This is a genomic window from Azospirillum terrae (assembly GCF_053470425.1).
This window is the reverse complement of the sequence record NZ_JBPXMR010000007.1, coordinates 1-53,107: the sequence shown is the minus strand read 5'-3', so window position 1 is coordinate 53,107 and position 53,107 is coordinate 1. Positions and strand designations below refer to the sequence as shown.

Annotated in this window: 62 protein-coding genes (1 of these 62 cut by a window edge); 23 read left to right on the top strand and 39 right to left on the bottom strand. The window is 67.4% G+C overall.

The window, feature by feature from the left end; all coding sequences use genetic code 11:
* Positions 1-382, top strand: partial view of an endonuclease III domain-containing protein gene (locus ACSVDD_RS18890; protein ID WP_448190935.1) — the 3' portion only. It extends 335 nt beyond the left edge of the window; 382 of the gene's 717 nt are visible here — the last part of the coding sequence; the start codon falls outside the window, past its left edge; the stop codon is at positions 380-382.
* A 131-nt stretch (positions 383-513) separates the two neighbouring features.
* On the opposite strand, the gene ACSVDD_RS18885 is transcribed toward ACSVDD_RS18890, so the two are convergent.
* Genes ACSVDD_RS18885 through mltA form a run of 3 tightly spaced genes read right to left on the bottom strand, consistent with a single transcriptional unit; the run spans position 514 to position 2,969 of the window.
* Positions 514-1,272 carry a polysaccharide deacetylase family protein gene (locus tag ACSVDD_RS18885; protein WP_448190934.1) on the bottom strand — a complete coding sequence of 253 codons (759 nt, stop codon included), beginning with the start codon at positions 1,270-1,272 and terminating at the stop codon, positions 514-516.
* Positions 1,269-1,784, bottom strand: a complete 516-nt coding sequence (locus tag ACSVDD_RS18880) for a GNAT family N-acetyltransferase (RefSeq protein ID WP_448190933.1) — start codon at positions 1,782-1,784, stop codon at positions 1,269-1,271. The genes ACSVDD_RS18885 and ACSVDD_RS18880 overlap by 4 nt, the downstream gene beginning before the upstream one ends.
* Positions 1,785-1,790: 6 nt before the next feature.
* Entirely contained in the window at positions 1,791-2,969 is a 1,179-nt protein-coding gene (mltA, locus tag ACSVDD_RS18875; RefSeq protein WP_448190932.1) for a murein transglycosylase A, read from the bottom strand.
* A 347-nt stretch (positions 2,970-3,316) separates the two neighbouring features.
* Between mltA and ACSVDD_RS18870 the strand changes: the two genes are divergently transcribed.
* The 5 genes from ACSVDD_RS18870 to ACSVDD_RS18850 all read left to right on the top strand — a co-directional run bounded on the left by ACSVDD_RS18870 (position 3,317) and on the right by ACSVDD_RS18850 (position 9,063).
* Positions 3,317-4,672 carry an RsmB/NOP family class I SAM-dependent RNA methyltransferase gene (locus tag ACSVDD_RS18870; RefSeq protein WP_448190931.1) on the top strand — a complete coding sequence of 452 codons (1,356 nt, stop codon included), beginning with the start codon at positions 3,317-3,319 and terminating at the stop codon, positions 4,670-4,672.
* 110 nt (positions 4,673-4,782) lie between these two features.
* Complete coding sequence (locus ACSVDD_RS18865; RefSeq protein WP_448190930.1) at positions 4,783-5,277, top strand: cupin domain-containing protein; 495 nt, start codon at positions 4,783-4,785, stop codon at positions 5,275-5,277.
* A 69-nt stretch (positions 5,278-5,346) separates the two neighbouring features.
* Positions 5,347-5,886: a GNAT family N-acetyltransferase gene (locus ACSVDD_RS18860; protein ID WP_448190929.1), complete on the top strand. Its 540-nt coding sequence runs from the start codon at positions 5,347-5,349 to the stop codon at positions 5,884-5,886.
* 75 nt (positions 5,887-5,961) lie between these two features.
* Complete coding sequence (guaA, locus tag ACSVDD_RS18855) at positions 5,962-7,512, top strand: glutamine-hydrolyzing GMP synthase (protein WP_448190928.1); 1,551 nt, start codon at positions 5,962-5,964, stop codon at positions 7,510-7,512.
* Positions 7,513-7,806: 294 nt separating this feature from the next.
* Entirely contained in the window at positions 7,807-9,063 is a 1,257-nt protein-coding gene (locus ACSVDD_RS18850; protein ID WP_448190927.1) for a tyrosine-type recombinase/integrase, read from the top strand.
* Here ACSVDD_RS18850 and ACSVDD_RS18845 read toward each other — a convergent pair.
* Positions 9,047-9,313, bottom strand: a complete 267-nt coding sequence (locus ACSVDD_RS18845; protein ID WP_448190926.1) for a helix-turn-helix transcriptional regulator — start codon at positions 9,311-9,313, stop codon at positions 9,047-9,049. The genes ACSVDD_RS18850 and ACSVDD_RS18845 overlap by 17 nt on opposite strands.
* A 900-nt stretch (positions 9,314-10,213) precedes the next feature.
* Positions 10,214-14,896 carry a chemotaxis protein CheB gene (locus ACSVDD_RS18840; RefSeq protein ID WP_448190925.1) on the bottom strand — a complete coding sequence of 1,561 codons (4,683 nt, stop codon included), beginning with the start codon at positions 14,894-14,896 and terminating at the stop codon, positions 10,214-10,216.
* 760 nt (positions 14,897-15,656) lie between these two features.
* Between ACSVDD_RS18840 and ACSVDD_RS18835 the strand changes: the two genes are divergently transcribed.
* The 5 genes from ACSVDD_RS18835 to ACSVDD_RS18815 all read left to right on the top strand — a co-directional run bounded on the left by ACSVDD_RS18835 (position 15,657) and on the right by ACSVDD_RS18815 (position 17,402).
* Complete coding sequence (locus ACSVDD_RS18835) at positions 15,657-15,887, top strand: hypothetical protein (protein WP_448190924.1); 231 nt, start codon at positions 15,657-15,659, stop codon at positions 15,885-15,887.
* A 26-nt stretch (positions 15,888-15,913) separates the two neighbouring features.
* A complete protein-coding gene (locus ACSVDD_RS18830; protein ID WP_448190923.1) occupies positions 15,914-16,249 on the top strand; it encodes a hypothetical protein in 336 nt (111 codons plus the stop codon).
* A 266-nt stretch (positions 16,250-16,515) separates the two neighbouring features.
* On the top strand, positions 16,516-16,755 hold the full coding sequence (locus ACSVDD_RS18825) for a hypothetical protein (RefSeq protein WP_448190922.1): 240 nt from the start codon (positions 16,516-16,518) through the stop codon (positions 16,753-16,755).
* A 2-nt stretch (positions 16,756-16,757) separates the two neighbouring features.
* Entirely contained in the window at positions 16,758-17,105 is a 348-nt protein-coding gene (locus ACSVDD_RS18820) for a hypothetical protein (protein WP_448190921.1), read from the top strand.
* A gap of 66 nt (positions 17,106-17,171) precedes the next feature.
* Complete coding sequence (locus ACSVDD_RS18815) at positions 17,172-17,402, top strand: hypothetical protein (protein WP_448190920.1); 231 nt, start codon at positions 17,172-17,174, stop codon at positions 17,400-17,402.
* Positions 17,403-17,443: 41 nt separating this feature from the next.
* Here the strand turns inward: ACSVDD_RS18815 and ACSVDD_RS18810 are convergent, their stop codons facing one another.
* The 4 genes from ACSVDD_RS18810 to ACSVDD_RS18795 form a co-directional block, all read right to left on the bottom strand.
* Positions 17,444-17,704 (bottom strand): anti-sigma factor family protein, encoded by a 261-nt coding sequence (locus ACSVDD_RS18810; protein WP_448190919.1) that lies wholly within the window; start codon positions 17,702-17,704, stop codon positions 17,444-17,446.
* Positions 17,701-18,192, bottom strand: a complete 492-nt coding sequence (locus tag ACSVDD_RS18805) for a sigma factor-like helix-turn-helix DNA-binding protein (RefSeq protein ID WP_448190918.1) — start codon at positions 18,190-18,192, stop codon at positions 17,701-17,703. Before ACSVDD_RS18805 ends, ACSVDD_RS18810 begins: the two co-directional genes overlap by 4 nt.
* A 274-nt stretch (positions 18,193-18,466) precedes the next feature.
* Positions 18,467-18,709 carry a hypothetical protein gene (locus tag ACSVDD_RS18800; protein ID WP_448190917.1) on the bottom strand — a complete coding sequence of 81 codons (243 nt, stop codon included), beginning with the start codon at positions 18,707-18,709 and terminating at the stop codon, positions 18,467-18,469.
* A 17-nt stretch (positions 18,710-18,726) separates the two neighbouring features.
* Positions 18,727-18,870, bottom strand: coding sequence for a hypothetical protein (locus ACSVDD_RS18795; protein WP_448190916.1), 144 nt, complete (start codon positions 18,868-18,870; stop codon positions 18,727-18,729).
* A gap of 556 nt (positions 18,871-19,426) precedes the next feature.
* Between ACSVDD_RS18795 and ACSVDD_RS18790 the strand changes: the two genes are divergently transcribed.
* Positions 19,427-19,846 carry a ribbon-helix-helix domain-containing protein gene (locus ACSVDD_RS18790; protein ID WP_448190915.1) on the top strand — a complete coding sequence of 140 codons (420 nt, stop codon included), beginning with the start codon at positions 19,427-19,429 and terminating at the stop codon, positions 19,844-19,846.
* A gap of 85 nt (positions 19,847-19,931) precedes the next feature.
* Positions 19,932-21,155, top strand: a complete 1,224-nt coding sequence (locus tag ACSVDD_RS18785) for an extracellular catalytic domain type 1 short-chain-length polyhydroxyalkanoate depolymerase (protein WP_448190914.1) — start codon at positions 19,932-19,934, stop codon at positions 21,153-21,155.
* A 15-nt stretch (positions 21,156-21,170) separates the two neighbouring features.
* Here the strand turns inward: ACSVDD_RS18785 and ACSVDD_RS18780 are convergent, their stop codons facing one another.
* The 3 genes from ACSVDD_RS18780 to ACSVDD_RS18770 all read right to left on the bottom strand — a co-directional run bounded on the left by ACSVDD_RS18780 (position 21,171) and on the right by ACSVDD_RS18770 (position 23,669).
* On the bottom strand, positions 21,171-23,039 hold the full coding sequence (locus tag ACSVDD_RS18780; RefSeq protein ID WP_448190913.1) for an AI-2E family transporter: 1,869 nt from the start codon (positions 23,037-23,039) through the stop codon (positions 21,171-21,173).
* 15 nt (positions 23,040-23,054) lie between these two features.
* Positions 23,055-23,267, bottom strand: coding sequence for a hypothetical protein (locus ACSVDD_RS18775; protein ID WP_448190912.1), 213 nt, complete (start codon positions 23,265-23,267; stop codon positions 23,055-23,057).
* A 123-nt stretch (positions 23,268-23,390) separates the two neighbouring features.
* Entirely contained in the window at positions 23,391-23,669 is a 279-nt protein-coding gene (locus ACSVDD_RS18770) for a hypothetical protein (RefSeq protein WP_448190911.1), read from the bottom strand.
* A gap of 411 nt (positions 23,670-24,080) precedes the next feature.
* On the opposite strand from ACSVDD_RS18770, the gene ACSVDD_RS18765 reads away from it, so the two are divergent.
* The 5 genes from ACSVDD_RS18765 to infC all read left to right on the top strand — a co-directional run bounded on the left by ACSVDD_RS18765 (position 24,081) and on the right by infC (position 27,361).
* Positions 24,081-25,142, top strand: coding sequence for a zinc-binding metallopeptidase family protein (locus ACSVDD_RS18765; protein ID WP_448190910.1), 1,062 nt, complete (start codon positions 24,081-24,083; stop codon positions 25,140-25,142).
* 146 nt (positions 25,143-25,288) lie between these two features.
* A complete protein-coding gene (locus ACSVDD_RS18760) occupies positions 25,289-25,960 on the top strand; it encodes a LuxR C-terminal-related transcriptional regulator (protein WP_448190909.1) in 672 nt (223 codons plus the stop codon).
* Positions 25,961-26,241: 281 nt separating this feature from the next.
* A complete protein-coding gene (locus ACSVDD_RS18755; RefSeq protein ID WP_109122963.1) occupies positions 26,242-26,451 on the top strand; it encodes a cold-shock protein in 210 nt (69 codons plus the stop codon).
* Between the two features lie 145 nt (positions 26,452-26,596).
* Positions 26,597-26,749: a hypothetical protein gene (locus ACSVDD_RS18750; protein WP_448190908.1), complete on the top strand. Its 153-nt coding sequence runs from the start codon at positions 26,597-26,599 to the stop codon at positions 26,747-26,749.
* A gap of 78 nt (positions 26,750-26,827) precedes the next feature.
* Entirely contained in the window at positions 26,828-27,361 is a 534-nt protein-coding gene (infC, locus tag ACSVDD_RS18745) for a translation initiation factor IF-3 (RefSeq protein WP_109122962.1), read from the top strand.
* 294 nt (positions 27,362-27,655) lie between these two features.
* Here the strand turns inward: infC and ACSVDD_RS18740 are convergent, their stop codons facing one another.
* The 19 genes from ACSVDD_RS18740 to ACSVDD_RS18650 form a co-directional block, all read right to left on the bottom strand.
* On the bottom strand, positions 27,656-28,654 hold the full coding sequence (locus tag ACSVDD_RS18740) for a TrbI/VirB10 family protein (protein ID WP_448190907.1): 999 nt from the start codon (positions 28,652-28,654) through the stop codon (positions 27,656-27,658).
* Complete coding sequence (locus ACSVDD_RS18735) at positions 28,651-29,604, bottom strand: TrbG/VirB9 family P-type conjugative transfer protein (protein ID WP_448190906.1); 954 nt, start codon at positions 29,602-29,604, stop codon at positions 28,651-28,653. Before ACSVDD_RS18735 ends, ACSVDD_RS18740 begins: the two co-directional genes overlap by 4 nt.
* Positions 29,601-30,371 (bottom strand): hypothetical protein, encoded by a 771-nt coding sequence (locus ACSVDD_RS18730; RefSeq protein WP_448190905.1) that lies wholly within the window; start codon positions 30,369-30,371, stop codon positions 29,601-29,603. Before ACSVDD_RS18730 ends, ACSVDD_RS18735 begins: the two co-directional genes overlap by 4 nt.
* On the bottom strand, positions 30,368-31,693 hold the full coding sequence (locus ACSVDD_RS18725; protein ID WP_448190904.1) for a type IV secretion system protein: 1,326 nt from the start codon (positions 31,691-31,693) through the stop codon (positions 30,368-30,370). The genes ACSVDD_RS18730 and ACSVDD_RS18725 overlap by 4 nt, the downstream gene beginning before the upstream one ends.
* Before the next feature lie 5 nt (positions 31,694-31,698).
* Positions 31,699-31,875, bottom strand: coding sequence for a hypothetical protein (locus ACSVDD_RS18720; protein ID WP_448190903.1), 177 nt, complete (start codon positions 31,873-31,875; stop codon positions 31,699-31,701).
* Positions 31,876-31,878: 3 nt separating this feature from the next.
* Positions 31,879-32,784, bottom strand: coding sequence for a hypothetical protein (locus ACSVDD_RS18715; RefSeq protein WP_448190902.1), 906 nt, complete (start codon positions 32,782-32,784; stop codon positions 31,879-31,881).
* Entirely contained in the window at positions 32,781-35,252 is a 2,472-nt protein-coding gene (locus tag ACSVDD_RS18710; protein ID WP_448190901.1) for a conjugal transfer protein TrbE, read from the bottom strand. The genes ACSVDD_RS18715 and ACSVDD_RS18710 overlap by 4 nt, the downstream gene beginning before the upstream one ends.
* A 3-nt stretch (positions 35,253-35,255) precedes the next feature.
* Positions 35,256-35,576, bottom strand: coding sequence for a hypothetical protein (locus tag ACSVDD_RS18705; RefSeq protein ID WP_448190900.1), 321 nt, complete (start codon positions 35,574-35,576; stop codon positions 35,256-35,258).
* A gap of 2 nt (positions 35,577-35,578) precedes the next feature.
* Positions 35,579-35,869: a hypothetical protein gene (locus tag ACSVDD_RS18700; protein ID WP_448190899.1), complete on the bottom strand. Its 291-nt coding sequence runs from the start codon at positions 35,867-35,869 to the stop codon at positions 35,579-35,581.
* The gene (locus ACSVDD_RS18695) at positions 35,853-36,890 is read right to left on the bottom strand and encodes an ATPase, T2SS/T4P/T4SS family (protein ID WP_448190898.1); all 1,038 of its coding nucleotides are present in this window, start codon (positions 36,888-36,890) and stop codon (positions 35,853-35,855) included. The genes ACSVDD_RS18700 and ACSVDD_RS18695 overlap by 17 nt, the downstream gene beginning before the upstream one ends.
* A complete protein-coding gene (locus tag ACSVDD_RS18690; protein WP_448190897.1) occupies positions 36,887-37,258 on the bottom strand; it encodes a hypothetical protein in 372 nt (123 codons plus the stop codon). The genes ACSVDD_RS18695 and ACSVDD_RS18690 overlap by 4 nt, the downstream gene beginning before the upstream one ends.
* Positions 37,255-38,721 carry a type IV secretory system conjugative DNA transfer family protein gene (locus ACSVDD_RS18685; protein ID WP_448190896.1) on the bottom strand — a complete coding sequence of 489 codons (1,467 nt, stop codon included), beginning with the start codon at positions 38,719-38,721 and terminating at the stop codon, positions 37,255-37,257. Before ACSVDD_RS18685 ends, ACSVDD_RS18690 begins: the two co-directional genes overlap by 4 nt.
* Positions 38,718-39,077, bottom strand: coding sequence for a hypothetical protein (locus tag ACSVDD_RS18680; RefSeq protein WP_448190895.1), 360 nt, complete (start codon positions 39,075-39,077; stop codon positions 38,718-38,720). Before ACSVDD_RS18680 ends, ACSVDD_RS18685 begins: the two co-directional genes overlap by 4 nt.
* Positions 39,074-39,817: a hypothetical protein gene (locus tag ACSVDD_RS18675; protein WP_448190894.1), complete on the bottom strand. Its 744-nt coding sequence runs from the start codon at positions 39,815-39,817 to the stop codon at positions 39,074-39,076. The genes ACSVDD_RS18680 and ACSVDD_RS18675 overlap by 4 nt, the downstream gene beginning before the upstream one ends.
* Positions 39,818-40,136: 319 nt before the next feature.
* Positions 40,137-40,790 (bottom strand): division plane positioning ATPase MipZ, encoded by a 654-nt coding sequence (locus ACSVDD_RS18670; RefSeq protein ID WP_448190893.1) that lies wholly within the window; start codon positions 40,788-40,790, stop codon positions 40,137-40,139.
* Positions 40,787-41,023 (bottom strand): chromosome partitioning protein ParB, encoded by a 237-nt coding sequence (locus tag ACSVDD_RS18665; protein WP_448190892.1) that lies wholly within the window; start codon positions 41,021-41,023, stop codon positions 40,787-40,789. The genes ACSVDD_RS18670 and ACSVDD_RS18665 overlap by 4 nt, the downstream gene beginning before the upstream one ends.
* Positions 41,020-41,658, bottom strand: coding sequence for a ParA family partition ATPase (gene parA / locus ACSVDD_RS18660; protein WP_448190891.1), 639 nt, complete (start codon positions 41,656-41,658; stop codon positions 41,020-41,022). Before parA ends, ACSVDD_RS18665 begins: the two co-directional genes overlap by 4 nt.
* Positions 41,659-41,877: 219 nt before the next feature.
* Positions 41,878-42,753, bottom strand: coding sequence for a replication initiator protein A (locus ACSVDD_RS18655; RefSeq protein WP_448190890.1), 876 nt, complete (start codon positions 42,751-42,753; stop codon positions 41,878-41,880).
* An 8-nt stretch (positions 42,754-42,761) separates the two neighbouring features.
* Positions 42,762-43,013: a helix-turn-helix transcriptional regulator gene (locus ACSVDD_RS18650; RefSeq protein WP_448190889.1), complete on the bottom strand. Its 252-nt coding sequence runs from the start codon at positions 43,011-43,013 to the stop codon at positions 42,762-42,764.
* Positions 43,014-43,382: 369 nt separating this feature from the next.
* Between ACSVDD_RS18650 and ACSVDD_RS18645 the strand changes: the two genes are divergently transcribed.
* The gene (locus ACSVDD_RS18645) at positions 43,383-44,693 is read left to right on the top strand and encodes a hypothetical protein (protein ID WP_448190888.1); all 1,311 of its coding nucleotides are present in this window, start codon (positions 43,383-43,385) and stop codon (positions 44,691-44,693) included.
* 109 nt (positions 44,694-44,802) lie between these two features.
* Here ACSVDD_RS18645 and ACSVDD_RS18640 read toward each other — a convergent pair whose 3' ends face one another.
* The 3 genes from ACSVDD_RS18640 to ACSVDD_RS18630 all read right to left on the bottom strand — a co-directional run bounded on the left by ACSVDD_RS18640 (position 44,803) and on the right by ACSVDD_RS18630 (position 46,017).
* On the bottom strand, positions 44,803-45,348 hold the full coding sequence (locus ACSVDD_RS18640) for a DUF2285 domain-containing protein (RefSeq protein WP_448190887.1): 546 nt from the start codon (positions 45,346-45,348) through the stop codon (positions 44,803-44,805).
* 7 nt (positions 45,349-45,355) lie between these two features.
* Positions 45,356-45,568 (bottom strand): transcriptional regulator domain-containing protein, encoded by a 213-nt coding sequence (locus tag ACSVDD_RS18635; RefSeq protein WP_448190886.1) that lies wholly within the window; start codon positions 45,566-45,568, stop codon positions 45,356-45,358.
* A 173-nt stretch (positions 45,569-45,741) separates the two neighbouring features.
* On the bottom strand, positions 45,742-46,017 hold the full coding sequence (locus ACSVDD_RS18630) for a DNA -binding domain-containing protein (protein ID WP_448190885.1): 276 nt from the start codon (positions 46,015-46,017) through the stop codon (positions 45,742-45,744).
* Positions 46,018-46,206: 189 nt separating this feature from the next.
* Here ACSVDD_RS18630 and ACSVDD_RS18625 point away from each other — a divergent pair, with 189 nt between their 5' ends.
* The gene (locus ACSVDD_RS18625) at positions 46,207-46,449 is read left to right on the top strand and encodes a helix-turn-helix transcriptional regulator (protein ID WP_448190884.1); all 243 of its coding nucleotides are present in this window, start codon (positions 46,207-46,209) and stop codon (positions 46,447-46,449) included.
* 423 nt (positions 46,450-46,872) lie between these two features.
* Here ACSVDD_RS18625 and ACSVDD_RS18620 read toward each other — a convergent pair whose 3' ends face one another.
* Positions 46,873-47,577: a hypothetical protein gene (locus ACSVDD_RS18620; protein ID WP_448190883.1), complete on the bottom strand. Its 705-nt coding sequence runs from the start codon at positions 47,575-47,577 to the stop codon at positions 46,873-46,875.
* 430 nt (positions 47,578-48,007) lie between these two features.
* Positions 48,008-48,589, bottom strand: a complete 582-nt coding sequence (locus tag ACSVDD_RS18615) for a hypothetical protein (RefSeq protein ID WP_448190882.1) — start codon at positions 48,587-48,589, stop codon at positions 48,008-48,010.
* Between the two features lie 173 nt (positions 48,590-48,762).
* Between ACSVDD_RS18615 and ACSVDD_RS18610 the strand changes: the two genes are divergently transcribed.
* On the top strand, positions 48,763-48,975 hold the full coding sequence (locus tag ACSVDD_RS18610; protein WP_233474968.1) for an XRE family transcriptional regulator: 213 nt from the start codon (positions 48,763-48,765) through the stop codon (positions 48,973-48,975).
* Here ACSVDD_RS18610 and ACSVDD_RS18605 read toward each other — a convergent pair.
* Positions 48,968-49,417 carry a helix-turn-helix domain-containing protein gene (locus ACSVDD_RS18605; protein WP_448190881.1) on the bottom strand — a complete coding sequence of 150 codons (450 nt, stop codon included), beginning with the start codon at positions 49,415-49,417 and terminating at the stop codon, positions 48,968-48,970. The genes ACSVDD_RS18610 and ACSVDD_RS18605 overlap by 8 nt on opposite strands.
* A 155-nt stretch (positions 49,418-49,572) precedes the next feature.
* Between ACSVDD_RS18605 and ACSVDD_RS18600 the strand changes: the two genes are divergently transcribed.
* The gene (locus tag ACSVDD_RS18600) at positions 49,573-49,809 is read left to right on the top strand and encodes a helix-turn-helix domain-containing protein (RefSeq protein WP_448190880.1); all 237 of its coding nucleotides are present in this window, start codon (positions 49,573-49,575) and stop codon (positions 49,807-49,809) included.
* 122 nt (positions 49,810-49,931) lie between these two features.
* Here the strand turns inward: ACSVDD_RS18600 and ACSVDD_RS18595 are convergent, their stop codons facing one another.
* Together ACSVDD_RS18595 and ACSVDD_RS18590 are read right to left on the bottom strand one after the other, a co-directional pair.
* Positions 49,932-50,105 (bottom strand): hypothetical protein, encoded by a 174-nt coding sequence (locus ACSVDD_RS18595; protein ID WP_448190879.1) that lies wholly within the window; start codon positions 50,103-50,105, stop codon positions 49,932-49,934.
* A 304-nt stretch (positions 50,106-50,409) separates the two neighbouring features.
* Positions 50,410-50,706, bottom strand: a complete 297-nt coding sequence (locus tag ACSVDD_RS18590; RefSeq protein WP_448190878.1) for a DUF736 domain-containing protein — start codon at positions 50,704-50,706, stop codon at positions 50,410-50,412.
* A gap of 1,386 nt (positions 50,707-52,092) precedes the next feature.
* On the opposite strand from ACSVDD_RS18590, the gene ACSVDD_RS18585 reads away from it, so the two are divergent.
* On the top strand, positions 52,093-52,989 hold the full coding sequence (locus tag ACSVDD_RS18585) for a hypothetical protein (RefSeq protein WP_448190877.1): 897 nt from the start codon (positions 52,093-52,095) through the stop codon (positions 52,987-52,989).
* The last annotated feature ends 118 nt before the right edge of the window (positions 52,990-53,107 follow it).

The following is a 53,107-nucleotide window of genomic DNA, read 5'->3' as shown; positions in this document are numbered from 1 at the left end:
TTTCCTGGAGGAAATGCCGGTCGAGGACGCGCGTGCCTGGCTGGAGCGGTTGCCGGGCGTCGGGCCGAAGACCAGCGCCGCGGTGCTGTGCTTCAGCAGCTTGCGTCAGGCGGCGCTGCCCGTGGACAGTCACCATCACCGTGTGGCGGCGCGCACCGGGCTGATCCCGGCGAACCTCCCGGTGGGCCCGTCGCACCGCGTGCTGGCGGCGCAGTTGCCGGCTGATTGGACGGCGCAGCAGGTCTACGACAACCATGAGGTCATGATGCTGCACGGGCAGCGCTGCTGCTACCACGAGAACCCGGCATGCGACCGTTGCGTGCTGCTGGAGTTGTGCCCGGCCGGGCAGGCGCGGTCGGAGCCATCGAGGGTGAGGGCGTAAACCCTCTCCCCTCCGGGGAGAGGGAGGGACCCGCGCGAAGCGTGGGAGGGTGAGGGCAAATCCAAGGATCCTTGCGCTACCCTCACCCGGCCGCTGCGCGGCCACCCTCTCCCGGGACGGGAGAGGGTTCTTCAGGCCGCCGCAGCCCGCTCCATCTGCGCCTTCCATTCCGTCAGCGTTACAAACCGGAACTGTTCCTCCCGCGCGCGGCGCAGGATGTTCGGCAGCGCTTCCACCGTGGTGCGGTGGTTGGAGTGCATCAGCACCACCGATCCCGGCGTCAGGCCGCGCATGACGCGCTCTTCGACCACCGCAGGCGGCAGGTCGCGGTAGTCCTGGCTGTCGATGGTCCATAGGATCGTCTCCAGGCCGTTGGCCTGGGCGATGGGCAGCGTGTGCTCGTCGTAGGAGCCGAAGGGCGGGCGGAACCAGCGCGGAGCCGTTCCGGACGCCGAGTTTAGAAGCGCGTTGGTGCGCTTCAGCGTGTTCGTTTGCTCGGATGGCGTGCACTCGATCAGGCGCCGGTGGTCGTACGTGTGGTTGCCCAGTTCGTGGCCCCGCGCGGCGATCTCGCGGGCGAGGGGCGTGTGCTGCTGGATGTTGCGGCCGACCATGAAGAAGGTTGCCACCGCGTTGTACTCTCCAAGGGTGCGCAGGATCTCCGGGTCGTTGACCCCGTCCGGGCCGTCGTCGAAGGTCAGCGCGACGATGCTCTCGGTCAGCTTGGCCGGCCGCAGCACGATGCGGGAACTGGGGTAGAGGTGCGGCGTCAGGAAATCGGCGTGGCCGTGCGTGGCGACCCAGCTCAGCTCCTTCGCGCGGGCGGCCAAAGGGGCGAAGCCGGTGGCAAAGCCGGCGGCGGCGCCCGCCAGGAACGCGCGCCGTCTCACAGCGGCCGTCCCAGGAACAGCAGCGGCTTGCGCAGCACCGCTTCGGTGAAGCCCAGCCGGTTGTAGAAGCCGATGTTGCGCATGCCGTCCGCGGTGACGACGTGCACGCCGGGGATGCCCTCGGCCACGCAGTCCTGGGCGAAGCGCTCGATCAGCTTCTGGCCGATGCCCTGCCCGCGGCGGTCGGGGTGGACGTTGACGTGCAGGTGCGCCGGGAAGCGCGGGAACAGGTCGTCGAAGGTGGCGTATCTGGGCAGCGTCTCGAACAGCCCCTCGGCGTCGGCGCTGTCCAGGCAGCCGGTGAGGTAGCCGCCGAACGAGCCGTCCGGGTCGCGCCAGAACCACACGTCCCAGGGCGCGTTCTCGATGTACCAGCCGGTCCAGGTGCGGAAGAACGCGGCGCGCGCCTCAGGCGAGGCGAACTCCGTGCGCCCGCTGGAGAGGAAGAAGATCTCCTCCAGCGCTTTCAGCGCGGCCGAGGTGTCCGGCAGTTTGGTCAGGCGGACGAGCACGATGCGCTACCGCTGCGCCGTGACGACGGACTTGCGCGGCACCAGCATGGTGTAGCGGCCACGCGCCTTCATCACGCCGGCCGCGTCGGCGGCCTCGGCGCCCGGACCCCAGAACAGGTCGCCGCGCACCTCTCCCTTGATGGCGCCGCCGGTGTCCTGCGCCACCACGAGGCGCTTGATCGCGCCGCCCGGCACCGGCACGTCGGTCGCCTCCAGCCACAGCGGCACGCCGAGGGGGACGTGGTTGGGGTCCACCGCAAGGCTGCGGCCCGGCGTCAGGCGCGTGTTGAGCGCGCCGCGTGCGCCGACGTCGTTGTTGCGGATCTTGAAGAAGACGTAGCTGGGGTTGAGGTTCATCACCCGGTTGGCCTGCGCCGGGTTGGCCTTCAGCCAGCCGCGGATCAGTTGCAGGGTCACCTGCTCCGGCGTGGCGATGCCCTCGTTGATCAGGTAGCGGCCGATGGGGTAGTAGGCCCGGCCGTTCTGCCCGGCGTAGTGCAGGCCGACCTCGCTGCCGTCGGTCATCTTCACCCGGCCGGAGCCCTGGATCTCCAGGAAGAAGGCGTCGATCGGGTCGTCCACCCACATCAGTTCCAGCCCCTTGCCCTTCAGAGCGCCGTTGACGATGCGCTCGCGCGTCGGCAGGCCGCGCCGGGCGCGCGGCGGCGTGCGATAGATGGGGACGGTGAAGCGCTCGGTGCGCGTCCACGAGCCGTGCAGCTCGGCCTCGTAATAGCCGGTGAACAGCCCCTCGGTGCCGCCGCCCAGCGAGACCGGCGTGAAGTGGGCCTCGAAGAAGGTGCGGGCGGACTCGCGGTCGCCGGGGGGCAGGGTGCGCGACGCGGCGCAGGCCGGCTTCCACTCGCTGACGGTGCCGGCCTTGCCCAACGGGCGGTCGGGTGACTGGCTGTCGATCCAGTCGCAGCTGCGGCGGAAGGCGGCGAGCGCCTCCGCGTGGTCGTCGTCGGCCCAGCCGGGCAGGGTGCGGAAATCGGCGGCGATCATGTCGGGGGTGATCGGCGAGCGCAGGGTGGAGGCGCCACCCATCGCCCGCTCGCCGCCGCTCGTGGTGCAGGCGGCGAGGCTGATCGTAAGAAGACAGGACACCCGCGCCAGAACACGCCGCAGCCCGCGCCCCGCCGATTGAGACATCGCGATCCCCATGCCGGCGTGCGCCGGTTCCATCGTTGAGAAGCCCCCGTCGTCTTGCCGCTCGTCTGGCGGCAGGACGCGTTGTTCATAGTCTTTACGCGGGAGGTTTAATAATCGTCAACGAAGGACCGTAAATCACAGTTAACGCGAGGCCGATGTCACAGCGCATTCTTACGGAGCGCAGGGCGATGTCTGGTGCAACCCATTGATTTTCCATCGTTCGTGGTACCACGAACGAAAGGGCGGTATCTGTTTCAATTTGCAGTGATCGGGCGGGGGAGGCGGTCCGGGGGCAGGGTTGCGCGACTCGGGGCACCGATGGGGGATGACAAGACGGCGGCAAACGGGTTATCGAAAAGCCCTTCCCGAAAGGAGCTCCGATGACCCCCGCTGCCCGCCTCCAGGCGGTGATCGATCTGTTGACCGAGATCGACACGACCCCGCGTCCCGCCGACGCGGTGATGAGCGCGTATTTCCGCGCCCGCCGTTTCATCGGCGCCAAGGACCGCAGCGCGGTGGCCGAGACGTCCTACGCCGTCCTGCGCCGCCACGCGCGTCTCGTCTGGTGGCTGGAAAAGGAAGGGCACGAGACGGGGCCGCGCGCCCGCGTCATCGCCAACGCCATCCTCGCCGAGGGCAAGCGCGCCGCCACGGTGGACGAGCTGTTCAGCGGCGGCAAGTTCGCCCCGGAAGCGCTGACGGACGACGAGCAGACGCTGGTCCGCGCGCTGGACACCCACACGCTGGAGCACCCGGCGATGCCCGAGCCCGTGCGCGTCGAGTGCCCGCCCTGGGCCGAAGCGGGCATGCGCACCGCGCTGGGCGATCGGTTCAAACAGGAAATGACGGCGCTGCTCGACGCCGCCCCGATGGATCTGCGCGTCAACCCGGTGAAGGCCAGCCGCGACGGCGCCCGGAAGTCGCTGGAGAAGGCCGGGATCGTGTCCGAGGAGACGCGCTGGTCGCCGCTCGGCCTGCGCGTCAAGGGGCGGCCGGCGCTGTCGGCGACCGACGCCTTCAAGAACGGGCTGGTGGAGATCCAGGACGAGGGCTCGCAGCTCGTCGCCTTCGCGGTGGCGCCGAAGCCCGGCCATCAGGTGGTGGACTTCTGCGCCGGGGCCGGCGGCAAGACGCTGGCCATGGCGGCGCTGATGAACAACAAGGGTCGGGTGGTGGCCTGCGACGTGCTCGACAAGCGCCTGAAGCGCGCCGCCGAGCGCTTCCGCCGCGCCGGCCTGCACAACATCGAAGCGCACCCGCTGACCAGCGAGCGCGACCCCTGGGTGAAGCGCCACAAGCGCAAGTTCGACCGCGTGCTGGTGGACGCGCCGTGCTCCGGCACCGGCACGTGGCGGCGCAACCCGGACAGCCGCTGGCGCCAACTCGGCCCTGGGCTGGAACAGTTGCTGCCCTTGCAGGCGAGCATCCTCGACAGCGCGGCGCGGATGGTGAGGCCCGGCGGGCGGCTGGTCTACGCGACCTGCTCGCTGCTGAACGAGGAGAACGAGGACCAGATCGCCGCCTTCCTGGAGACGCACCCGGACTTTTCCGTGAAGCCCATCGCCGAGGTGTGGGCCGAGGAGGGCCGCGGCACGCCGCCGGGCGAGGGGCCGTACCTGCGCCTGTTGCCGGCCAAGCACGATACCGACGGCTTCTTCGCCGCCGTGCTGGACCGCAAGGCCGAGGAGAAGGCCGAGGAGGCTGCGGAAGAGGGGTTGGCCGCTTCGCCCGAATAGAGGCGGGGGCGGGGCGAACGCTCCGCATTCCCCTCCCATGCCCGTTGGACGGTGCGGCGGCGGGCGGCGTAACTTTAACGGCTTCCGATCCCTCGTGAAGGAGGCCTGTCATGCTGCGCGCATCCGTGATTCTGCCGGCGGTGTCGCTGGCCGTGGCTCTCGGTTGGCCGGCCGCGATGGCGGCGGCGGCCGACGAGCATGTCGTCCTTCAGGGCGACACGCTCGCGTGGCGACCGGGGCCGAAGGCGCTGCCGCCGGGGGCGGAGGTCGCCGTGCTGGCGGGCAACCCGGAGGCCAGCGGCAGCTTCTTCGTCATGCGCGCGCGTCTGCCGGACGGCTACATGGTGGCGCCGCACATGCATTCGCAGGTCGAGAACGTCACCGTCGTGTCCGGCACCTTCAAGGTCGGCATGGGCGAGGCGGTGGACACGGCCCAGATCCAGTCGCTCAGCCCCGGCGGCTTCTTCTCGGCACCCGCCAACATGCCGCACTACGCCATGATGTCGGGCCCGACGGTGATCCAAATCAGCGGCGTCGGCCCCTTCGACATCACGTACGTCAACGCCAAGGACGACCCGCGCAACATGGTCGGGGCCTCGCAGTAGGCGCTCCCTGGAAAAGCGGTGCTCCCGTCCCAAGCTTCTTCATGGAAGGCATGGGAATGGGAGTGCGCCTTGGTCCTCATCCGCGACGCGCAGTCCGGTGACGCGTCCGCCATCGCGCGGGTGCAGGTGGGAAGCTGGCAGTCGACCTACGCCGGCATGCTGCCCGACCGGTATCTGGCCGGCATGTCCGCGCGCTCGGCCGAGGTGCGGTGGCGGATGGCGCTGCCGGACCGCGGCCCCGGCTGCGGCACGGTGGTCGCCATCGACGAGGCCGGCGATCTGGTCGGCTTTTGCAGCTTCGGCCCCCAGCGGCGGGGAATCGACGGGTTTTCCGGCGAGGTCTACGCGCTGTACCTGCTTGACGACGCCAAGGGGCAGGGGATCGGACGCCTGCTGATGGCCGCCGGCGCCGAGCGCATGCTGGAGGGCGGCGTGCGCTCTGCGCTCGTCTGGTGCCTCGGCACCAATCCGACGCGCTGGTTCTACGAACGCCTGGGCGGGGCGCGCGTCGCCGACCGGCCGGGGCGCTTCGCCGGGGTCCCGATCATGGAGGTGGCGTACGGCTGGCGCGACCTCGTACCGCTGGCGCGGCAGTCGGCGGTCGGCTAGGCGTCGGCTAAGCCACTTGACCGGGCTGCCCATTCGGCGCATCTAGCACGCTTCCACCGAAAGTGTGCCGAGCCCATGTCCGCAGACCGCGTCCTCATCCTCGATTTCGGGTCCCAGGTGACCCAGCTCATCGCCCGCCGCGTGCGCGAGGCTGGCGTCTACTGCGAGATCCATCCCTACACCATGGCGCCCGAGCGCATCGCGGCGTACGCCCCGAAGGCGATCATCCTGTCGGGCAGCCCGGCCTCCGTCACCGAGGTCAACGCTCCGCGGGCGCCGGACATGGTGTTCGAGGCGGGCGTGCCGGTGCTGGGCATCTGCTACGGCCAGCAGACCATGTGCGCGCAGCTCGGCGGCGCCGTCACCGGCTCCGACCACCGCGAGTTCGGCCGTGCCTTCCTCGAAGTCAAGGAGCCCTGCGCGCTGTTCGACGGCGTGTGGGAGGTCGGTGGCCGTGAGCAGGTGTGGATGAGCCACGGCGACCGCGTGACCGCGCTGCCCGAGGGCTTCCGCCCGGTGGCGATCAGCGAAGGCGCGCCCTTCGCCGCCATCGCCGACGACCGCCGCCAGTTCTACGGCGTGCAGTTCCACCCGGAGGTGGTGCACACCCCGCACGGCGCCAAGCTGCTGTCCAACTTCGTGCACCGCGTCGCCGGGCTCCAGGCCGACTGGACCATGGCGGGATTCAAGAACCACGCCATCGAGAAGATCCGCACCCAGGTCGGCAGCGGCAAGGTGATTTGCGGCCTGTCGGGCGGCGTCGATTCGTCGGTGGCGGCGGTGTTGATCCACGAGGCCATCGGCGAGCAGCTGACCTGCATCTTCGTCGACACCGGCATGATGCGCGCGGGTGAGGCGGACGAGGTGGTGACGCTGTTCCGCGACCACTACAACATCCCGCTGATCCATGTGGACGCTGCCGAGCTGTTCCTCGGCAAGCTGGCCGGCGTGTCCGACCCCGAGCAGAAGCGCAAGATCATCGGCGCGACCTTCATCGACGTCTTCGACGGCGAGGCGCACAAGATCGGCGGCGCCGGCTTCCTGGCGCAGGGCACGCTGTACCCCGACGTGATCGAGAGCGTGTCGTTCACCGGCGGCCCCTCGGTGACCATCAAGTCGCACCACAACGTCGGCGGCCTGCCCGAGCGCATGAACCTCAAGCTGGTCGAGCCGCTGCGCGAGCTGTTCAAGGACGAGGTCCGCGTGCTCGGCCGTGAACTGGGGCTGCCGGAGGCGTTCGTGAAGCGCCACCCGTTCCCCGGTCCCGGTCTGGCGATCCGTGTGCCCGGCGAGATCACCCCGGAGAAGCTGGAGATCCTGCGCAAGGCGGACACCATCTATCTGGAGGAGATCCGCAACGCGGGGCTCTACGACGTCATCTGGCAGGCGTTCGTGGTGCTGCTGCCGGTGCGCACGGTGGGCGTGATGGGCGACGGCCGCACCTACGACCACGCCTGCGCGCTGCGCGCGGTGACCTCGACGGACGGCATGACGGCCGACTGGTACCCGTTCCCGCACGAATTCCTGGCGCGGGTTTCGAACCGCATCGTCAACGAGGTGCGGGGGATCAACCGGGTGACCTACGACATCACCAGCAAGCCGCCCGGCACCATCGAGTGGGAATGATTCACGCCGGTCCGACGGTATCCGAAACCACGCTGGAATACGCCGTAACCCACTGATAAAGAAAAAACTTTCTGCCATCACCTATCGATGGCTATCGGTGGGCAGCGATCGCGTCTGACGGCCCGGCTGACGGCCCTTGCCCATATTGACGATCACGAAAATCAAAAGTACCGTCAGGAGCAGCACGGCTCCTGACGGTACTTTTTTTGGCGTAAACATCTGATTATGCGCTGCTTTTCCCGATGAGAGCCCCAAAAAAACCGCCTGACGGTACTTTTTGAGAGGTGACGTGGGATGCTGACCGATGCGGCGATCAAGGCACTGAAACCCAAGGACAAAACCTATAAGGTCACCGACCGGGACGGCATGTATGTGCGCGTGGACCCGTCGGGCACGGTGTCGTTCAGGCTCGACTACCGGCTGAACGGCCGGCGCGAAACGGTCTATCTCGGCAAATACGGTCGGGACGGAATCTCACTCGCTCGGGCCCGCGAACTCTGCCTGGACGCGCGGCGAGCGGTCAGCGACGGCCGTTCACCCGCCATCGAAAAGCAACGGGAGAAGCGCCGTCTCAAGGAGGCCAAGAGCTTCGGCGAGTTCGGGGAGAAGTGGCTCACCAACGCGCCGATGGCCGACAGCACCCGGGCGATGCGTCGCTCCATTTTCGAGCGTGAGCTTCTGCCTGTATGGCGGAACCGCCTGCTGACCGAGATCACGCCCGATGATCTTCGCGCCCACTGCGGCAAGATCGTCGAACGGGGCGCCCCGGCAACGGCGATCCATGTACGCGATATTCTGAAGCAGATCTATGGCTTCGCGATTCTCCACGGCGAGAAGGTGGACAACCCGGCCGATGACGTCGGCCCTTCATCGATCGCCACGTTCACCCCGAAGGATCGTGCCCTTTCCCCCACCGAAATCCGCGTCATGCTCAAACAGCTTGAGCATGTTGCGACACTGCCCACGATCCGCCTCGGCATGAAGCTCTATCTCCTGACGATGGTCCGGAAGAGCGAACTGCAGGATGCGGTCTGGGACGAAGTCGATTTCGAGAACGCGGTCTGGACGATCCCGAAAGAGCGCATGAAGCGATCGAAGGCACACAACGTTTACCTGTGCCGGCAGACCCTCGACATCATGATCGCGCTCAAGACGTGTGCGGGCAACTCGCGCTACCTGCTTCCCTCACGGTATGACGCGGACGCCCCGATGTCGCGTGCGACCTTCAACCGGATCACCTACGCCGTCGTGGAGCGGGCGAAGAAGGAGGGGCTGCCGCTTGAGCCGTTCACGGTCCACGATCTGCGGCGGACGGGCTCGACGCTGCTGAACGAGTTGGGCTTCAACCGCGACTGGATCGAGAAGTGCTTGGCGCATGAAGACGGGCGCTCGTCGCGAGGCGTCTACAACAAGGCTGAGTATGAAGTTCAGCGCCGGCATATGATGCAGGAATGGGCCGACATCGTGGACGCGTGGGTGGAGGGGCGGAAGCACGTCCCGACGCTCTTGCCGCCCGCTATGCCCCTCGTTGAGCTTAACCCCGCCCTTTGACCGGACGTGATTTTCGTTTCGTGACGTCGGGGTGTTGAACACGGCGGATCGGCGTGGCCCGGCGCGCCATCAACCAAGCCTCGACCTCGGCAAGATCCCAGACGACGCAGCGTGGGGAGAGCGCGAAGCGCCGGGGAAATTCGCCGCGCTGCTCCATCTCATAGATCGTGCTGTCGGCGAGCGGCACCATCTCACGCAGTTGGTGCCGTCTGATGGTCTTCCGAATAACCAGTTTCTCAGTCTGGCCCATGCTCAATCTCCTCACAACCGTTGTGATCGATTGAGAACGATAGGTGCTGATATTGGAAGACCCTTTTGCAATTAGTGCGGCAATATCGGGCTGTGGCGTACACAAAGGCGGGGTTCCGTCTCGTCGGCAGGTGCAGCGTAGGAGTCAATGAGGAGCGCTGGAGAAGCCGCCGGGGCAGCAAGCAGTAGCGCACCTTTGTCCTGTGGCAGGCGCGGCTCTCTTCAAAATCCGCCGTCCTTACGGATATGTCGGTTCGAGTCCGACCGCCCGCACCATCTTCTCCTGGCGTTATGCCGTTCTCCGACGCCCTTGTGCGCCTGCCGTCCATAGTGGGCCGAATTCGACGAGCGCCGCCAGATTGATCTGGGTTCCGGCGATACTCCCGACTGCCGCCGTGACAGGGAATAACGCTCGGAAGAAAGAACATCAAGCAAGCGACCTCGCTTTTCGTGCAGGACGTCGCCGCTGCCGATCATCCATGCCCCGTCGAGTTGGGCACGGGCGCAGAGTAGCAGCGGAACCGGAAACCTGGGCAAGAGCCAAACTCCAGAAAATCCGCTGTTTTCTCTGGGCGTCCCGTTTCGGTAGCCCCCTTCACGACGATGACGGGCTTGCGGCGTCTGCTCTCATTTGGCGGATTTCACGTGCGACGCAGCGAGCTTGCCGCCCATTGGCTATTGCTTCATCGGCGCAAATACGAGCCTCTACAGCCTCGCTTAGGAGTTTTTCAGACTTGGCTCTGGTCTGCCGAGCCATTTCCTGAAGGCGGATAGATATATCCCGGAGTCGCTGGAACTGCATAGGCAGGTCTTTCGGTCGTGTCCCAAGGCGTGGTGTAGGAGTTGGGCGCTCATCTGGTCTCCGGCGGGTCTGGCTGGGAAGATCACGCGGCCGCAGCGGTCAGCCGTCGTCGGCCAGGGCGCTCCGCACCGCGGCGGAGAGGTCCGGTGGCGAGACCGGCTTGTGCAACAGCGCGAAACCGCTGCGGCTCGCCTCCTGGATTCGCTCCGGCGAGGTGTCGCCGGTCAGGATGATCCCCGGCACGGTGGTCCCGAAGGCGCTTCGCAGGAACCGTATGACGTCCGCCCCGGTTTCTTCCCCGCTGAGGCGGTAATCGGCGATGACCAGCTGCGGCGGCTGTTGCAGGGTGAACTGTGCCAGGGCAGCGTCCCGATCCGCAGCGGCGCGCGCGTCGAAGCCATGCCGTTCCAGGTACTGCCGGACGCTGTCGAGAACCACCGGGTCGTCGTCCACCACCAGCACGCGCCGCCCGCGGCCAGCAAGCGTCGGTTCGGTGGAGGGATCGTCCACCGCTTCGATGTCGTCGACGGCGGGAACGACGATCTCAAAGACGGACCCCCGGCCCAGCACCGAGCGCACGCCGACCGGGTGATGAAGCAGCATGGCGAGGCGGTCCACGATCGACAGGCCAAGGCCGAGCCCCTGCCGGCGGTCGCGCCCGAGGTTGTCGACCTGATGGAACTCCTCGAAGATCGCCGTCAGTTGCCCTTTGGGGATTCCCCGTCCGGTATCCCAGACCTGGATGCGCACCGCGCCGCCGGTTCGGCGGCAGCCGACGAGGATGCGCCCGCTTTCCGTGTACTTCACGGCGTTGGCGAGAAAATTCTGAAGGATGCGCCCCAGCAACTTCGGGTCGCTGTCGACGCACAGGCTGGTATCGACCGACCTCAGCGTCAGCCCCACCGCTTCGGCAAAAGGCGCGAACTCGTCATACAGGCGGCCGATGAGCGTGCGCAGCCGGAACCGCTTCCGCTGGGCCTCCACCACGCCGGCGTCGAGACGCGACACGTGCAGGAGTTCGTCCAGCATCGAATGCAGGGCGTTCAGGCTACTGCCCAGGCTGGTCAGCAGGCGCGCCGCATCCGGTCCGAGATCCTGCCCGGACAGCAGGTGATGGAACAGCACCGCCGCCTGCACCGGCTGGCGCAGGTCGTGGCTGGCGGCGGCCAGGAAGCGGGTCTTGCCGGCGCTCGCCTGTTCCGCCACCGCCTTGGCGACCGCCAGCGCCTGCCGGGCGCGGTTGCGTTCGGTGATGTCCTCGATGCCCAGGAGGATCAGCGGACGCTCCGAGCGGCTCAGCGGGCGGGCGTTGATCTGCAACGCGCGCGGTCCCTCGGCGTCGTGCCCGGCGCCGATCTCCAGCGCCTCGATGGTGGAGCCGTCGGCGATCATCGCCTTCAGAAGCCTGTCCAGCGCCGTATCCCGGAAGATGCCATCGGCCAAGTCTCCCAGCGGACGCCCCAGCGTCGCGTCCGGCGTGGTGGCGAACATCCGGTAATAAGCTTGGCTGGCGGCGGCGGCGGCCAAGCCGGCGTCGAGCACAAGCAACGGTTCGCGCACGGTGTCGACGATGGCCTCGGCGAAGTCGCGGGCCGCCCGGACCTTGTCCTGGATGGCCGCCCGCTCCATGGCGAGGCCCAGGACGGTGGCGACCGCCTGCACGAACTCAACGTCGTCGGCGCCGAATCGCCCCGGCTGCCGGCTGTACAGCGCCAGGACGGCCGGCCCGGTCGCGCCCTCCCCGCCGAAGGCGACCCCGATCCCGCTGGCGATTCCGGGAACGGGAGGACCGCCGGGCACGCGCCGGTCGGTCGCGAAATCGCCAACGACCAAGGCTTGTCTCGACAACAGGATCTGTCCGAGGTGCGTCGAGGGATCGCCCGACGTTTCGCGGGGAATCCCCCCGGGCCGGTCCCAGCCGCTGCCATCCAGCAGCCTCACCCCCCCGGCGTCTCCGGACGGGACGAAGATGCCGACGCAGTCGGCGCCGAACGTCTCGGCGATGAGGGCGGATGCCGCCTGCAGGAAGACGTCGGGGCCTTCGCCGGTCAGCGCCCTGCTGCCCAGATCGGCGACCAGCTTCTGCTGCCGGGCCCGCTCGGCGAGGACGGCGGCGGTGCGCTTCAGTGCCGTGACGTCGCTGAACGTGACGACGGTCCCCCCGATCCGGCTGTCCTGCGTGCGGTACGGATGGACCCGGCGCAGCAGCGTGCTGCCGCTCTCGGTCTTCACCTCGCGCTCCAGGGGCGACAGGGTGTCGAGCACCGCGCGGATGTCGGCCATCAGGTCCGGATCGCTGAAATGGCGCGACACGTCGGTGATCGGCCGCCCGATGTCCGTCGGAATGAGCGAGAACAGGCGCGTCGCCGGGGCCGTGAAGCGCTTGATCTTCAGGTCGGGCGACAGGAAGAGCGTCGCGATGTCGGTGCTGGTCAGCAGATTGGTCAGGTCGTTGGTCGTGGCCTCCAACTCGTCGACCTTCTCGTGAAGCTGGTTGTTGAGCGTGCCGAGTTCCTCGTTCAGCGACTGCAGCTCCTCCCTCGAGGTCTCCATCTCCTCGTGTGAGGATTGCAGCTCCTCGTTGATCGACAGGATCTCCTCGTTGGCCGCGCGCAGGGCCTCGTTCGACGCCTCCAGCTCAAGGATGGTGGCGCTCAGGTCTTCGCGCGTCACCCGCAGTTCGTGTTCGAGCTGTTCGACGGCGGAGGCTTCGTCCGCCGCCTGCGGGTCGTCGGCGAGCCCGCCGCCGGCCGGCTGCGCCGGTTCCGCCGCCGCTTCCCGGACGAAGGTCACCAGCAGCAGGTCCTCCCTCGCCTGCGGCGGGCGGACCGGGGCCACAGTGACGGTGACCAGGGACAGGACGCCGCCCCGCGTCTGGCGGACCCCGGCAACGGCCACGCGCTGCCCCGACGACACGGCCTGTTTCACGGCGCCGCGCACCTTCAGGCGCAGGTCGCCCCGCATCATGGCCGTCAGGTCCTGCGGCATTTCCCCGGTCGGCAGGTCGAGGAAGTCGCCGGTCGGACCGTACAGATAGAGGATCCGGTGCCGCCGATCGACCAGCACGGCGGCGGGCGCGTAGGCGAGCAGCAGCGCATGCCGGGTGATCTCGGCCGGGCTGACCCGGGCGGTGATGGGCGACGCCGGCGCCGCCCCCGCCGGCGCGCCGACGGCCGCCGGCAGGGTCGGGCTGTGCCGGCGGCCGTTGCCGAGTTTGCGGTACAGGCGCCACTTCCTGGACAGCGGCGCGAACAGGTCGGTGCGGGTGCCGATGGTCTCGGCGGATCCCAGGAACAGGCCGCCGCCATCCCCCAGGCCGAAGTGGAACAGCTCGATGACCGATTGCTGGATCGCCGGGTCGATGTAGATCAGGACGTTGCGGCAACTGATCAGGTCGAGAGTGGAGAAGGGCGGATCGCTGATCATGTTCTGAACGGCGAAGGTGACCGACTCCCGCAGCACCCGGCTCACCTTGTAGCCGGCATCGACACGGGTGAAGAAGCGGGCCAGCCGTTGCGCCGTGACGTCGACCGCGATGGTTTCCGGATAGACGCCGGTCCGTGCGACGTCCAGCGCATGTAGGTCGATGTCCGTGCCGAACACCTTGATGTCGCAGGCCCGGTTCGCCGAGGCGCAGGCTTCCATCAGCAGCATGGCGATGGAATAGACCTCCTCGCCGGTGGCGCAGCCGGGGACCCAGACGCGGATCGGCCGCTGCCCGTCGCGGTCGCGCGCCAGGGGGGCGAGGATCGCCTCGTCGAGGATGGCGAACGCTTCCGGGTCGCGGAAGAATCGGGTGACGCTGATCAGGATGTCGCGCGCCAGCTGCTCGACCTCGCCGGGATGGGTTCCCAGGAAGTCGCGGTAACGGCGCATGCTGTCGATCTGATGGATGCCCATGCGCCGCTCGATGCGGCGGACCAGCGTGCGCGTCTTGTAGGCCCGGTAGTCGTGGCGGCTGCGCGCCCTCATCAGTTCGAGGATATGGTCGAGGTCCTCGCCGCCGGAGGCGGGATCGTCGTCGGCGGGGCCGGTGCGGACGTACGGCTGGCGGATGTAACGGACCAGCGCCTCGGCCATCCGCTCCGGCGCCAGCACGTAGTCGGCCAGGCCGGTCGCGATGGCGCTGCGCGGCATCCCATCGACCGCCGCCGTCGCGGGATCCTGGACGACGACCAGACCGCCGCATTCCTTGATAGCCATCAGCCCGATCGTGCCGTCGGCTCCCGACCCGGACAGCACGACGCAGACGGCGTGCTGCTGCCACTCGGCGGCCAGGGAACGGAAGAAGATGTCGATCGGCAGCGCCGCCCTGTCCTCCGCCGGATCGCCGATGACGAAGCGCTCCTGCGCCATGGACAGCACCTTGCCCGCCGGGGCGACGTAGATGTGGTCCGCCTCGACCGGCATCCCGTCCTCGGCGGCACGGACCGGCAACGGCGCGGCCTTGGCCAGCAGGTCCACCATCAGCCATTCGTGGTTCGGCGTGCGGTGCTGCAGGACCACCAGGGCAAGCCCGCTGCCCGTCGGCACGGCGTCCAGAAAGGCGGTGATGGCCTTCAGCCCGCCGGCCGACGCGCCGATCCCGACGACGGCGGTCGGGCCGCCCGGACGTCTGGCGGATGTCCATGCTTCGGGATCGGCCTGCGCGCCGCCCCGTCCAGCGCCGTCGATGGAAGCGGCCATTTTGCCCTCGAATCCGCCGAGCGGGACCCAGCGTCCCGACGCCTCGGCACCGTGCGTTTCCAGGCCGTCATCCCGGCCGCGCTCCAGCGTGGCCATGACGGTATGCGAGCCGGTGGAAATAATCGACCAAAATTCCCAAACGTCAGCACCACTGGGAGAAAACTGAATCCGGCGCGATTTCGGGAATATCAATTGTGCGCCACGGCGTGCACGCGCCGTTCGACTTGCTGGACTCGATTTATATGGGGCTCTTGTCCCGCTCGAAAAAGCGTCATACGACGGTCCACACGGTTCGAAGGGTCCGATGATCGCCCCGGCGGCGCCCCATCGGGAACACAACGCAGACCGGCGGAGCTGCTGTGGGCAGCCGGCTTCGACACGTCGAACCCGCTTCCGACACGTGTCCTTCCTCCCGTTGGCCCACGGGCTGTGGTGATGGCGGCGAAGCCGAGGATGCCCACTGTTTTTCTTTCTGTTTCCGGCTCGCATCACGGCACCCAAAAAAAATCAAAAATACAACCCACCACACCTCGGTTAGTCGCGCCAGGACAATTAAGGAGTTATTTTCATTTCCAATCAGTTTTTCATTTGAATTTTTGACGCGTCGCCCAATTTAAGAGATCTGTACTTTACGCGGAGCGCCGAAGCGCACATGCCCAAAAAAAAGACGGTACCCAACGGGCAACCCGCCCGCTGGAGCCGCGTCGCGTTTCTCGTGGGCGGGTTGGCGGCGTCGGCCGGAATCGCCCGGTCCGCGAACCCGCACCCGGCCGGCAGCCCCCTTGCGCGGAACTGGCTGGCCGGATGGCGCACGCACCACACGGCGACAACACGCCCTGCAAACAACGAAGGCCCGATGACGATGGATCTGATCGACAAACTCCCCGGAATGACCGACGACGACCTTGGCAACCTGACCTCCAACGCCGAACGTCTGGCGCAGACCGGCACGCCCAAGCAGCAGCACGCCGCCCAAGCCATGCTGCCGGCCATTCACGCCGAAGCCGTCAGGCGGCGGGACTCGCAGCCGGCCAAGCGCGGAACGCAAGGCCGACGGAAGGCGACGGTTTCCGCGCAGGACGCATGATGCATCCGCATGGCCGGAGGCCATCCATGGACACCCCGAAATACCACATCGGCCAGATCGTCTACTTCGCAGCGCCGGCCGTGAAGCACGGCGCGCCGGGCGGCGCCCATCGCGTTGAGCGCATCCTGCCGCCGGAGGATGACCAACGCCAATACCGGCTGAAGGCGGTGGACACCGGGCGCGAACGCGTCGCCCGCGAGGACCAGATCAGCGGACGGATGACCGTCGAGGCGCTGGCACAACGCCTCTACGAGGCGGGCAACACCACGAACGTCCCGTGGGCGCGGCGCGACCGGACCGTCCGCGACCCCTGGCTGCGGGAAGCGCTCGCCCACCTGTCCAGGGAGTCCGACGACACCTGATCCATCCGGTTGGACGCGGGCGGCAGGGGGCTGTACCGATGCGCCGGGAATGTCCGTCCGCCCGACTGCCGATGACAAGCAGTGCACCCCATGTCAGGTCGAGGCATCCGGACAATTCGGTCGCCAGGACTTGGGACCGCGGCGATAGCGCCGCGCTCCCCGGTGCCCGCTTCCACGACAAGACGAAACGAGCCGTGATCCCCGGTCCTTTGCCGGAAGGACGCGTGGCCTTTGTCGGACTTTCGGAGCCAATCGGGAGCAAGCCCATGACCGCCACCTTCGTCAGCGTCGCCGGAACGGTGCCCCAGGGTGCCGACGTGTTGCGCGAACACCTGCGCTGGACCGATGCGGAACGCCGCTGGCGGGTCCTCCCCGCGGCAAGCTGCATGACGACGCAACCTTCCCCGATATCGCCGCTCGCACGAGCCGCGCTGCGCGACGGTGCACGGCTTCGCAACTTCACCGACGTGCGCGCAAAACCGACAGGCGCGGCGACAAGGATTTAAACATGATCGGCCAGCACCTGCCGCGGCGATACCACGCGGCCTTCGGCGGCACCTCCGGAACGACACGGCCGGCCGGGTTGCCGGGCAGCGACAAGGACGGCTCCCCCAGGACCGAACTCGCTTTCTTCGTGGTCGAGAAGGAAGGCGGCTGGCTGGTCCGCGCCGACGGATTCGTCTACGGCCCGTATGCGTCCTTCATCCTGGCGCTTCGTGGGGCTGTGCACGAGGCCCAGGCGGCCGGGAATTGCGGCTTTGCGAGCCTGGTGCTGGTCCAGGTCTCCAACGGCCAGCCTTACGAGGCGGCGTGGAGGTACGGGCGGGATCCGTATCCCTTCGCCGACGCCCCCTGACCGCACAAGGATCGACGCCCGCCCCGCGGGCCGGCGGAACGGGCCGCACGGACGATGGAGGAGACCATGGCCTGCCGCGTGCACGGACCCCGATTCAACCCTTCTGCACCGAGCGTTGATGGTGATTTTTGGCTCGGCAGGCCGCGCGAGTTCGAAACCTTTGATGCTGCGGTCATCTTCGTGATGGAGTTTGCCCCCGCCCATGACCTGGACCGGGTCGAGATCCACACTGATGGCGGAGAGTTGCACGCCATCCTTGCCATTGCCCGCCGATACCGCGAGTTGGTCAATCTCTGACGCCAGCAGCGGCGGGCGGGATCAGGGATCGAATGGGTTGGTCAAGGCTTGCCGGAGCGGGAAGCCCTGGACCGAACCGATGCGAGGATTTCGAGCAGACGCTCCGGGATTGGGTCGGCGAGAACCGGAGCGAACATCTCGCGCAAACGTTCCTGCACCCTGCAATCCTGCTGGATCTGCATCGCGACGTCAGGATTGTCGGCCAGATAGGCCTCCACGCGCCCGGAACTCGCCGCGTCGAGTTTGCCTCCGAGATAGTCGTCAAGTTGCTGGCGAGTGATCCCTGGTGTCCGTTCGCTCATCCGCTTCCCCCCTCCTTGAGGGCAAGGAAGCCCAAAGGCAATGCGTCGAGTTGATCGAACGCCTCGCGAAGGGACCGCCTTACGTTGCGCACCGTCATGCGCGTGATGGCCGCCACCTCTTGGACCGAAAATTCCTCGATGGACACCAGGAAGAGAACGGCCTTCTGCGCAAACGTGAGCGCGTGAAAGGCCAATTGCAGTCCGGGTTCACGGCTGTCTGCAACGCGGGTGTCGCTGGGCGGACCGCGTGCCAGGGCTGGCGCCTTTCGCGGTTGCTGCCCACGTGGGGCCATGTGGGCGATCAAATCATGCAAACGGGTAAACAGCCAAACCCGCAGACCGTCATGAGGGATCTCATCTAAATTTTCCATGGCAATGCGCAAACACTCTGCCACCAGATCATCGGCAACTTCCCAATCACCGGTCAGCGCGCGGGAATAGCATCGGAGATTTGGTATCGTGCTTTTCAGACGTGATATTGTCGACATATCGCCCCTTCTGCGTCATGATGAGAGGGATTTCACTCATAACGCCGGAGTTATATTCGTCTTATATATGATGCTTTAAAGTGCGGAGCGGCGACAGTCGGTAAGAGGCATAGCCCGGCGGTGTTGCTCAGGCATGTGGTCGCCTTCACCCTGCTCACTGCGCGCCGCGCATACGGTGATCCCGCATCGGTTTCAATGCGCTCCTCACTGGGGCCTTCAACGGTTTCGCCGAAGAGGGGGCCAGCATTCCGCCGATGGCTTGACCGGCGCGCGGTCAGTAGAACAGCCCGTCGTCCAGATCCTTCCTGAATTGCCAACTCCATGAGGAAGGGAGTGCCGAGTGGTAGGTGCGGAAGGTCCGGGTCGGTGCGTAGGTCACCGTGATGACATGGGTCTGGACCGCACCGCCGCCGACGATCCGGGCTTCAACAACGTCCTCCATGATGAAGTCGTCCGGGCGAAGCGTCACGTGGGCGACGCACCGCTCGAAGGTCTCTCTCTCGACGTCCTTCCGCATGTGACAGCACCTCCGGCTCAGACCACGGGCCCATGGAACAGCGCGAAGAGCACCACCGCCAGCACGATGGCGACCGGGATCACCAGCGGCGGCACGAAATATTCCATCACCGCGCTCCGGGAGACTGGAGTGCTGGACGGCGCGGTTGTCTCCATGGCCATTGTCGTGCTCCGTGCGTTTGACCGGCCGGATCGGGAATGCCTTGGCCGTCTGCAAGGAAAATGGTGCTGCGAATGGTTTCGTGATGCGGCAATTCCGGCATATGGGCTTATTCTCCGCAGAAAAGCGCAAGACACCATTCAGATCATTCTCGCGGTGTTCTGGGCGGTTTACCGAGCGCAACGTGCGCCGGGACCGATGACCGGTTCTCGATATCCGGCTGCCCCGGAACATTCTCCGATCAAGAGAGCAATCGCATCTTCATGGGCGGCACCGGAAATCCAAGTGGATCGTCCGGAGCGACAGCCTCCTGCGCGCCCTGCGGCGACGCGTTCATCGCCGCCGTGTCCAAGAAGGCCCAGGCCGTGGGATGTACGGGCATTCCGAGCACCGTAGGCATCGAGAACGGGTGCCTCACGCTGAAGCTCGGATGGCGCTACGGCATCGACCCGCCGCTGCAATGCCGATGATCGACCGGCACAGCGCCGGCTCCCCCTTGACCAGTTCCGGGAAGCGCCCACATACCATCCACATGGATGGTGATGGGATGGTATAAAGATGGCCGACAGCGCCCGCGATCTGAAGCCGAAGGCCGGCGACAGCGAGAAGATCACGATCAACCTCGGCTACGTCGACCTCGGCCACATCGATCTTCTGGTGCAGGAAGGGTTCTACGCGAACCGCACCGACTTCATCCGCACCGCCATCCGCAACCAGATCGACCGCCACGGCGACGCCGTGCGGCAGGCCGTGACGCGCAAGAGCGTCGATCTCGGCCTGCGCCACTACAGCCGCGCCGACCTCGAAGCGGCGCGGGACGCCGGACAAAAGCTCGACATCCGTGTCCTCGGGCTGGCCACCATCGCCCAGGACGTCACCCCCGAACTCGCCCGCGCGACCATCGCCTCGATCGCCGTACTGGGGGCCCTGCACGCCAGCGCCGCCGTCAAGGCGGCCCTTGCCGACCGCATGCGCTGACGGCGAACGCCGCCCGCCGCATTCCTGAAAGACGACGGACCGGACTTCCCTGGGAGCCCGCGTCCGAGCACAGAAAGTTCCCGTTATGAGCGACCGTTTCTCCGCCGGGATGGCCGAGGCGACCCGCCTCACCCGGACCGGCAAGCTCGCCGAGGCGACCGCCCTCATCCAGCGCCTGCTGGGCGGCACGGCGCCCGAACCGGCGCGCCCCGGCTCCCGGACCATCATCGACGCCGAGCCCGTCACCGTGGACATGGCGGACGCACCGCCGCCGCACCGCGCCACGAGGCCCACGCCTGCCGGGGCGTTCGCCGGCCGTTTCCATTCCGGGCCGCGGGCCGGCCTGGGCGAGACCCTGCGCGGCCTTGCCGCCCGCGCCATGCCGGCCGGCCTCGACCTCGGGGTGGGCGACCTCGTCCGGCCAGCCGCCGACCCGCTGCCGGACGGCGCCTCCTTCACCATGGCCTCCTACAGCAACGCGGCCGGGACGCGCTCCTACAAGCTCTACGTTCCCGCCAACCGCCGCGCCGGCCAGCCGCTTCCCCTGGTGGTGATGCTGCACGGCTGCACCCAGTCGCCGGACGACTTCGCCGCCGGCACCCGCATGAACGCGCTGGCGGAGGAGCATGGCTGCCTCGTCGCCTACCCGGAACAGCCCTCCTCGGCCAATCCCCAGAAGTGCTGGAACTGGTTCAGCCCCGCCGACCAGCGGCGCGACGGCGGCGAGCCCTCGCTGATCGCCGGGATCACCCGGCAGGTCATGCGCGGCCACCCCGTCGACCCGGACCGCGTCTATGTCGCCGGCCTCTCCGCCGGCGGGGCGGCAGCGGCCATCATGGGAGCCGCCTATCCCGATCTCTACGCCGCCGTCGGGGTGCATTCCGGCCTGCCCAGCGGAGCGGCCCGCGACATGCCCTCCGCGTTCGCCGCCATGCGCCAGGGTGGCGGAGCGATGGGACCGCCGTCCGGCACCCCGGTTCCGACCATCGTCTTTCACGGCGATCGGGACACCACGGTTCATCCGCGCAACGGCGACGACGTCGTCGCCCAATCCAAGGCGGGCGCGGCGGGGCTGCGGACGGCGGCGGAGCACGGCCAGGTTCCCGGCGGACACGGCTACAGCCGCACGCTCCACACCGACGCCGCCGGTCGTGTGCTGTGCGAGCAGTGGACGATCCGGGGCGCCGGGCACGCCTGGGCCGGGGGCAGCCCGGCCGGCACCTACACCGATCCGCGCGGGCCGGACGCCACGCGGGAGATGCTGCGCTTCTTCCTCGCGAACCCGCGACGCACGCCGCATCGGCCGTAACCGCCGTCCGGCGGCTCACGGGGCGGTCGCATGGCCGCTCCGTGGGCCGCCTTCGGTCGGGCGTGCCGGGAGCATGGCCTCCGCCTTGACCGCCCCGACGGCCTCGGCCAGCGTCGCCACGGTGATGAACGCCGCGCCGTCCGCCGCACCCGGAGCCATGTCGGCACCGGTCCCCAGGAGCACCACGACGACCCGCGTGCCGGCGCCGAAATGCCCCCGGACGCGACGGACAAGGCGCTGGCTCTGTGCCCGGCTGAGGGTCATCCCCACCAGACAAACGCCGCACACCTCCTCCCTCGGCAGACGGTCCATGCGGCTAACCAGGGGGCGCGTCTCGGCCATCATTCCCTCGAAGCGCAGCAGATGCGCCAGCACGGTGGCCGCGGCGGCGTCGATCTCGCTGAAGGCCGGCAGGCAGACGACGACGCCCTTGCGGCGCAGCAGGGACACCGCGCCATCCGACGGCGGGGCATCGCCGTCCGGTGGGCACGGCGCCTCGGGCAGATCGGTCAGCGCCTCGACGATCTCCCCCGTCGCCTCGGCGACGGAGATACGGGTTTCGCGCGGCATGCCGCCGGCCCGCCGATCCTCCTCGGCGAGGCGGAGCGCCGGCACGACCACCGTCTCATAGACGTGGAGCAGAGGCCGCCCTTCCGCCTCCGCCTCGCAGATGGCGACGGCCTCGACCGCGTCGCCGGCCAGCATGCGCTGGTAGAGCCGGGTTTCGGGTGGCAGCGCCGGGCGGTCGCCCAGGATCACCTCCATGAAGTGGAGTTGCGGCACGTGCCGGCCGAGCACCACCAGACAGACGGTGAGCGGCGTCGCCAGCAGCAGGCCCACCGGCCCCCAGATCATCGTCCAGAAGACCGCGGCGACCAGCACGGACAGCGGCGACAGCCCGGTGCTCGATCCGTAGAGCCAGGGCTCGACCACATTCCCCGCCGCCACCTCCAGCACGACGAAGACGGCCAGCGTCAGCAGCGGCATCGTCCAGCCGGGCGACACCGCCAGCGCCACCACGACGGGCAGGCTCGCGGCGACGAACGAGCCGATGAACGGGACGAACCGCATCAACCCGGCGATGATGCCCCACAGCAGGGGGTTGGGCAGCCCGACCACCCACAGGCAGAGTCCGATCACCGTCCCGAACGCACCGTTGAGGACGAACTGCGCCAGCAGGTAACGGCTCAGCCGGCTGACGCCATCGTCGATGGCGGTGGTCGTGCGCTGCAGGTCGGCCGATCCGGCCAGCCGGATCAGGCGGTTGCGCAGGTCTTCCCGCTGCAGGAGGATGAAGACCGTGAAGACGATGACGATGCCGGCCGACGCCAGCGGTCCCAGGATCGGACCGGCGTACTCGCCAATGATCCGGAGCGGCGAGGATGTCGCCTGAACCTCGACGGCGATGGGCCTTTGCGAGGCGCCGGTCGCGCCGGCGGACCCGTCCGGCGCCCTGGCGATGGCCTTCTCCAGATCGTTGCCCAGGGTCGTCATCCGCCGCAGCAGCCCGCCTTCGGGCGCGGCGTCGCGCACGCTGCCGATCTTGTCGAGCAGGTTCTGCTCGTACTCCGGGATCTTGCGGGCAAGGTCGACGACCTGCAGCGAAACGACGGCCGCGACGCCGCCAAGGGCGAGGAAGACCAGGAGCGTGACGGCGATGACGGCCGGGGTCTTCGGCACGTTCCAGCGCTGCAGCCGCTTGATGATCGGCGCCAGCGCGAAGCTGAAGAGGATGGCGAGTGCCAGCGGCTGGAACACCGCCCGGCCGAAATACAGCGCGACCATCGCCGCGGCCATGGCGATGATCAGCGTGATCACCGAGGTCGGCGGCACCGCGGAGGCGACTGCGGCACCATGGCGTTCATTGGTGACGATCGACGCCACGTCGTCAGGCCTCTCTCACCACTCCCTCCCGTCGAGCGGGGAGGCGCGTTCCTCGCGGCGTTGTTCGATGAGGCTTTGCAGACCACGGACAGCGGTCATCAACGCGTCGATCCGGCTGACAAGGGCCTTGTCACCGGATGAACCACGACGATTGGTATCCAGGCCATACTGCCGAACAAGGTCTGAAAGGCGTCCGGTCAACACCTCGACAGCGTCATGTGTAATCATTCTACGCCTCTCCTCTACTTGAATGGGGCGTTGCTTGCCGCCGCCATCGACGTGACCAAGCCGGCCGAGGCCGGGAAGCGTCGTCCGGCCTGTCGAATCCGGTCTGCAGGACCGGCGCGTTTTTCACACGCCGTGCTTGTGAGACACGACCGCGGCGGCAGTTCCCACGCGGTGGACGAGATCGTCGTGGGTGGCGATTTCGGCCCCGTCGGCCATCAGCAGCGAAAACTCCGTCGCTCCTGCCGCCGCCAGTGCGGAAACGCGGTGTTCGACCTCGATCATCCGGGCATGCCCCTCGTAGTGGCAGTCCCCATGCAGCACGTAGCACAAGCTGTAGAGTTCCACCGCCCTTGCCGCGTGATCGCCGCTTGGACCGAACGCCTTCAGTTTCAGCGTGGCCATGGCACATCCTCCATGCACAGTTGGACAAACCCGGTCTTATGACTGGGAGGCCCATCGAAATGAGACGGACAACGGCCCTGCCTAATAGATGAATTCGCGAAAGATGGTCCACGCGACCATCGCCACGATGATCGTGACGGGAACCACAAACATCGGGTCGGCGTGCCATTTCAGTGGGTTCGGGTTGTACGGTTTCACGGCTTTGCTCCACAGCGAGAAGACGCATGCAAAAAAGCGTTTCCGCATGTGCCATCGGAGCAATAAATATGGAAGGCGGCAGGCCTCTATTTAAGGCATGAAGACGGTTATTCCATGCGCATCGGTACATGGGCGCCGAAATTCCCGATGTCCGTGCTTGTTTTCTCGGACGAGCCGGAGCGCGCGGATGTGTGAAGGGGGCCGATCCCACCGATGAAAGTCTTCCACTGCCAGCACTGCGGCCAGATGGTGTATTTCGCGAACACTCGATGCGAACGCTGCGGACACCGTCTCGGCTACCTTCCCGACCGTATGGTCCTGAGCACCGTTATCCCGCTGGGCGGCGATCGCTGGAGTCCCCTGGCCGCTCCCGACCAGCCGTCGCGGTTTTGCGCCAACGCCGTCCATGACGTCTGCAACTGGCTGGTTCCGGCCGGGAGCCCCGACGCCTTCTGCCGGGCCTGTCGCCTCAACCGCACGATTCCCGACCTCGACCGCGGGGAGAACCGGGTGCGCTGGCAACGCCTCGAAACCGCCAAGCACCGTCTCGTCTATGGGCTGTTGAGGCTCGACCTGCCCCTGACGAATCGGTTCGACGATCCGCAAGCGGGGCTCGCCTTCGATTTCCTTGCCGCCCCGGAGGAGATGATCCGCGACCACGCGCAGATCGTCACGGGTCACGCGGCCGGCCTGATCACCATCGACATCGCCGAGGCCGACGATGCCGAGCGGGAGCGCCACCGGCAGGACATGGCGGAGTCATACCGCACGCTGCTCGGACACTTCCGCCACGAGGTCGGGCACTATTATTGGGAGCGGCTGGTCCAGGCCGGGCCGTGGATTCCGGCGTTCCGCGGCCTGTTCGGCGACGAACGCCGGGACTATCGGACAAGCCTGGACGCGCATTACGCACAAGGCCCCCCGACCGACTGGCGGCAGCGCTTCGTCAGCGCCTACGCCAGCACCCACCCCTGGGAGGACTTCGCCGAGACCTGGGCGCATTATCTGCACATCGTGGACACGTTGGAGACGGCATACGAGTTCGGCCTGCGCGTCCGGCCCCGGATGGGAACCGATCCGGCCCTGACCATGGACATCGATTTCGATCCCTGCCGCCAGCGGGACTTCGATCTCCTGATCCGGGCCTGGCTGCCGCTGACCTACGGGATCAACAGCCTGAACCACAGCATGGGCCTGCCCGACCTCTATCCATTCGTCCTGGCCCCGACGGTGATGGGAAAGCTGCGCTTCGTCCATGGCCTCGTCTTTTCCTGACGGTCCGTGGCGTCGCGGTCCCGGTTGGGGGCAGGCGCCGAAAAATCTCCCTATTTATGGTTAAATATTCCCTAACGAGCGTATCGCCGATCCACCTTCTTGAGAGTAGGATTCCCGCTTCATGTACGCCCTTGGAGTATCCGGCCATGCCGTCCGTTTCCGTAGCCTTGATCGACGCGAACAATCTGTTTCGCCAGGGGCTGAAGGCTTTGTTCGCGGAACAGGGCTTTCACATCACCAAGGAGGCCTCGTCCCTCACGGCGGCGCTCCAGGTTGTCCTGGAGGGCGAGGCACCGCAGGTCGTTCTGATCGATCCCGTCGGCATCGGCGACTGCGCGGACCTGGTCCGGTCGCTGAAGGCGGCGTGCCCCGATGCGCGCGTGGTGCCGCTCACCGGCAAGCTGGACGCGGGCATGATGACGAAGGCCATCGAGGCCGGCGCGGACGGCTTCCTGATGAAGGACATGTCGATGGAGGCGCTGGCGCAATCGCTGCGGCTCGCGATGATGGGCGAGACGGTCTTCCCGAGCCCCCTGGCCGCGCTGCTGATCAGCGGAAAGATGAACGGTGCCGCCGCCGATCTGCCGGTCCTGCACAAGGGCGTCTCGCAGCGCGAGGCGCAGATCCTGCGCTGTCTGCTGCACGGCAATTCCAACAAGGTGATCGCCAACCACCTCGGGATCACCGAGGCGACGGTGAAGGTCCACCTCAAGAGCCTGCTGCGCAAGATCGACGCGTCGAACCGCACGCAGGCCGCCATCTGGGGCCTCAACAATGGCTTCGCCGAGGGGGCGGGCGGCACTTCGCCGATGGTTTGACGCCGCCCGGCTGACCGGATGCCGGTGGCACCCGCACCGGATTTCCGCACAAACGTTCGGGACTTATGCAGGATCAGGAAACGGGATGTCATCGGATGGTGCACGATCCCACCCCCACGATTTCCGCTTGTATGGGGCGGTGCCAGTCCCGATGTGAGGGCGATCGAAGTTGCTCTGGGCTCTACGTGTTCCAGTCCCGATTCCGGTCTGGCTCCTTTCCCTCAGTGAATTTGATGCCCCTCTCATATCGGGCGGGGCAACGCCAGAAAGGGAACGGACCCATGGCCAACGGTACTGTGAAGTGGTTCAACGCGACCAAGGGCTTCGGCTTCATCCAGCCGGACGACGGCTCGGCCGACGTCTTCGTCCATATTTCCGCCGTCGAACGGGCCGGCATCGGCAATCTCAACGAGGGCCAGAAGCTCTCCTTCGAGACGGTGCGCGATCCCAAGCGGGGCAAGGTATCGGCCGAGAATTTGCGCGCGCTCTGAACGCCGTAAACCCGGTAGCTGGAAAGGGCGGCCTCGGCCGCCCTTTGCGTCTCCGATCCCGGCGTGTATCCACGCGCGCTTCCTCCATCCGAACCGGAACAACGCATCGGCCGTGCCACGCACGCGCCGGCAGGAAGGACTTGCAATGACGATCCTATCGTCCCCGATCAACGGTGCCCGCGTGGCGCCCCGCGAGCACACGGTTGCCGATGCGCGGCCTCCTCTGTCGCGAGCGCCGGAGTGGCCGCGTCTGACCCGGCGCGAGATGCGGCAGATCGTTCTCGACCTCCTGGGGTAAAAGGCCCCCGGCAACTTCCCGGGCCCGGCAACCGGTGCGGGGTCTGGGACATTCACACAACAAATCCAGGAGACTGACATAGCCAAGCTCTATGACGCGGATCCCGTCCGCGAAGGCCCCCGCCTGAACCGCGAAATCACCGCCCGCACGGTGCGCCTCGTTGGCGCCGACGGCGAGATGATCGGCATCGTGTCGCTGCGCGACGCCTTCGATGCCGCGGCGGACGCCGAACTCGACCTGGTCGAGATCGCGCCGCAAGCCGAACCCCCGGTCTGCAAGATCCTCGACTACGGCAAATTCCGGTTCGAGGAACAGAAGAAGGCCAATGAGGCGCGCAAGAAGCAGAAGGTCATCGAGCTGAAGGAGATCAAGCTCCGACCGAACATCGATGACAACGACTATGACGTAAAGATGCGTGCCGCCACCCGTTTTCTCAGTGAGGGCGACAAGGTCAAGCTGACCATGCGCTTCCGCGGGCGCGAGATGGCGCACCAGGATCTCGGCATGAACGTGCTGATCCGTGTGCGGGATCAGCTCCAGGACCTTGCCAAGGTGGAGCAGATGCCGCGGGTCGAGGGCCGTATGATGGTCATGGTGATCGCCCCACGGTGAGGTCTCGGGCAGGGGGCAAAGCGCCGTAATCAGATGTCAAGGTGTCCTCGGACCGGTGGTAAACCCTGCAACGGTGCATCGAAGGAGGCAGGTTTACCGCGTTGGCGGATGGACGTTGCTTGGCCACCGCCTGCAACGACACCGCAGCAAATACCGGCTGCGTTGGCCTCGATCAACGCGAAGGGGCAGGCCTTGTCCGATGGCTTTGAAGCCGTTGCTCCGCCGTAATCTGGATCATGTGCCCTCCCAGGCAGCAACGGGCCGGGCCGACGAAAGGCTTCGGCCGGGCCCGCTTCAACGGGCTCGCTCGAAACTGTCGGCGTTGAGCCCGCTGCGCAACAAAAGCATCACAGGTTCGCCGGCGTCCAGCGTGACCACCGGCGCCCGGTCGAGCAACTCCTTGGCGGCCTTGTCGAGGGGGCGGTCGATGCTGTGCCCGAGGATGCCGCCGATCAGGCTGCCACCGCCGGTCAGCGCCGCCGCCGCGACATCCACCGCCGTGCTGGCAGCGATCAGCAGCCCGGTCTGGACCCATGGCACCTGCACCGACCCGGCCAGCCCCGCCGCACCGGTGGCATCCGCTCCGACCGCTTTGAGGCGCACCGTGTCGTTGCGCGGCCAGGGTCGCGTGATCACCGGGTTGGTCACCTCGATGCGCTTCTGCCCCTTGGCGACGTTGGCGCCGATATCCAGCGTCACCACCGAGCCGGCGGGCACCGCCAAGCAGGAGAAGCCGGCGTCCCAGACGTCCTGCGTCACGCGCGCCGTGACGATCCCGCCGCGCTCGGTCACCACCCGGTTCACCGTCAGCAAGGGGATCGGCGTTCCCGGCGGCACGAGGCAGTCAGACCCGGCGGCGGCGAAGTCCGACGTTCCGGCCTGGGCCACGGTCACGGCACCCGTATCCTCCTTGCGGCTCCAGCCGCCGACGCCGGCCTCCATCGCCCTCTTGCGCAGGTCGTCCTCCTTCGGGACAGTCTTGGCCTGCGGCCGAGGCGGTGGAGGGGGCGGTTCCTTCCTTTCGATGCGGGGTGCCGGTGCCGGCGCTGGTTTGGGCGCCATGTCCTCGTAGCTGGGCAGCCGCGGTTCCGGCTGCGTCGGGCCGAGGGCGGCAGACAGTTTCGGCAGGCCCCCTGCCCCCTGGCTGCGGCCCAGCATGTAGGCGGCCAGGCCGAGCCCGATCACGACGGCCGCCACCAGCAGGATGCGGACGACGTGCGGACCGGAGGTCACCACCCGGTGGCGGGCCAGAGGATCGGGCGGCAGCGGCGGGGTGTCGTTGGCCGATGTCACGGGCGGGTCCTCCGGATGTGCACCTCCTGCGCGCCGATCGCCAGCAGCAGGTGGTCGTGGATGCCGGCGACGCGGTAGGTGGCGTTCATCCGGCCGTACTGGATGGGGATGCGTGTGCCGTCGGCGCCGATGCGCCAGAGGATCGGCGCCCCATAGGCGCCGAGCGCGCCAGGGGTAAAGTTGATGATCGTCACCTCGCCGTCGTCGCACACCGGCGGCTGGCCGTCGGGGGTCGGCACCGGCCGCCACTCCGGCGTGTCGCCGTCGAGCGTGTAGGTGCAGCGGCGGTCGCGGTAGGCCAATTCGGTGGTGCGGTCGCGCCGGTCGCCGGCGGCGCTGGGAAGGACGGCCTGACCGTTCAGGGTGGCGAGGTAGTCCTCGGGGTAGCGCCAGCGCACTTCGACGTGGTGGGTGCGCCTGTGGGTCTCGACGTTGAGGTCGTACTTGCGCTCGCTGGTGAAGAGGGAGATCTGCTGGTTGAGGCCGGCGCGGCGCGGCATGAAGGCGATGCACTCGGTGCGCTGCGGCCCCTTGCCGAAGCTGTAGGGGCTGTGGGGAATCCACACCTGGGCGCCGGGGGCGACAATGTCGCGCACCACCTCGCCGGGCTTCAGGCAGACCAGCGTCTGGTTCCCCTCGGCCATGTAGACGAGGTATTGCAGGTCGGGCTGGTACCAGTACTCGCAGCTCTTGCCCTTGAAGCAGGTCAGTGTCGGCAGGTCGAGGGCGGCCTCGTTGGCCTGTCCAACCCAACTGCGGGTCTGCGCCCTCGATGGCCGCGGCCCCGCCTTTTCCTTCGGCTCCCGCTCCATCGCCGTCGGCGGGATGTGCAGGTCGGCCAGGGTGTAGGGGCGCTGTGGAGTGGCGGGGCCGGCGGCCGGCACCGAGGACGGCTCGGTGGCGCAGGCGGCCAGCAGCGGCAGCGCCAGCAGGGAAACCGAGAGTCTCATGGCTGGGGCTCCATCGTTTCGGACGGGGGAATGGGGTGGGCTTTGACCGGCTCCTTCGTCTCGGCCTTCAGCGGCGTGCCGCTGGGCTCGGAGAAGCCGGAGATCGACACGCCGTCGAGCGCGCCCTCACGCGACGGGCCGTCCACGGTGACCACGGCGGCGCTCATCAGCATCTTCGCGCGCGGCTTGAAGTCCCGGTACACCGTCTCCGTCCACACCACGTAGAAGGCCGAGGTGCCGGTCTTCGGGTCGGCCTCGCGCTCTTGAACGCGGACGTCGGCAACGTCGCGGGTCCAGCCTTCGGCCGGGTCGAGGTCGGCCGCCAGCAGGGCGTCCCACTTGCGCTCGGCGCCGCCGGCCAGCCGGGCGCGGGCGGCGGCGCGGTCCTTGGCCAGCATCACCGGGTCGGTGCCGATCTGGCGCTGCCAGCGCACGAACCACTGGACGGCGTTGATCCGGGCGCCCTTGGACACGGTGATGGTGTTGTCCAGCAGCACGAGGCGCTGCTGGCCATCCATCGCCTGCTCGACGCGGTAGACCGGCTTGTACCGGGCGATCTCCACCAGCTGGGCGGCGATGCGCAGGTTGTCCCAGGTCATCAGCGAGCCCCAGGACAGGCCGAGCACGGCCAGGGCGAAGGTCCAGCGCTTCAGCCGCAGCGCCTTGGCCTCGCGGCTGGCGCGGTAGGTCATGGCGGCGAGGTATTTGGCGCTGTCGGGTACGGCCGCCGGCGGCGGATCGTAGACGTTGACGACGCGCTCCTTCATGACGGGTCGGTCTCCTTGTCGTCGGCGCGGCGATCCATTCCGGGCGTCTTGCCCGGCGGGTCCTGCGGCCGTTCGGTGGCGTTGGAAGCGGAGCGGCGCAGCCACGACTCTTCGCCGCCCCAGCGTTCGATGAGCCGGCTGGCCTGCCCACGGGTGAGATTGGGATCGACGGTGCGGCCAGCGGCGAGGCGGTCGAGTTCGCCGCGCTGGGCGTCGGTCATCGGCTTCTCCCAGCCGCTGCCGCGCGGAGCCGAGGCCCAGGAACCGCCGAAGCGGCCGGCCGGGTAGCGGCGCCCGGCCGAGGCGCTGGCGGAACTACCGCCGGTCCCGCCACCAGCGCCGCCCCCGGTCCCGCCGATGCTGCCGACGGACGCGGTTGCACCCGTCGTGACATGACGCAGGCCGCTCCACACCGTCGAGGCGCCGACGGCGAGGCTGCCGGACGCCCCGGTGGTGGCGGCCGCAGCACCAGCCATGGTGCGCATGCCGAGCCAGCCGGCGGTCCACAGGGCGGCCAGCGCCGTCATACCGTCCATCACCGGACCGCCATTGACCAGGCCGGCGGCGGCGCGCGGCGCCTTGATCGCCAGCACGAAGATGGCCGCGGCCAGCACCGCCACCCCGAACGCCTGGGCCAGCGTCGGCGTGCCGGCGAAGGTCAGCGCCAGCAGCGTCGCGCTGCACATCGCGATGACGCAGCCGAGCACCAGCAGCTTCAGCGCGGTGGCGGCGATGTAGCCGATGGCGCGCTCGGCCACGAAGCTGGTGGGGCCGAGCACGGCGAAGGGAATGGCAAGGTAGGCGGCCAGCGACAGCAGCCGGTATTCCAGGAAGGCGAGAAACACCTGGATGGCCAGGATGCAGAAACTGACGATCACCACCAATGCGGCCAGCAGGAAGATGACGATCTCGACGAAGTTCAGGAAGAAATCGACCGGTCCGAGCATCTCCTTGACGCGCTGCATCAGCGGGATCACCGCCTGGATGCCGAGGTGGGCGATGTAGCCGGGGTCGTCGAGGGCGAAGCCGCCGCCCGGCACGAGGTTGAGCCCCTGCTGGGCGGCGGCCTGCATCAGCGCCGCCGAGCCGGCGGGGAACCACTCGACCAGGGCGCCGATGGCGGCGAACTTCAGCAGCATGCGCAGGAAGGGGCCGTGCACCGCCGCCTTGCCCTCGAACAGCCAGAGCAGCAGCGCCAGCGTGTAGGAGAGCATCATCAGCAGGCGCAGCGCCGTCCGCACGTCCGGCCCGAGAAGGCCGAGGCCGGTGACGACGGCGGCGGTGAGCTGGTGCAGGACGACCGACAGGGCGCTGACGTCCATGACGGTCACCTTTCCGGTGCGGTGTAGATGCCGATGCCCTTCCAAGCCGGGTTGCTGCGCTCCAACCGCTCCAGGGCGGACGCCCCGTGGTCGGAGCGGACGTACAGCACCAGGGCCACGGCGCCGATGATGCTGACGAACAGCATCGCGCCGAGGGCGAGGAGAATGTGCCGGAGTCCCATGACTCAGCTCCCGGGCGCGCCGTAGGTGTCGAGGCCCTGCCAGTTGATGCGCGTGTGCTGGCGGGCGCGTTCGACGGCGGCCTGCTCATAGTCGAGCTGGGCTTCCGCCGCCCGGTGGTGGGCCGCCTGCATCATCAGGAGCTGGCCGGCGACCTCGGCGTTCAGCAGCGTGGCCTGGGTGCCGGCGTCGATGGCGCAGGTCTGGCCGTCGCAGTCCTTCAGCGCCGCCATCAGCGCCCGGGCGCGGGCCGGGTAATCCTCGATCCCGGTCATGACGTCGGCCGAGACCAGCTTGCTGGCCCGGCTGGCGTCGCGCGCCAGCCGCGCCTGCTCGGCCTGGTGCTCCGCCAGGGCCGCGGCGCTCATCCCCTCGGGCAAGGCGTCGGGGTAGAGGTCGGCGAACTGCTGGCCAACCCCGTCCAGGCTCCACAGCACCCGGTCCACCAGACCGGCCGCGCGGCGGGCGTCGCCGAGCCGGACGGCCACTTCGACGCGGGTGTCGAGGTCGGCGAGGCGGCGCATGCGGATCATGTTGTCGATCTGGGTGAGCATGTGCGCGGTCTGGGCGATGATCTCGACTTCCTGGCGCTGCACCATCTCCTCGACGATGCGCGGCCGGCTCTCCACGATCGGGCAACCGGGCGCCTGGGAGCCGCCGCTCCCCGTCATGCCGGATGCGGCCCCCATGACGGCTCCGGCGGCTCCGCCGGTGACGTAGCCGGCGACGACCGAAAGCGCGGTGCCGAACAGCCCGTCGCCCTCCTCGGAAAAGCAGCCTCCTCCGCCGCCACCGCCGAAGAAGCTGTTGAGCAGCCCGCCCAGAAAGGCATGGGCCGGAGGCGGGCCGGCGGTCAGGCCGACCGTGAGAGCGACCGCCGCGGTCGCGGCGCGCAGGGTGCTGGTCCTCATGGGGTGTCTCCTTCATGGGGTGTCTCCAGGGTGTCGGCGGCCTCGGCCAGGCCGTGACGGCGCAGCCATGCCGCGGCGAAGCGCTGCGGCCCGGCCTCGGTCCTCAGTTCGAAGGCGCGGCGCTTGTGGGCGGCCCCGCCGCAGCCGCAGACCGCCAGGGCGGCGGGGTCGAGGGTGAGCTGGCCGAGCCGGCTGCCCTCGGGGGTCTTGAAGAAGACGTCGCGGCGCGGCATGGCGCGGGCGACCTGTGCGGCCTGGGTGGCGTTCAGCCCCCAGTCGCGCAGAATGCTCCGCTTGGCGGCGTTGGGGTCGGCGAGCAGCACCAGGACCTGGATGGTCTTCAGCATCGCTGCGATGGCCGAACCCTCGATGTCGTCGAGCTGGTGGGTGGCCAGCACCAGGGCGACGTTCTTCTTCGGCCCGCGCCGGCGCAGTTCGTCCAGCTCGGCCGGCTGGTGCTTCAGCGCCTTGAACGCCTCGTCCACCAGGAACAGCGTCGGCCGGCCGTCCTCGAACAGCCGGTAGAAGCGGCGGAACAGCGCCTTGATCACCGGGGCGGCACCGGGGCCGCGGTCGATCATCGCGCCGATGTCCACCGTGGTCCAGGCGGAGCCGAGGAAACGATCCTCCGCCGCATCGACGAGGTCGCCGTAGGGACCGCCGCGGCAGTAGGGTTCCAGCGCGATGCGGACGATGTTGTCCTGCACCAGATGGGCGAGGTGCGACAGCGTGCGTTCGGACGGCGGCGAGACGGCCAGCAGGTGCAGGGCGGCGTCCACCGCGTCGCCGGCCTCGGCCGCCGACAGGTTGCCCGGCGCCAGCACGCCCTGGAGGCGCAGCAGGTCCATGACGAAGCCGTGGCCCCAGGCGAAGCCGTTGGGGGTGTCCACGTCGGCCAGCGGCTGCAAGGCGAGGTCGCCGAGCGCCCCGTCGCCGGAGCCCATGGAGAGGAACTCGCCGCTGGCCGCCCAGGTGGCGACGAGGCTGGTGCTCTCCGTGGCGTCGACGTCGATCCACACGACGCGGGCACTGGGCACGCGGGCGAGGAACTGGTGCCCCATGAAAGCGAGCACGGTGGACTTGCCGGTGCGCGGCGGGCCGATCACCAGCGCCGCCCCGTCCTGGCCCTGGTGGATGTCGAGCATCAGCGGCGTGCCTCCCTCGGCCTCCAACTGCATGAGGGGATCGCATTTGAGGTGCGGGTTGCGCTCCGGCCCGCCCCAGGCCGACGACAGGATCAGGAAGTCGGCGAGCTGGACCTGGGTCAGCGGCACCTTGCGCGGGTTGGGCCGCACATGGCCGGGCAGCGTGCCGTACCACGCCCGCTCGGCCCCCCAGGTCTCCTCGATCACGGTGAAGCCCAGCGTGCGCAGCGCCTTGACCAGCTCGTCGCGGCGTTCCTCCACCTCCTCGATCGAACGGCCCCACAGCACGGCGGTGGGAGTCATCCAGCCCGAACTGGTGCCGGCCTGCTCGGCCTCCAGGCGTGCCGCCTCGGCCTCCAGCGCCTCCATGACGCCGACCGGATCGTGGCGCAGGTCGGCGTAACCACCGACGGCGCGCAGCAGAACGGAGCGCCAGTCGTAGGAGGTGTCGTCGTGCTTGCGCCACAGCGCGGCGAAGACGCCGCGCGCCTGCACGTGGTCCATGGCCTCGAAGCGCACCGACCAGCGGAACTCGAACGGCAGCGTGTCCAGCACGTTGAGCAGACCGGGATGGCTGACCTTGGGATAGCCGCCGATGCCGATCATGCGGACCGGCCATTCGGCCCCGCCGTTGCTCCAGGCCGGGAAGGAGCCGGGCTTGAAGCCGACGTCCACGAGGTTGGCCTTGATCGGAAAGCCGGGGATGTCGGGGGCAGTGACGTGGCGCTGGTACAGGGGCGAGACGCAGTTGTGCAACAGGGTCTGCACGCCATCATCGTCGAGCATGCGCGCCCACCCCACCGCCCGGCCGAGCAGGGAGGCGAACTGGAGCACCAATTGACGGAACGGCTCGACATGGTCGCGCATGACATCCGGCCGGGCACGCTCGGGCGGGTTGCGGGTGAACCAGGACGCCACCGTGCGCGTGGCCGGCCGCGACGGCGTGTAGGTGATCGCCACGAAGGTGCGCGTCCGGAGCTGCTGGCCGGCGTCGTCGAGGCGGTCGCGCCGTTCCCGGTCGATCAGCTCGGAGACCGGGTGCGCACCCGTGCTGCGGGGATAGCCGGCAACGGAACGGCGCTGCATCTCGAAATGGAAGGTCCAGCCGCCGGTGAAGGGGAACAGCACGTTGCCGGCGGCGAGCGCCGTCTGCATCCGCTCGGCCGGGTCCTGGCCGTCCTGGTCGCGCCCGCCGTACTCGACCACGGCCATCAGCGCGCCGTCCTCCTCCAGCAGCACCACGCCGGGCCAGACGAAGCAATCCCAGGGCAGATGCCGGGACAGGGAATCGAAGCCGTCGTCGAAGGCGGTCAGGTCGAGCATGCCTCACCTCGGGGCGCGGTAGGATGAGAGGGACAGCGACCGGCCGCGGGTGCGCAGCGCCCGCAGCAGCCAGGCCGAGGCGTTCTGGCGGACGATCTCCAGCCACCAGGGATCGCGGCGCGTCAGGTACCGCGCCGTCAGGAAGACCAGCAGGAACCCCGCCACCGCCTGGGGGATGGCGCCCAGCGCCAGCCACAGCTCCGCGGCCAGCCAGACGGCGATGGCCAGCAGCTCCATCGGCACGCCAAGCGGCATCTTGGTCGGCCGCACTGAGGTGCGGCGCACCGGCTTCTCCCATCCCTCGGGCAGCGGCGGGGCCTGCATGGTCACACCCCAGCCAGCGCGACGATGGCGTCGCGCGCCCCGTAGGCGGCGGCGCCGGCCACGGTGAAGACGAACACAACCACGCCGGCGATGCGGGAGAACATCGCCGCGACCAGCGCCAGCAGCAGACCGGCGGTGACGGCGATCGGCACGAAGTTGGCGTCGAACACCGCCTGCCAGGACAGCAGCTCGGCGCCGAGGTTGGCGATCACCTGGGCGTGCGCCGGCCGCGCCGTCCACGCCAGCACCAGCGCCAGGGCCAGCCCCCGGCGTGCGTTACCGTTGCGTCGCATCGTCACCTCCACCGTCAAGCTCCCCCGCCCCCAGCGGGCGAAGGACGAAGCCGCGGTCCGGGTCGAAGCGCTCGACCCGGACGATCTCGTTGATGAAGCGCTTGCCCGTGCCGTCGCGGGCGAGGTGCACCACCGCGTGCACGGCCTTGGCGATCCAGCGCATCTGCAGGGCGTCCATGGCGATGCCGCCGAGGCCCACCATCTGGGCGATGCGGTCGAGCGCGTCCCAGGCCGAGCCGGCGTGCACGGTGCACAGCCCCGGATGCCCGGTGGTCCAGCCGACCACCATCTGCCGCGCCTCGGCCCGGCGCACCTCGCCCAGCACCAGATGCGTCATCGGCACGCGGAGCGCGTTGGCGACCAGCGTCTCCAGGGTCACCGGCGGGTCGGCCCAGGGGTCGGCGACCATGGCGTAGGCGTGCGGGCACGGCGGCTCGAACTCGTAGGGGTCCTGCAACACCGCCGGCAGCCCGGTGCGGAAGGCGGGCTCCTCCAGGCAAGCGCGCAGCAGCGTGGTCTTGCCGGTGTCCACGTCGCCGGCGATCACCACCGTGCGGCGCCCGTCGATCAGGCGGCGGATCAGACGCGCCTGGAGTGTTGTCGCGGCGCCGGACAGCACCCAGTCGTCGAGCGTGATGCGGCCGCGGTAGGGCTTGCGGATCGAGCAGGCCGGGCCGGTGGTCACCGGCTCGATGTCGGCGTGGATGCGCTCGCCGGTCTCCGGCAGGGTGACGTCGAGGGTCGGCCGGTCGCGGCGCAGCTCCTTGCGCTGGAAGCCGGCGACGTAGGCGAGGAAACGACGGACCTGATCGGGATCGGCGTCGCGCACGAACTCCGGCGACGGGCCGTTCTTGACCAGCACCCGACAGGTGCCCTGCCCGCGCAGCGGCGGCAGCACCAGGACGTTGGCGACGTCCTCGCGGGACAGCAGGTCGCCGAACAGCCCGTCCATCAGCCGGCGCAGGGCCAGCAGCAGCATCTCGCGGCGCGCCGGCTCGTCGATCACCACCAGCCCATTCATGCCCCGGCCTCCTTCGGGTGGAAGCCGTCGCGCACGCTGGGCACCGTGCGGCGGGGATGGCCGAGCTGTTCCAGGATCGCCGCCTTGGTCGCGGCCACGTCCGCCGGGTCGAGGTCGTGCACGAGGTTGAGCACGGCGACCACGGTGATCAGCAGGTCGTCGATGCGGGCGACGGTGGCCTCCAGCCGCTCGGTCTTGGCCCGCTCGTTGGCGATGGCATCGAGCCCCTTGTCGAGCACGTGGATCACCGCGTCGCTCAGCGTGCGCAGCCCCTGGCGGGTCTGCACCAGGGCGATCTGGTCGGCCAGCAGCACCGGCACGCGGGCGGACACCGGGCGGGTGGCGGTGGTGTCGGGGGTGTCCGTCATGTCCAGAGCCTCGGGGGTTTGGGACGCCGGGGCGCCGCGGGCGCATCGCCCTCGGGGGCCGGGTCGGCGGTGCCGAACCAGCGGTTGGCGTCCGGATTGGGCGTCCAGGCCGCCGCGGCGCGGCCGTAGAGCGGGCGCCAGCGCGGATCGGCGTAGGGGTGCAGGCGGACGGCGCGGATGGGCTTGCCGTAGCCGAAGACGATCAGGTCGTCCCCGCCCATCTCCAGCGCCTCGTGCATCGGCATCACCGGCCGGCGGTCCACCCGCACGCCACGGCTGACGGTGGGGAAGAGGTCGAGCAGCCCTTTGGAGGTCGAGCGGGTCGGCACCTCCTCGATGGCCTCGCCGACCATGCGGCTGACCCGCTCGGCCTCGTCCGAGGAGTTGGGACGGAAGACCACCAGCCGGCAATTGGCGGTGAGGCCGCGGCCGTACTCCTCCTCGACCTCCCACAGGCTCTGCGCCAGCAGCAGCAGGCGGATGCCGTACTCGCGGACGTACTTGATCCACTCCGCCGCCTCGCGCAGGTGGAACTGGAGGAACTCGTCGAGCACGACCAGCAGCCGCCAGCGCCGCGCCCGGCCGTCGTCGGCGCGATCGCGGTCGATGGTGAGGAAGTCCACCATCTGCGTTAGGATCAGCTTGAACACCCGGCGCAGGCGGCGGGCGTCGAGCGGGCGGGCGACGATGTAGAGGGTGACCGGCCGTTCGCCGGCCACGAGGTCGGCAATCGAGAAGTCGCTGGCGGCGGTCTGCGCCTCCAGGACGGAGTCCTCGAACTCGGCGAGCAGCACCGAGGCGGTGACGTAGACCGACTTGCGGTAGTGCAGGCTCTTGTCGGGGGGAGCGGAGCCGCCACCCGGCCGCCCCTTTCCCTCGCCCTCGCCGTTGCCGCGCTCCTCGGCCAGCGCCAGGCTCTTGTCCCACAGCTCCTGGGCGGCGCGCTGGGCGGTCGGGTGGACACCCTCGGCCAGCATCAGCGTCAGCCCATCGTCGCCAAGCAGGATGTGCCGGCGCGCACCGGCCAGCGACTTCTCGGAATCCGTCGCCGCGGTCAGCAGGTAGACGAAGACGCCGGTCAGATAGGAGAAGGCGGCGTTGCGCCAGTGCCCCTCCTGCTCGCCCTCGGTGAGGACGCGGGCGGCGTGCTGGCAGTCGGGGACGAGGTACGGCTCCGGCCGCACCGCCATCAGCGGGTTGTAGCGGGAGCCGCCCGGCCGGGCGAGGTCGAGCACGATGACGTCGCCGAAGCGGGTGCGGGCGCGGCTGGTGTCCTCGGTGACCGAGCCCTTGAAGTCCCAGACCACCGCGCTCTCGTCCCAGGCCGCCAGCAGCGTCGGGTGCACGGCCGTGGTGGTCTTGCCCGAGCCGGTCGGGCCGATGACGAGGACCGGCTGCATGGTGCGCTCGTGCAGCAGGTCGCGGCCGTAGGCGCCGAGGATGATGGAGGAGCGGTCGGTCATCGCCGTCCCCCTCCCAGCAGGCCGCTGCGGCGCACGGCGGCGCGGTCGGCCCAGCGGCCAGTGCCGAAGCCCGGCCGACGGGTGCCCCGCAGGTCGAGGACGACCCGGATACCCAGCGCCAGCGCGCAGAGGCCCGACATCACCGTAGCACCATCGACGATCCAGCGGTGGCCGGGGGCCAGCAGCCCGCGCCAGCCGAGAAACTGGCCGGGTCCGTACAGGGCGATGAGGCCGACGCGCCACCCGCCGAAGACGGCCGGCCAGGCGAACAGCCAGCCGGTCAGCTCGGTGATGGCGAAGACGGCGGTAAGCCAGACCAGCAGCAGGATTGCGCCGCGGCGGATGGAAGCGGTCACAGCTCGCGCCCTCCCAGATCGTGGAGGTCGTCGCGCCCGGCCTCGCGGCCGCGCAGCTGCTCGCGCAGGCGCTGCATCTCGACGAGCTGGCGCTCGAAATCGCGGCGCTCACGCTCGGTCATGTAGCCGAGGCGGTCGGTGGTCACCTCGACGGCGTCATGACGCAGCCAGCGCGAGACGACGTCCGGGTCGAGGTGGAGGTCGCGGTCGTTCTGGACGCCGCGCACCATGATGTGCAGGTGCTGGTTGCCTTGCGCGTGGGCCATGTCGGGCTTGCGCTCGACCGAGGCCACCCACTCCAGCGGGCCGACCCGGCGCTCCCAGGCGGCGACGACGTCGCGGCCGTAGGACACCATGTCGTCGATGCGGTGCCCGTCGTTCGGGCTGACGATGAGGTGGAACACCCGGCGGTCGGCCGACCAGGCGTCCACGATCCCGGCGGTGTCGATGCCCAGCCGCTCGCGGTCGAACAGCGGCCCCTCCTTGGCGAGGTAGTTGGCCAGCGCCGAGACGGTGTTCGGGTAGGCCCCGCGGGCGCGGTCGTGGTAGAGCACCTTGACCATCACCGGGCGGGCGTGGGGGCCGGCCTGCGGCGGCGCGCCCTTGACGCGGACCTTCTGCATCGGCCGACGGGTGTAGGCGCGGGCGAGGCGGCGGCCGCGGTCGGCCAGCGCCTTCATCCGCGCCTTGAAGCCGTCGTCGTCGAGGATGCCGCCGAACAGGCCGAACCGCTTTCCCATGCTCCACCCCACAGATCACCGGACGCAAGTCCGGCATGATCATCGTTGAGCCGCGCGCCGCTCTTTCTCAACGTCTCGGATGAGTTAAGAGGATTAGCGCGTTGAATGCGCCTGCATTCCCAAACATCTCTGGAATACAGATAAGCTGTTGATCTGGAATGGGACGAAACGACGCTGTAGACGCTCTTTTATCTTGCTGAATGGCCCTTCTTACTTCCCAAGCAGCCGCTGCCTATTCTTTCCGGTGGCTGCCAGGCGCCTGTCTTTGCCGCCGTTCCTACGCCACGCCACGCCACGCCCGGTCCCGGAACCGCCTCGCTCAGTCCGGTTTCCCCGCCCGGCCGCGGCCGAACACCTCATCGACCAGCCGCCGGACATCGACCTCGGCCGGCCCGACGAAGTCGATCTCCTGCACCAGCAGCCCGGTGCCCCGGCTCATGGCGAAACTCATCCGTTCGCCCACCACCGCGGCGGCCACGGGCAGGCGCAGGCCGCAGACGGTCATCTCGGTGCCCGGCTCGACCTCCAGGCCAGCAGGGGCATGCGTCAGGACCACCGACGCCGTCAGGGCCGGCTCGACCGCCAGCGCCTCGACCACCAACTGCATGGTGGCGGCGCAGCGCCCCACGGCGTCCCGTTCGGGATGCGTCGGCACCAGCACGGTATCCGCCGCCAGCAGCGCCGCACGCAGGGCTGGAGTGGACGCCGCCGGGGTGTCGATGATCACGTGGTCGAAACGGGCGTGCAGGCCCCAGACGCCGCAGCGCAGGTCCGGGCTGGCGATGCCGATGGTCTCGAACAGCGCCGGCAGCCCATTGCGCCGCCGGCAGTCGGCCCACTCCAGGGCACCGGAGCGCTGGCCGGTGTCGAGCAGCGCCACCCGCTTGCCCTGTAGCGCCAGCTCGCCGGCGAGATGGACGGCCAGCGTCGTCCGCCCGGCGCCACGGGCCTGATTCACAAGGGCCACGATCATGATGTGCCCTCCTCGGGAAAGGCTCCGTCCAGCAGCTCGCGCAGCAGCACGGCCATGGTCACACCCCGGCGGAAGGCGGCTATTCGGATGCGGCCGCGCAGTTCGGGCGTGACGTCCACCGTGAGCCGCGCGGTGTAGAGGTCCGCCTTGGGAGTGGCCGGCCCGTCGCCGTGGCGCACCCAGGTGTCGGGAGTGCCGGGACGCGCCCCGAAGCCGATCCGCCCGCCGCTCATCCCGCCGTCCCCAGCACTTCGGCGGCGAGCGCCACCATCTCGCGGGCGGCCAGCGATCCGGGCGCCTCCTCGCCCGCCAGCCGGCCGGCGCGGGCGCAGCGGGCGAAGACGACGCGCTGCCCCACCGTCGTCTTCAGAGCCGGCGGCAGCGTGCCGGCGAGTTCCCGGCGGGCGTCGCGCAGCAGCAGCGTGCGGGCGATGCAGCGGTTGAGGACGAAGCGCGCCTCCAGGCCGGGCTTCCAGCCGCGGGCGTCATCGAGCAGGCGCAGCAGCTCCGCCGAGGCCCAGGCGTCGTAGGGGCTCGGCTGCACCGGGATGAGGACGAGGTCGGCGGCCAGCAGCGCCGAACGGACGAGGCCGGTGACGCGCGGCGGCCCGTCGATGACGACGTGCTCATAGCCGCGGGCCAGTTCCGGCACCTCGCGGTGCAGCGTCTCGCGGGCCAGCCCGGTCATGGCGAACAGCCGGGGCAGCCCCCCGCGGTCGCGCTGCACCGACCAGTCCAGCGCGGAACCCTGGGGATCGGCGTCGATCAGCAGGACCCGGTGGTTTGGGCGCGCCAGCTCGGCGGCGAGGTGGGTGGCGAGCGTCGTCTTGCCGACGCCGCCCTTCTGGTTAAGCAGCGCCACGATCATGACGCCGCTCCCCGAAATCGGACGGCATACCGCCCGTCCCCATGATTCCGCTGCCTCATCAACAAAGACTCGTTAGAGTCTACGTTAGATATGTTAAGGGCGCGAATCGGCCCTGTGTACCAAGGGCTTGGAGGGTGTCCGTGCACCCGATAGCACGAGTGCCGTGCACCCGATGGCACGAGCGTTTGCACACCCGATAGCACGAGCGGTGTCACCGGTTTATCCCCCGTGTCTGTGGATAACTTTGGCCGCCGTCAGCGGCGCCTCGGCCGGGCCGCGCGGCACGAAGCGCAGCCGTTCGCTGCCATCCGGCTGGCGCTCGACGGCCAGCCGGTAGCCCGGCAGCCGCTGGCGCCGGGCGACGGTGCGCAGGTCGATGGCGAAGTTGGCGAAGCGGGCGAGGCTGCCCGACTTGGCGTGCAGGTGGCGGAAGTCGAAGGCCCAGCCGTCGGATTGGCGGCCGGCGTGCTTCCGAGCCAGACGGTACAGCCAGCGCTCGATGCCGCCGGTGAGGCCGAAGTACTCCCGCCCGATGGTGAGCACGAAGGCGTCGGCGAGGACGCCCTGGTAGAACCAGTCCGGCAGGATCAGTTCCAGCCCCAGCGGCCGGCCTGAGGCGTCGGCGCGCTCCTTCCACTCGTTGACCCAGGAGAAGCGGTGCCGGCGCCGCAGGTCGGGCTGGCGCAGGTTGGTGACCACCGTGGTCGCCTGGAGCCGGTCGAGCGCGGCGCGCAGGCGCTGGTAGTCGCGCAGGGAGGTGCCGCGGCCGGTGAAGGTGAGGATCTGGTGCGGCGTCGCGCTGAGCAGGCGCGCGGTGCGCAGGCCCGCATCGCGCGCCTCGACGAGCTGGCTGGCCGCCCAGATCAGCACGTCGGCGTCCCAGATGGTGGCGAGGCCGTGCTCGGCGGTGCCCTCGACGCGGATGCGCACGTCGCCCGCAGCGTAGTCGATGGGCTCGGTGCGCTTCGACTTGGCGAGCGAGAAGAACGGGTGCGCCATCAGGTCCTGCTGGTCGCGCACCGCCATGTCGCCGGGCAGCGCCACGAACAGGTCGAACTGCATCTGCCGGTCGCCGTCGCGGAAGACCCCGTCCATGGCACGGCCTAACGGCGTGCTGGCCGGGCCGGGCGCACGGTACCGGTGCCCGGATCGGAGGTGGAGGTGCGCAGGCCCTGGTCGGCCCAGGTCTTCAGATCCTCGACAGCGTAGACCACCCGGCCGCCGATCTTGCGGTAGCGCGGGCCGGTGCCGTAGAGGCGGTGCTTCTCCATCGTCCGGGTGGACAGGCCGAGGAAGCGGGCCGCCTCGGGGGTGCGCAGGAAGCGTGGGGGAAGGCCGCCGGTCTTGTCGTCCATTCGTCCGTCTCCTTGTACTGCGGGTGCCCATGGGACAGGGCAGCGCGTCGTGGAGCACGGTGGCGGAGCGGAAGCGTGGTCAGGGAGGGGAAAGACCTTGCGGGGGCGGGTCCCCAAGCGGCTAACGTGACAATGCCGCGAAAATCAAGGCATTAGATTTATCAAGGAGGTGCGGGGGTGGTAATTTCTGCAACATTCTTGCTGACTGATCACCAACGAGTACAGATCGGCGGATTTCCGGATGTCCGGAAATGCACTATGAGGGGCGCTTGGCGCCGATTCCAAACTGGGACGGTCAGAAATTCTGTGTGGGCAGGTGATTGAGCACGAGAATGGAGCGACCTCATTGCTAGAGCTCAAAGCCATGGCATGTGCGACATTTCCGTGCTTGCATTGCGACGGGTATCAACGCCAGATCGCAGAGGTGAGTTGAACATAGTGGTGGCGATTGAGATGCTGGAAACAGTAGGCAGGCAAGCCGCACAGTACGTTCTCAGTGCATCAACCAACTACGAAGCTTATTTGCGCTTTCAAGCGATGCAGCCCGTGCTGTCTGGGTGGCGGTTCCTGTTGGCCGCAAGCCACGGCGCCGCGCCGGTGCATACCCTTGATCAATCGATCGCAGACACAGGCGTTATTCGGAGCGTGTTCCGCTCGCCAAACATTCTCATGCTTGATGAATATACAGATGCTGACATGAGAGCGGGGCGTCCTATCGCATGTGATTATTCAATCAGCTTGGATGCGCAAGCGGCAAGTTATCTCAGAGATTACTACGAAGACGGGAAAGCTGTTCCGGAATCCTTTAGGAAGGCTTTGGTTATTATCGCAAACCCAGATGTGAACGTAGATATTTTTCCTTACCTCTTTGAGAACTTCCGCTTGCTTCAAAATAAGAATTCACGCGAGCACGTGGTTGCTACCATGAAAGCGTTCAAGGCCCTATCGGACATAGATTATGGGCTTTTTCAAAGAACAGGGGTTATTATTTCGGGCAAAAGCAATGATGAACTAGAATATATTGCGGAACAAGCCATCCATGATATGGAAGAAAATTATGATGAATTATTTGATTCTATGCGATATCATTTATGCTATTGCTTTTTATTGAAGGTAACCCAGATCCAACTGGGCGGAAAAGGACACACTGCATCGCATAAGATGAAAAGGCTTTTCAAATTCCAGCATGATGAATTGGCAACATTATGGTCTCGCGAAACAGTTATGGCGCGCGCACTTTTTGAAAATGGTAATAAGTTCATGTTCTTTTCAGCAATTCAATCAGGCAATCCGAATATTTTCGAAAAACTACGCAATATGGCATGGGATATATGGCACATTCGCAATTGCGAAGGTATGCTGACTAGCACTCCAGAAAATGGTGCCCGGTATTTTTACCCAGCTTTTCTTACATTCGACGCCGGAATGACCCAAGTTATAGACACATACGGCCTTCGGGGTTGTGCTATTTTCAAAGACGAACCATTGATGCCATTCTTCGATTCTGCGCATATCGGTGGAGGACCTGAAGGGGATGAGGACATCAATCAATATCTGACTTCAGAAGCAGCTTTAGATCGGAAGCGCCGCAGAAAGCCAGCTGGGGACTGGATAAAAGACCTGATCGGAGAGTTGGAGCTGAAAGTTGCTCGACTTGCCAGAGTGTCAGCTCCAACCTGATGTTGGTGTTAGCAATCAGGCACATCCAAAAGGTATAGGGACAGTTCAGACACATCAGGTCTGCGAGGGCAGATCGCATGTGCCTTCTGTCTGTGTCCGAGCATTAGATCTACAATGACATCCGCCGCAACAGATCGCGATAGCCGCCGTCCATCAGTTGGCGCCCGCGACGGATCAGATAGCGGACTTGGTCGCGCAAGGGGGTGTTCCGATACCAGTCGGCCTTGACGCGCTCGGCACCGAACAGCGCCTCGGCCGTCTTCCGCGCGCTGGCTCCGTCGAGGTGGGCGTCGAGCGCTTGGAGGATGCGCATCAGCATGCGGGTCTGGTACGGCGTCAGGTCTGGGGGCGCAACCGGGTTCGTCACTGCGTCGTGGAACCGGCGGAGCGCCGCGACTTGGGCGTCCAGGTCACCCTCCAGCGCGACCAGCGCCCGCAGCGGCGTGCCGCGTTTGGGAAGGCGTTTGCCCTCGATCCAGAAGCGCCGTTCGCGCGGCCCGTCGGCGAGCGCGATGTGGAAGCCGTCTCCGGTGTCGAAAACGGCTTGGCGCGACGCCCCCCACCAGGGATCGACGCAGGCGCCCGGCCCGGTGCAGGGCCTGGGAGCCGGCGACAGCCGGACCAGGGCCGGCAGCACCTCGGGCCGCCAGAACACCAGCGTCTCAGCCCCCGTCTTGTCCGGATCCTCCAGGACAGTGCAACCCCCAGTGGCCGGTTCCGTCCTGGGAGGACGGCTGGCCCTGCTGCTGTGCAGCGGTTGCATCCGCTTGATAATCCCCGTTGCGGCGCAGAAATTCCCACGCCCAGCAGGAAACAGGCACGGATAAGGCGTACTGGTATGAATTAGATGCGCGCCAATCGTTCTTTGCCGTCATGACCTTGCCACCCGTGCGCAGCGTCAGGTTGCGCCCGAATCGAAGGTGAGCACCTACCCTGAAATTGCGACGACGCTGACGGCGTACAACGGGGGCAAGAATGGCGTACTTCCGCGGACTCCGTAGATTCGGGACCGCGGAACGGCGGATTTCCGGAAATCAGGCATTACGAATCAGTGCATGCCCTGCAGGAGGAGGTGCCGGTACCCGACCCGGGTCATCCACTGCGCTCGCGCCAGATGCGTGGCGTGGGCGTGCCGGGCGCGCTCGGGCTCGCGGGCGGGGTCGATGCGCAGCACGATGCGGGCGACCTCGTCCGGGTCGGCCCCGTCCGCCTCAGCATCGAGCAGGCGCAGGTAGGTCACGAGGTGCAGGCGGTCGTAGTCGGTCAGGCTCTCCGAATGGGGCGGCGCGTCGGCAACCGGCGGTTCAAGCTGAGGCGACGTCATCGGCTTGGTCTCCTCCCTTTGTGTGGTCTCGCTCTGAAGCGACTGTGTTTTTTCATACCATCATATGTGGATGCGGTCCGGGCCGGTCGCACGGCCACGCCCCATGATACCATCCCGTCCGCTCCGAATGGGAGATCTATCCCGTGGAGACTTACCCCGCAATCCGGCTCCATCCTGCGGATGGAGGACATGCCCGAGATCCTGGCCTGGAACGTCCGCCGCCTGCGCCACGCCAAGGGCATCACGCAGGAGGAGTTGGCGCACCGTGCCGGCATGGACCGCAGCTATCTCGGCACCATCGAGCGGGCTGAGCACAAGGCGACGGTCGTCATCGTCGGCCGTCTGGCGGCGGCCCTCTCGGTGCTTCCCCGTGATCTCCTGGAGCTTCCTCCCAACCACCCCTACCTCGCGCAGCTTGCCGGAAATCCGTAGGTCCGGAACGACGGCGTTGCGCATCGGATATCACAGCGCCGCCGTGTCTCTAGATTCCTTATAATAGGTACTTGCCTGCGCCACATCTGGTGGGGTTTAGCTAAACTTTCAGCCTATTCTTTAGCGAAGCGTGATGAACCGACCACGGCTCTGAACCGGGAGTCCGCGATGCCGAAGGCACCGGTCCGTAGACCGCACCTGAGATCGTCACCCGCATGAGCCGAGACGCGCCGCCCGCGGCTCGGGGGCGATCCGCCCCCAGAGCCCGGTGCGCCGAAAAGCGGCGGAGGTGCCTTATGGGCAGAAAGTTTCACCACTCATCAGAAACACCCCGCACGCTCAGCGTCTCGGTTCATCGGTTTGGCTCGGGCGGTGCCTGAAATCAGCATCATCCGTGTTTGTTATTCGAACACGCGAAGGCGCTTAAGGCTTTTGGCGCCAAAAATCGGCGCTGTGATTGTTCAGCCCCTGCGTATAGGAATCGGGCTTTGCCTGAAAAGTTTCTGGAATTTTATCCCCATCTCCTCCCTGCCTGAAATAATCTCTAACCGAGTAAAGCGCCAAGCTCATCAGGTGCTCCCATGTTCGATACAACGTGCTTTCCATCGCCCGCCTTTGCTTCGCGGGACTCAATTTTTTCTTGGGGAGCGGCAGGGTGTAATCGGGACGCAGATCGACGTCATGGGAGAATGTTATGCTGCCGTACGTCCATTGGTCATCAACGGTCCGACGCCACCGATAGCTCACTCTGACGTTTAAGTGCTTGCTTAGTTGGAAGGGCGGGCTGATCCGATCATCGACGTAGAAGAGCTGTGCTTCCTTCTCTTCCGTCTCCATCCGGCGTTTCATCCCCCTCACGGCGTCGGATAGATCACGGCCCGCGCGTCGGAGGCGATCCCCGGTCTCGGCAAGCTTTCGTGGCGCTTTGAAACGCCTGTGCTCCGCTAGCGCCTGCTCGAAGGCGTGGAGTTGTGCTGCGACGTACGGCCCACACCCTGTGAGGGGAAGACGGTACAGATCATCCAACCGTTCCTCTTGGACCGCTCGTTCGACAAGCTTGTCCAATTCCTTGGCGTCGATCGCTTTGAGGGCCTCCCGTTCATCTTGGGAAATGTTGATCTCTCCCATGCAACGTTTCCCCGTGTTTGATTGGTCGAGGTTCGCATGATAAAGAATGACTCCGCCTGCGGCTCGCGCTTTCTGCGGCAAAGGAACCACCAAGTGCTATGCCTCGGCATACGGTTGCAAATGCAGACGCGGTTGAGTGGCAGCTTGGCCATACCGGCGGAAAGAAGGGGGTACCTTCAACCGCGAATCGCCCGCTGACCGGCCGTCTCCGGTTGCGCTACCGGTACGTCAACCGCGACGCTGGTGGTGGCGCTCACAGCGATGATGGTGACGGAGCCGCCGATCCGACCAGCGCGGCAACGAGGCTTCGTATGTTGGTCGTCAAAGGATCCCGACTTTCGCGCCCGAACATGATTCCTATAATTGCGGACCTTATCCGATTTTCTCTTGTAGATCATTTGCCGAAGGCGTGGAGGAGACAGGAGCCGCTCTACGCGTCCTTTGCGGTCAGCGCGGTCAGATCGGCGAGAACGCCGCGGATGAAATCCCAGGGATAGCCGTCGGCCTCCGGCTCCAGCTCGCTCCATTCGGTGGCGATGGCGAGCTTGGCGATGACGCCGGGGATTGATCGTGCGGGCGTACGGGACGCGGTCCTGAGCAGTTCGTCCACCCGCCGGTCTGCGGCAGCCTCCTGCTCAACGGCGCTGGTGAGGCCGACCGCCGCCGCCTCGGCGTCCCAGCGCGCCTGTGAAGCGGCGAGGTCGCGCTTCAGCCGCCGGCGCAACGACCGTGTGGCCGGCGTCGTCCCCAGTACCCGATCAATCTGGCGGGCGTCCGTGGCAACCACCGAAGGGCGTTCCGGGTCGTCGAGGGGGATCTCAACACGGGGGAAGCCGATCTTCTCGGCCAGTTCCCGTTCCAGGCGCTGGGCTTCGCGGCACAGCCGCTGCGAGGAGGCGAAGGTCGCTCGCCAATCCTGCCAGAGCAGGATGAGCGGGTCGGTGTCCTGTTGCTCGGATACGGCAACCGTTAAAAGGCGAGCTGCCGCAGCTAAGCTCGTCCGGCGAGGCACATGGCGTGCCCTTGGTGCTCGCGCCTTTGGAGACACGCCCACCTCCTATGCTTGAAGCAGAGTAACTGATATTCTGCCGTTTGACTGCAATAAGGTCAACAGAAAAGATGCCTAACGACAGAAAAGACGTCATAACTCCCGCGCAGTGCCGGGCGGGGCGCGGCTTGGTTCGCATGAGCCAGGAGCAGCTTGCGGAAGCCGCGGAGGTCGGCGAGAAGACCGTCGCGGACTTCGAGCGCGAGTCTGAGCGACGGCTCCATATCCGCACCCTTCGCGCCCTTCGCGCGGCGCTGGAAGCTGCCGGTGTGGAATTCATCCCAGAGAACGGCGGCGGCGAAGGTGTTCGGTTCAAGAAGGATCGACCGCAGGAGACGGACGTCATTTGATCACGCCCTCGACGGCGCCCACAGTCGCCTTGACCAAGTCGAAGATCCCCCGGCGCACGCGCGGGTCCTTTACCCGGTAGTAGCATTTCACGAGTTCCAGCGTCTCCCGCCGCCCCATCGGCAGCGTTTCGGGATCGGGCGGCTCGGAGGCACGGGGCGCCGAGTCCGGCATGTCGTCGAAGAAGAAGCTGACCGGAACGTCGAGTATGTCCGCCAACTGCCAGAGCCGCGATGCGGCGACGCCGTTGGTGCCGTGCTCGTACTTCTGGATTTGCTGGAACGTCAGGCCGACCCGCCGGCCCAGCTCGGTCTGCGACAGGCCGAGCAGCGTGCGGCGCAGCCGCAGCCGTCCACCCACATGGGTGTCCACCGTGTCCAGACCGGTCCCGGCCTTCTGTGCGCGACCGCGCCTCTTGCTCTTCACCTCTGGTACGACGTTCACGAAGCTCCCTCCTGCATCACGCCTTCGGCTGCGGGATGCGACCATGCCTTTTCTCGCGCGCCGGCTGTGCAGCATGGACCGTCGCGCGCATGCTCTCAAGAAAATGTTACTCATAGTCTGTAGACCAATAGGCTACACGCTGGCTAGCTGCCCGGATGGACATCCGCAGGCAGGTCGGGCTCAACGTTCAGCGGATCAGGCGCACGCGCGGCTGGTCGCAGGAGGAGCTCGCCTTCGAGTCGGGGCTGCACCGCACCTACATCAGCGGCATCGAGCGCGGCGCCCGCAACCCGACCATCACGGTGCTGGAGGAACTGGCCGACGCGCTGGGTGTGCCGCCAAGCACGTTGCTGGAGCCGGATGTTGCTCCGGCTGCCGAAGGGGCCGGTTGATCGTCCTCCCTAGGACAGGGAGGGATTGGCCGGCACCGTGCGCGTTCAACGCGGTGATGGGCCGTCGATGGAGCCCCCCCCGAAACCATGGCACCCATTCGGTTATCCAGATAAACAGCGCCTCAGTCGGGCGCCGCGTCGTCGTCGGCCAGGGTCTCGAAAGCGCCTTCCTGGTCCGCTTGCCGGGCGAGGAGGGTGTCCAGCTCCCGCCGGGCCTGGACACGCTCGCGACGGGTCAGGAAGCAAGCAGCCAGTTCCACGCGGAGTTCCTGGATTTGCCGGTCGATGGTGAGCATCGGTCCCTCCTGTGTTTGAAGACGGGAGGGCTCGCACGGTGCCGGACCGGTCCGGGTCGAGGATCGCCGCAGGCGACCGGCCGGCCGGCGAGCGGGGGAACCGAAATGCGCAGCATTTTGGGGGCACCGCTCGTCCTCGATGCGGGGCGATCCGGCATGGTAGGCTGGGAGGTCTGAAAAGGCAGATAGAACGTTCGGGAAAGCGGAGACGCCGCAGGTCGGACCGCCGCCGCCATGATGGGCCGGACGGACTGACCTGCCGGTTGCAGCTCCCCGGATGGAGCGCTGCAACCGGCGTGTCGTCTCAGCGGAACCAGATCAGCGCGTAACCGCCATCGACTTCGACCAGGCTGGCGTAGATCGGGGCCGGGAAGCTGGGATCGTCGAGCTTGACCGAGTGGTAGGGCCGGCCGGTGTCCTTGGCGGCCTTCCGCCAGCCGGCGCCGATCTCGATCGGCCCGCACAGCGCGCGCAGGTCGGGGGACTTGTCGTGCTCCTTCTCCATGGGAACGAAGCGGGCCTTGATGTTGAGGGTGAGGGTCTTGATCGTGCCGGCGAAGGAACCGTCGTCGCTGCGGGTGAAGCTGCCGATCTGGGCCATCTGTCATCTCCTTGATGGGGTGCGGTCGCGACCATCGCGGCCTTGATGGCGATCAAAGGGCGCCGGGCGACCGGCCCGCACCCAGGGGCCGCAGCGCAGCGGAGGACCGGCGGGAACCGGGCGTCTTGCTTCGCGAGGAAGCCGCGCGCCGGCCTTGGCCGAGCACGGCGGGGAAGACGGTTGGTGTTCGCCGGTTGCGTGATCGAGGTCGGGCTGCCGAGGCAGCCGTCCCCGGCGCCAGAGTCGCCAGCAGACAAAGCCGCGCTGGTCGCACCGGACTCCAGGCCGTTGAAGACGCCGGATGGCTCAGCGGGCTCGACCCGGAGAGGGATGGTCATGCTGGGCGCTCTCAGGCGCTCCACCATCGGCACACTGCGGCGGCCATACCGGCAGAAGGGGCACGAACCGACCCGACTTGCGCCTCGATAGAGCGGCGGAGATAGGACGCGCGCCTGAACAGTGCCGAACCTTCCAGAGCCAGCATCAATGGTCCCAGGACACCCTGGCCGAGAAGGCGACCTTGTCCGTGTCGGTGGTGCGCCGTTTCGAGAGCGGCGGGAGATCGTCGCACGGCTACGCGTCGGGCAGCCTTCGACGGGCCTTCGAGGCCGCCGGCCTCGGCGGCGATTCGGCGGCATGATCGGGTGGTCGTTCCCTGCCTGACTGGCTGCCCCCACGCACCGATGCCGAAGGACGCGCTGGCCCTTCGCCCTCACTCCCGGCCGAAACGGCGGCCGCGGCAGGGATCGAAGCCCGAAGGGCCGAGACACCACTGGTGGCTCGGTTCACGAGAGCCCGGTGGGCGGGCCTGCCCGCACAGCCGCCTACAGCGGCCACGTACCCTACGATATTGTAGGATCTGTTAGGGAATCACAGCGGCTTCTGACCCATTTTAGACGTTGAGGCCGCTCATGAACGGCTCCGAAGCGGACGCGCAGAAATAACGCGGCTCGACCGGTGATCTGGCCTCTGCCGATACGCTCTGCGCAGCATCCCGGTCGTTCCGAACATGTGCGATGATTCCTGACAGCAGTCATTGGACTAACCACGCAGTATTTCGCCGATATGCCATGAGGGACAGAGACATCGTGCTTACCGGTGGTGTGCCAGAGCAGGACGCCTGCCATGCCGGTGGCCACGCCAATGATGATGCGCCCGACGTTTGCTGTACTGGAAACCCAGAGCGCCTTGATCAATAAATTCCTCCCCTTGTCGATATTGCAACCATGACCGCCCGTTGGTATTGTTGGGCATCGGCTGACCGGCCGTGCCGTCCACACTGGCAAAGCCTTCGGGGCAGGTTCTTATCACCATCCTGACACTCTCTTTTGCGGCGCTCAGGGCTTAGTGGACACGCCTTTCTCCAGCGCCGAGAAGGAGAATGGTATGCGTTTTTTCTTCCCCAATCTCACCCGTCCGAAAAAGGCCGCAAAGCATCTTTCTGCGGCGCTCCCGGAGATTTCTCTGTCTCGTGTTCAGCGGGCCATAGCCATGGCCTGCGGCTACCGCGACTGGCACGAACTTGAGATCAGCCATACCGCCGCCGAGCCGAGCATCCTGGATGAGCACTTGCCCGAAGGCGCCTTTCGGGAACGGGCCATCGCCCTGGTGTGCAGCCTAGGGGCGTCGCTGAATGTGCTTGATGGCGACGTGCAGGCGGCGTTACCCGACATGAGGCTTACCGGAAATCGAGCTTTCACCCATGAGGATCACGAGGTGATCAGAACGGCTTGTTGGCGGGCGGGGCCAATTCCTTGGAGGGAAGGTCGGCATCCCGGCGTGATCTTCCGGATCAAGAGCAAGGGCTTTTCCAAGACCGAACCCCATTGGTGGCGCCGATCCACGGGCGCGGTAAGATTCATCGACCACTCCGCCTCCAACGGTGCATGCGCTACGTTCGAGGCGGTTGTCCCACGCACCCGGATGGCGGATTTCGTACCCCGGCGCCTTTGGTTGCCATATGGCTGGATGGACATGGAGGATGGCAGCCGGGTTCTGTTTTCCCGCGATTATCTGCCTCTGTGGCGCATCGCTGAGGGCAAGGTGAAGCGGCTCATGCCAACAACCAAGTTGCATGCTTACCGTGACCGGCAATGGTTTCCGGAAAGTGGCAGGCCATGGTCATATGGCCCCGCGAGAGAAGCCGCCGAGCGGATGCTGGCGGAATATGGCATCACGGCGCTTCCCCGGTTGGCGGACGTTCTTCCAATCCTGATCCAGGACGAACACATCGACGTCAAGGATGCCGCTAAGGTACTGGATGACGTACGAGAACTGGCTTAGTACTACAGCCGTTTTCTATCGGTTTGGGTACGGCGTTTCCAATGTGAACGCCGCGCCCGCTGCTGGTGTCGTCGTCGCCAGAGCGACCACGCGATAACGGCGGTGGGCGGGGGTGGCG

Excerpts from the sequence above, each read along its gene's own strand:
- mltA (WP_448190932.1), bottom strand. The coding sequence starts at position 2,969 with ATGGAACCGGCGCACGCCGGCATGGGGATCGCGATGTCTCAATCGGCG.
- ACSVDD_RS18870 (WP_448190931.1), top strand. The coding sequence starts at position 3,317 with ATGACCCCCGCTGCCCGCCTCCAGGCGGTGATCGATCTGTTGACCGAG.
- ACSVDD_RS18865 (WP_448190930.1), top strand. The coding sequence starts at position 4,783 with ATGCTGCGCGCATCCGTGATTCTGCCGGCGGTGTCGCTGGCCGTGGCT.
- guaA (WP_448190928.1), top strand. The coding sequence starts at position 5,962 with ATGTCCGCAGACCGCGTCCTCATCCTCGATTTCGGGTCCCAGGTGACC.
- ACSVDD_RS18850 (WP_448190927.1), top strand. The coding sequence starts at position 7,807 with ATGCTGACCGATGCGGCGATCAAGGCACTGAAACCCAAGGACAAAACC.
- ACSVDD_RS18845 (WP_448190926.1), bottom strand. The coding sequence starts at position 9,313 with ATGGGCCAGACTGAGAAACTGGTTATTCGGAAGACCATCAGACGGCAC.
- ACSVDD_RS18840 (WP_448190925.1), bottom strand. The coding sequence starts at position 14,896 with ATGGCCACGCTGGAGCGCGGCCGGGATGACGGCCTGGAAACGCACGGT.
- ACSVDD_RS18835 (WP_448190924.1), top strand. The coding sequence starts at position 15,657 with ATGACGATGGATCTGATCGACAAACTCCCCGGAATGACCGACGACGAC.
- ACSVDD_RS18830 (WP_448190923.1), top strand. The coding sequence starts at position 15,914 with ATGGACACCCCGAAATACCACATCGGCCAGATCGTCTACTTCGCAGCG.
- ACSVDD_RS18825 (WP_448190922.1), top strand. The coding sequence starts at position 16,516 with ATGACCGCCACCTTCGTCAGCGTCGCCGGAACGGTGCCCCAGGGTGCC.
- ACSVDD_RS18820 (WP_448190921.1), top strand. The coding sequence starts at position 16,758 with ATGATCGGCCAGCACCTGCCGCGGCGATACCACGCGGCCTTCGGCGGC.
- ACSVDD_RS18815 (WP_448190920.1), top strand. The coding sequence starts at position 17,172 with ATGGCCTGCCGCGTGCACGGACCCCGATTCAACCCTTCTGCACCGAGC.
- ACSVDD_RS18810 (WP_448190919.1), bottom strand. The coding sequence starts at position 17,704 with ATGAGCGAACGGACACCAGGGATCACTCGCCAGCAACTTGACGACTAT.
- ACSVDD_RS18805 (WP_448190918.1), bottom strand. The coding sequence starts at position 18,192 with ATGTCGACAATATCACGTCTGAAAAGCACGATACCAAATCTCCGATGC.
- ACSVDD_RS18800 (WP_448190917.1), bottom strand. The coding sequence starts at position 18,709 with ATGCGGAAGGACGTCGAGAGAGAGACCTTCGAGCGGTGCGTCGCCCAC.
- ACSVDD_RS18795 (WP_448190916.1), bottom strand. The coding sequence starts at position 18,870 with ATGGCCATGGAGACAACCGCGCCGTCCAGCACTCCAGTCTCCCGGAGC.
- ACSVDD_RS18790 (WP_448190915.1), top strand. The coding sequence starts at position 19,427 with ATGGCCGACAGCGCCCGCGATCTGAAGCCGAAGGCCGGCGACAGCGAG.
- ACSVDD_RS18785 (WP_448190914.1), top strand. The coding sequence starts at position 19,932 with ATGAGCGACCGTTTCTCCGCCGGGATGGCCGAGGCGACCCGCCTCACC.
- ACSVDD_RS18775 (WP_448190912.1), bottom strand. The coding sequence starts at position 23,267 with ATGATTACACATGACGCTGTCGAGGTGTTGACCGGACGCCTTTCAGAC.
- ACSVDD_RS18770 (WP_448190911.1), bottom strand. The coding sequence starts at position 23,669 with ATGGCCACGCTGAAACTGAAGGCGTTCGGTCCAAGCGGCGATCACGCG.
- ACSVDD_RS18765 (WP_448190910.1), top strand. The coding sequence starts at position 24,081 with ATGAAAGTCTTCCACTGCCAGCACTGCGGCCAGATGGTGTATTTCGCG.
- ACSVDD_RS18760 (WP_448190909.1), top strand. The coding sequence starts at position 25,289 with ATGCCGTCCGTTTCCGTAGCCTTGATCGACGCGAACAATCTGTTTCGC.
- ACSVDD_RS18755 (WP_109122963.1), top strand. The coding sequence starts at position 26,242 with ATGGCCAACGGTACTGTGAAGTGGTTCAACGCGACCAAGGGCTTCGGC.
- ACSVDD_RS18750 (WP_448190908.1), top strand. The coding sequence starts at position 26,597 with ATGACGATCCTATCGTCCCCGATCAACGGTGCCCGCGTGGCGCCCCGC.
- ACSVDD_RS18735 (WP_448190906.1), bottom strand. The coding sequence starts at position 29,604 with ATGAGACTCTCGGTTTCCCTGCTGGCGCTGCCGCTGCTGGCCGCCTGC.
- ACSVDD_RS18730 (WP_448190905.1), bottom strand. The coding sequence starts at position 30,371 with ATGAAGGAGCGCGTCGTCAACGTCTACGATCCGCCGCCGGCGGCCGTA.
- ACSVDD_RS18725 (WP_448190904.1), bottom strand. The coding sequence starts at position 31,693 with ATGGACGTCAGCGCCCTGTCGGTCGTCCTGCACCAGCTCACCGCCGCC.
- ACSVDD_RS18720 (WP_448190903.1), bottom strand. The coding sequence starts at position 31,875 with ATGGGACTCCGGCACATTCTCCTCGCCCTCGGCGCGATGCTGTTCGTC.
- ACSVDD_RS18715 (WP_448190902.1), bottom strand. The coding sequence starts at position 32,784 with ATGAGGACCAGCACCCTGCGCGCCGCGACCGCGGCGGTCGCTCTCACG.
- ACSVDD_RS18710 (WP_448190901.1), bottom strand. The coding sequence starts at position 35,252 with ATGCTCGACCTGACCGCCTTCGACGACGGCTTCGATTCCCTGTCCCGG.
- ACSVDD_RS18705 (WP_448190900.1), bottom strand. The coding sequence starts at position 35,576 with ATGCAGGCCCCGCCGCTGCCCGAGGGATGGGAGAAGCCGGTGCGCCGC.
- ACSVDD_RS18700 (WP_448190899.1), bottom strand. The coding sequence starts at position 35,869 with ATGCGACGCAACGGTAACGCACGCCGGGGGCTGGCCCTGGCGCTGGTG.
- ACSVDD_RS18695 (WP_448190898.1), bottom strand. The coding sequence starts at position 36,890 with ATGAATGGGCTGGTGGTGATCGACGAGCCGGCGCGCCGCGAGATGCTG.
- ACSVDD_RS18690 (WP_448190897.1), bottom strand. The coding sequence starts at position 37,258 with ATGACGGACACCCCCGACACCACCGCCACCCGCCCGGTGTCCGCCCGC.
- ACSVDD_RS18685 (WP_448190896.1), bottom strand. The coding sequence starts at position 38,721 with ATGACCGACCGCTCCTCCATCATCCTCGGCGCCTACGGCCGCGACCTG.
- ACSVDD_RS18675 (WP_448190894.1), bottom strand. The coding sequence starts at position 39,817 with ATGGGAAAGCGGTTCGGCCTGTTCGGCGGCATCCTCGACGACGACGGC.
- ACSVDD_RS18670 (WP_448190893.1), bottom strand. The coding sequence starts at position 40,790 with ATGATCGTGGCCCTTGTGAATCAGGCCCGTGGCGCCGGGCGGACGACG.
- ACSVDD_RS18665 (WP_448190892.1), bottom strand. The coding sequence starts at position 41,023 with ATGAGCGGCGGGCGGATCGGCTTCGGGGCGCGTCCCGGCACTCCCGAC.
- parA (WP_448190891.1), bottom strand. The coding sequence starts at position 41,658 with ATGATCGTGGCGCTGCTTAACCAGAAGGGCGGCGTCGGCAAGACGACG.
- ACSVDD_RS18655 (WP_448190890.1), bottom strand. The coding sequence starts at position 42,753 with ATGGACGGGGTCTTCCGCGACGGCGACCGGCAGATGCAGTTCGACCTG.
- ACSVDD_RS18650 (WP_448190889.1), bottom strand. The coding sequence starts at position 43,013 with ATGGACGACAAGACCGGCGGCCTTCCCCCACGCTTCCTGCGCACCCCC.
- ACSVDD_RS18645 (WP_448190888.1), top strand. The coding sequence starts at position 43,383 with ATGTGCGACATTTCCGTGCTTGCATTGCGACGGGTATCAACGCCAGAT.
- ACSVDD_RS18635 (WP_448190886.1), bottom strand. The coding sequence starts at position 45,568 with ATGACGGCAAAGAACGATTGGCGCGCATCTAATTCATACCAGTACGCC.
- ACSVDD_RS18630 (WP_448190885.1), bottom strand. The coding sequence starts at position 46,017 with ATGACGTCGCCTCAGCTTGAACCGCCGGTTGCCGACGCGCCGCCCCAT.
- ACSVDD_RS18625 (WP_448190884.1), top strand. The coding sequence starts at position 46,207 with ATGCCCGAGATCCTGGCCTGGAACGTCCGCCGCCTGCGCCACGCCAAG.
- ACSVDD_RS18620 (WP_448190883.1), bottom strand. The coding sequence starts at position 47,577 with ATGGGAGAGATCAACATTTCCCAAGATGAACGGGAGGCCCTCAAAGCG.
- ACSVDD_RS18610 (WP_233474968.1), top strand. The coding sequence starts at position 48,763 with ATGAGCCAGGAGCAGCTTGCGGAAGCCGCGGAGGTCGGCGAGAAGACC.
- ACSVDD_RS18600 (WP_448190880.1), top strand. The coding sequence starts at position 49,573 with ATGGACATCCGCAGGCAGGTCGGGCTCAACGTTCAGCGGATCAGGCGC.
- ACSVDD_RS18595 (WP_448190879.1), bottom strand. The coding sequence starts at position 50,105 with ATGCTCACCATCGACCGGCAAATCCAGGAACTCCGCGTGGAACTGGCT.
- ACSVDD_RS18590 (WP_448190878.1), bottom strand. The coding sequence starts at position 50,706 with ATGGCCCAGATCGGCAGCTTCACCCGCAGCGACGACGGTTCCTTCGCC.
- ACSVDD_RS18585 (WP_448190877.1), top strand. The coding sequence starts at position 52,093 with ATGCGTTTTTTCTTCCCCAATCTCACCCGTCCGAAAAAGGCCGCAAAG.